The 45,894-nt window shown below is 26.1% G+C and carries 39 protein-coding genes; 26 read left to right on the top strand and 13 right to left on the bottom strand.

All coding sequences use genetic code 11. The features are described 5' to 3' along the window. The coding region (locus BP769_RS04070) for a hypothetical protein (protein ID WP_413862133.1) at positions 1-246 on the top strand (246 nt) is incomplete at its 5' end. Positions 247-268: 22 nt separating this feature from the next. On the opposite strand, the gene BP769_RS04065 is transcribed toward BP769_RS04070, so the two are convergent. The 4 genes from BP769_RS04065 to BP769_RS04050 all read right to left on the bottom strand — a co-directional run bounded on the left by BP769_RS04065 (position 269) and on the right by BP769_RS04050 (position 2,694). Next, positions 269-1,123: a TatD family hydrolase gene (locus BP769_RS04065; protein ID WP_409197581.1), complete on the bottom strand. Its 855-nt coding sequence runs from the start codon at positions 1,121-1,123 to the stop codon at positions 269-271. Positions 1,124-1,141: 18 nt separating this feature from the next. Beyond that, positions 1,142-1,810, bottom strand: a complete 669-nt coding sequence (locus tag BP769_RS04060) for a DUF116 domain-containing protein (protein WP_409197580.1) — start codon at positions 1,808-1,810, stop codon at positions 1,142-1,144. 143 nt (positions 1,811-1,953) lie between these two features. Further along, a complete protein-coding gene (locus BP769_RS04055) occupies positions 1,954-2,427 on the bottom strand; it encodes a hypothetical protein (protein WP_409197579.1) in 474 nt (157 codons plus the stop codon). 111 nt (positions 2,428-2,538) lie between these two features. Continuing rightward, positions 2,539-2,694 (bottom strand): hypothetical protein, encoded by a 156-nt coding sequence (locus BP769_RS04050; protein WP_413828834.1) that lies wholly within the window; start codon positions 2,692-2,694, stop codon positions 2,539-2,541. A 177-nt stretch (positions 2,695-2,871) separates the two neighbouring features. Between BP769_RS04050 and BP769_RS04045 the strand changes: the two genes are divergently transcribed. The 7 genes from BP769_RS04045 to BP769_RS04015 all read left to right on the top strand — a co-directional run bounded on the left by BP769_RS04045 (position 2,872) and on the right by BP769_RS04015 (position 8,841). Continuing rightward, a complete protein-coding gene (locus tag BP769_RS04045) occupies positions 2,872-3,570 on the top strand; it encodes a zinc-ribbon domain-containing protein (protein ID WP_413824042.1) in 699 nt (232 codons plus the stop codon). 103 nt (positions 3,571-3,673) lie between these two features. Beyond that, positions 3,674-4,327, top strand: coding sequence for a hypothetical protein (locus BP769_RS04040; protein ID WP_409197577.1), 654 nt, complete (start codon positions 3,674-3,676; stop codon positions 4,325-4,327). A 38-nt stretch (positions 4,328-4,365) separates the two neighbouring features. Further along, on the top strand, positions 4,366-4,890 hold the full coding sequence (locus BP769_RS04035) for a DUF367 family protein (RefSeq protein WP_409197576.1): 525 nt from the start codon (positions 4,366-4,368) through the stop codon (positions 4,888-4,890). A 208-nt stretch (positions 4,891-5,098) separates the two neighbouring features. Next, complete coding sequence (locus tag BP769_RS04030) at positions 5,099-5,245, top strand: 50S ribosomal protein L40e (protein ID WP_409197575.1); 147 nt, start codon at positions 5,099-5,101, stop codon at positions 5,243-5,245. Positions 5,246-5,485: 240 nt separating this feature from the next. Then, positions 5,486-6,235 (top strand): geranylgeranylglyceryl/heptaprenylglyceryl phosphate synthase, encoded by a 750-nt coding sequence (locus tag BP769_RS04025; protein ID WP_409197574.1) that lies wholly within the window; start codon positions 5,486-5,488, stop codon positions 6,233-6,235. A 24-nt stretch (positions 6,236-6,259) separates the two neighbouring features. Then, positions 6,260-7,333 (top strand): DNA double-strand break repair nuclease NurA, encoded by a 1,074-nt coding sequence (locus BP769_RS04020; protein ID WP_413828416.1) that lies wholly within the window; start codon positions 6,260-6,262, stop codon positions 7,331-7,333. Continuing rightward, complete coding sequence (locus BP769_RS04015; RefSeq protein ID WP_409197572.1) at positions 7,330-8,841, top strand: helicase HerA domain-containing protein; 1,512 nt, start codon at positions 7,330-7,332, stop codon at positions 8,839-8,841. Before BP769_RS04020 ends, BP769_RS04015 begins: the two co-directional genes overlap by 4 nt. 15 nt (positions 8,842-8,856) lie before the next feature. Here the strand turns inward: BP769_RS04015 and BP769_RS04010 are convergent, their stop codons facing one another. Then, positions 8,857-9,123, bottom strand: coding sequence for a hypothetical protein (locus BP769_RS04010; RefSeq protein WP_409197571.1), 267 nt, complete (start codon positions 9,121-9,123; stop codon positions 8,857-8,859). A gap of 701 nt (positions 9,124-9,824) precedes the next feature. On the opposite strand from BP769_RS04010, the gene BP769_RS04005 reads away from it, so the two are divergent. From BP769_RS04005 to BP769_RS03990, 4 genes are all read left to right on the top strand, one after another. Beyond that, on the top strand, positions 9,825-11,042 hold the full coding sequence (locus BP769_RS04005) for a metallophosphoesterase family protein (RefSeq protein ID WP_413824032.1): 1,218 nt from the start codon (positions 9,825-9,827) through the stop codon (positions 11,040-11,042). 2 nt (positions 11,043-11,044) lie between these two features. Then, on the top strand, positions 11,045-13,813 hold the full coding sequence (locus BP769_RS04000; RefSeq protein ID WP_413862131.1) for an AAA family ATPase: 2,769 nt from the start codon (positions 11,045-11,047) through the stop codon (positions 13,811-13,813). Positions 13,814-13,886: 73 nt separating this feature from the next. After that, on the top strand, positions 13,887-14,312 hold the full coding sequence (locus tag BP769_RS03995) for a nuclease (RefSeq protein ID WP_409197568.1): 426 nt from the start codon (positions 13,887-13,889) through the stop codon (positions 14,310-14,312). 59 nt (positions 14,313-14,371) lie between these two features. Then, positions 14,372-16,459, top strand: coding sequence for a Coenzyme F420 hydrogenase/dehydrogenase, beta subunit C-terminal domain (locus BP769_RS03990; protein ID WP_413828415.1), 2,088 nt, complete (start codon positions 14,372-14,374; stop codon positions 16,457-16,459). Here the strand turns inward: BP769_RS03990 and BP769_RS03985 are convergent. The 4 genes from BP769_RS03985 to BP769_RS03970 form a co-directional block, all read right to left on the bottom strand. Continuing rightward, complete coding sequence (locus tag BP769_RS03985; protein WP_413862129.1) at positions 16,454-17,494, bottom strand: ribonuclease H-like domain-containing protein; 1,041 nt, start codon at positions 17,492-17,494, stop codon at positions 16,454-16,456. The genes BP769_RS03990 and BP769_RS03985 overlap by 6 nt on opposite strands. Before the next feature lie 34 nt (positions 17,495-17,528). Next, positions 17,529-17,834: a hypothetical protein gene (locus tag BP769_RS03980; protein ID WP_413828414.1), complete on the bottom strand. Its 306-nt coding sequence runs from the start codon at positions 17,832-17,834 to the stop codon at positions 17,529-17,531. 25 nt (positions 17,835-17,859) lie between these two features. Then, positions 17,860-19,329 carry a sensor histidine kinase gene (locus tag BP769_RS03975; RefSeq protein ID WP_413862127.1) on the bottom strand — a complete coding sequence of 490 codons (1,470 nt, stop codon included), beginning with the start codon at positions 19,327-19,329 and terminating at the stop codon, positions 17,860-17,862. A 146-nt stretch (positions 19,330-19,475) separates the two neighbouring features. Beyond that, positions 19,476-22,082, bottom strand: coding sequence for a DEAD/DEAH box helicase (locus BP769_RS03970; RefSeq protein ID WP_413862125.1), 2,607 nt, complete (start codon positions 22,080-22,082; stop codon positions 19,476-19,478). A 279-nt stretch (positions 22,083-22,361) separates the two neighbouring features. Here BP769_RS03970 and BP769_RS03965 point away from each other — a divergent pair, with 279 nt between their 5' ends. From BP769_RS03965 to BP769_RS03950, 4 genes are all read left to right on the top strand, one after another. Beyond that, positions 22,362-24,806 (top strand): UvrD-helicase domain-containing protein, encoded by a 2,445-nt coding sequence (locus tag BP769_RS03965; protein WP_413862123.1) that lies wholly within the window; start codon positions 22,362-22,364, stop codon positions 24,804-24,806. Positions 24,807-24,832: 26 nt separating this feature from the next. Continuing rightward, positions 24,833-26,041, top strand: coding sequence for a PD-(D/E)XK nuclease family protein (locus tag BP769_RS03960; protein WP_409197560.1), 1,209 nt, complete (start codon positions 24,833-24,835; stop codon positions 26,039-26,041). Between the two features lie 77 nt (positions 26,042-26,118). After that, entirely contained in the window at positions 26,119-26,883 is a 765-nt protein-coding gene (locus BP769_RS03955; protein WP_409197559.1) for an EFR1 family ferrodoxin, read from the top strand. A gap of 21 nt (positions 26,884-26,904) precedes the next feature. After that, on the top strand, positions 26,905-27,666 hold the full coding sequence (locus BP769_RS03950; RefSeq protein WP_409197558.1) for an EFR1 family ferrodoxin: 762 nt from the start codon (positions 26,905-26,907) through the stop codon (positions 27,664-27,666). 66 nt (positions 27,667-27,732) lie between these two features. Here BP769_RS03950 and BP769_RS03945 read toward each other — a convergent pair whose 3' ends face one another. Both BP769_RS03945 and BP769_RS03940 read right to left on the bottom strand, forming a co-directional pair. Next, on the bottom strand, positions 27,733-28,488 hold the full coding sequence (locus tag BP769_RS03945) for an exodeoxyribonuclease III (protein ID WP_409197557.1): 756 nt from the start codon (positions 28,486-28,488) through the stop codon (positions 27,733-27,735). Between the two features lie 107 nt (positions 28,489-28,595). Then, positions 28,596-29,183, bottom strand: coding sequence for an ArsR family transcriptional regulator (locus BP769_RS03940; protein WP_409197556.1), 588 nt, complete (start codon positions 29,181-29,183; stop codon positions 28,596-28,598). Between the two features lie 481 nt (positions 29,184-29,664). Here BP769_RS03940 and BP769_RS03935 point away from each other — a divergent pair, with 481 nt between their 5' ends. The 4 genes from BP769_RS03935 (at position 29,665) to BP769_RS03920 (ending at position 34,142) form a co-directional block, all read left to right on the top strand. Next, positions 29,665-30,348: a DUF169 domain-containing protein gene (locus tag BP769_RS03935; RefSeq protein ID WP_409197555.1), complete on the top strand. Its 684-nt coding sequence runs from the start codon at positions 29,665-29,667 to the stop codon at positions 30,346-30,348. Positions 30,349-30,375: 27 nt separating this feature from the next. Continuing rightward, entirely contained in the window at positions 30,376-31,719 is a 1,344-nt protein-coding gene (locus tag BP769_RS03930; RefSeq protein WP_413862120.1) for a glutamine synthetase family protein, read from the top strand. Between the two features lie 209 nt (positions 31,720-31,928). After that, the gene (locus BP769_RS03925; RefSeq protein WP_413862153.1) at positions 31,929-32,732 is read left to right on the top strand and encodes a DUF4013 domain-containing protein; all 804 of its coding nucleotides are present in this window, start codon (positions 31,929-31,931) and stop codon (positions 32,730-32,732) included. Between the two features lie 33 nt (positions 32,733-32,765). Beyond that, positions 32,766-34,142: a DUF4013 domain-containing protein gene (locus BP769_RS03920; protein ID WP_413828955.1), complete on the top strand. Its 1,377-nt coding sequence runs from the start codon at positions 32,766-32,768 to the stop codon at positions 34,140-34,142. A 30-nt stretch (positions 34,143-34,172) separates the two neighbouring features. On the opposite strand, the gene BP769_RS03915 is transcribed toward BP769_RS03920, so the two are convergent. After that, positions 34,173-34,721, bottom strand: coding sequence for a MarR family winged helix-turn-helix transcriptional regulator (locus BP769_RS03915; RefSeq protein ID WP_413828399.1), 549 nt, complete (start codon positions 34,719-34,721; stop codon positions 34,173-34,175). 288 nt (positions 34,722-35,009) lie between these two features. Between BP769_RS03915 and BP769_RS03910 the strand changes: the two genes are divergently transcribed. From BP769_RS03910 to BP769_RS03890, 5 genes are all read left to right on the top strand, one after another. Next, positions 35,010-36,302 (top strand): Mur ligase family protein, encoded by a 1,293-nt coding sequence (locus BP769_RS03910; protein ID WP_413828400.1) that lies wholly within the window; start codon positions 35,010-35,012, stop codon positions 36,300-36,302. Positions 36,303-36,330: 28 nt separating this feature from the next. Continuing rightward, positions 36,331-37,590 carry a hypothetical protein gene (locus BP769_RS03905; RefSeq protein ID WP_413862118.1) on the top strand — a complete coding sequence of 420 codons (1,260 nt, stop codon included), beginning with the start codon at positions 36,331-36,333 and terminating at the stop codon, positions 37,588-37,590. Positions 37,591-37,638: 48 nt separating this feature from the next. Further along, a complete protein-coding gene (locus tag BP769_RS03900) occupies positions 37,639-38,316 on the top strand; it encodes a nucleotidyltransferase family protein (protein WP_413828959.1) in 678 nt (225 codons plus the stop codon). Positions 38,317-38,452: 136 nt separating this feature from the next. Continuing rightward, the gene (locus BP769_RS03895; protein ID WP_413862116.1) at positions 38,453-39,541 is read left to right on the top strand and encodes a Coenzyme F420 hydrogenase/dehydrogenase, beta subunit C-terminal domain; all 1,089 of its coding nucleotides are present in this window, start codon (positions 38,453-38,455) and stop codon (positions 39,539-39,541) included. Positions 39,542-39,585: 44 nt separating this feature from the next. Beyond that, on the top strand, positions 39,586-40,623 hold the full coding sequence (locus BP769_RS03890) for a M42 family metallopeptidase (protein ID WP_413828963.1): 1,038 nt from the start codon (positions 39,586-39,588) through the stop codon (positions 40,621-40,623). A 187-nt stretch (positions 40,624-40,810) separates the two neighbouring features. On the opposite strand, the gene BP769_RS03885 is transcribed toward BP769_RS03890, so the two are convergent. Continuing rightward, positions 40,811-41,059: a hypothetical protein gene (locus BP769_RS03885; RefSeq protein WP_413825333.1), complete on the bottom strand. Its 249-nt coding sequence runs from the start codon at positions 41,057-41,059 to the stop codon at positions 40,811-40,813. A gap of 305 nt (positions 41,060-41,364) precedes the next feature. On the opposite strand from BP769_RS03885, the gene BP769_RS03880 reads away from it, so the two are divergent. Then, positions 41,365-45,894 (top strand): DUF4011 domain-containing protein (locus tag BP769_RS03880; protein WP_413826916.1); only part of this gene is annotated, 4,530 nt, incomplete at its 3' end.

Genomic DNA, 45,894 nt, shown 5'->3' with positions numbered 1-45,894 from the left:
TTTGATGATTTGGATTTAGACTTTGAAGATTTAGAATCTTTAGGCTTAATGGATGATTCTGAATTTCCGGAATTAGAATTAGAAACAGATAATATATTAATGAATTTAAGTATAAAAAAAGATTATAGTAAAATTAAAGATAAATCTGAACGTAAAAAAGAATTTATTAAAGATTTACATAAATTTATAGATCAGTTTGCTAATACTCCAGAATCTGATGATTTCATTAATTATTATGATTTATAAAAATTATATTTTTCTATTTTTTTTATTGATCTATGTCAAAAACTTTTTCAACATTATTTTTATGTATTTGAAAAGCTTCTTCAACAGTCATTATTTCGTTTTGAATAAAATTCAATGTTCTTTTTGGTACAGTTTTAGGACCTAATACCATTCCAGGATGTTCATCTTCATCAAAAAAATCTGTTTCCATAAAAAATCGTGTACCTTTTTTTAAAGCTTCAATAATATTAGTTTTATTAGTGGTTATGCTTGGAACAATTCCAAAATTTTCTTCTTTCAAAACATGAGCCTCTGCGTGGTGTTTTATAAGTTTATTTTTATTAAACCCAATTTTATCTGCAATTTTTGCTATTTCTTCATATTTTTGAGGTGTGAAATCTTCTGTATGTAACATCACAGGACAGTTTAAATCTTTACCTAATTTTAAACAGTATTCTAAGATTTTATTATGGTACTTTAATTCCTCTTCTTCAACAGGGTAATGGGGTCTTCCTATTTCACCTATTCCTAATGCATTACCTTTTTCTATTTCTTTGCTGCCATAATTTATTGCTTTTATTATTCTTTTGTATGCTTCTTGGTATGTTTTTCCTGCTCTTATTAAGTTTGAATATTCTGCTGGGTGAACTCCAAGGAAACTGTATGCATGAACAGGTGTTTCTTTGTTTATTAGGTCTACATATTCATTATTTAAGTCCATTCCTTTTTCATAATTTGTGGGTTGGCCAAAATTCCATGCAGGTTTGTTTGGTATTATCATTACTCGACCTCCATTATTGTAGAATATTTTTGCTATTTTTAAGGGTCCTTTCCCATTAATAGGATCTACATGTATATGGGTATCTGTAATTGGAATTTCTAAAGGATTAGGTATCATAATAATTATATTTTTTTATTAAGTTAATGTTGTTTGTTTAGTTTGATCTTGTTTTTCATATCCGATTTTATCTAAAACTTCTTTTACATTTACTTTTGTTAAAAAACATCCATCTTGTGTTAATAATACTCCTTGAGGTGCAAAATCTGATAAGTTCATCATCATTAAGTTTAAATCTTCATAACATGCTATTCCTACTACTGCTTTAAAGTGTTGTTCTTTTATAATCCTTTCAATGAAACTACTTCCAGGAACGATAAATACAGTATAACCCATGGGTTCTGCTTTTGATTTAATAATACCAATACTACATCTACCACATTCAGTACATTCTACACCAGTTTTTGTAAGCTTTGCTTCACAGTCTGCTGCTCGAAGACAGTGAGGTAAAAATATTAATTTTTCATCATTTGGAATTTTATTGAATTTTTTTTCATTTACCTTGTTTCGTAATTCAACACCAATATGATCTACTAATGTCTTATCAAGTCCTAAACTTTTTGAAAATTTTTTCAATGGAGAATAAAAAGCATCTAATCCTAATAACATAACTTTTGGAAATATTAAAAGATTTTTTTTAATTAATATTTTACCTAATACTAATGTTATAATTAAAATTAATAATAGTAATATAATGCCTATTGTTATTAGTTCTCCTAAAAATATAAATATTGATTCTGTAATCATTTTAATTTTAAATCCTATAAATTAGTTATTAATATTTTAATTTTTATTATATAAATCATTATTTAAATTTTAAATTTAATCAATATATATTTCAAAGTTTTATTTTTATACTATAAAAAAAAGGGGTTTTTAAATGGATATTATTAAAACTTTTTAATTTCATAATCTTTTAAATTTCCTTTAATATTTACTCCATTTGCAGATTTAAAAATTTCTAAACCAGTTAAACTATCACAACTACATAATATGTCTTGTTCTGGATGTGTGCCGGGTATTATATTACAATCTAAACGGATATTTTCACCTACACTTATTACCATTTTTAATCTTTTGCTTGAGGGGTGATTTTTAGGTAAAACTATTATTGGTGAATCCATGTCTCGTGTAAGGTAAATTAAGGATTTTATTCCTTTTTCAAATTTTTCTCCTGTTCCGAATGCGCTAACAGCAATTAAGTCTCCAGGTTCTAAAAATTGAACAATTTCATCATTTTCTGGTGTTCCAAGAAAAATCATTTTTTTATCAGATAGTTTAACTATGCCTACAGTACCAGTATTTCCTTTTAAAAATAATATTTCCTCAGGTTTTAATTTTATATTTGTTTCTTTAGTGTTCATAAGTTTATGTGGTCCTTAAATATTTGTTTATTTAAAAAAATTAGTTTGTTTATTATATTTTTAAAAATGTAAAAAAAAAGGTTTTATTTTAAAATATTTAATGAAGTAATATTATTCATTTGATTCTACATTATCACTTTGGCAGGAAGGACATACAACATGTTTTCCAATTCCTTTAAATTCATTTCCACAATCTAAGCATCGATATCTTTTTGTTTTTAATTTTTTCATATCTATTTCAGCCATTGGGCCTCCACCACTACACATTAATATCACCTTTTTATTCTTTTATTGTATTATTATATTTTTTTTGAAGTATTTATTTTTTTTGTTGATTAATTATTTTTTATCTATTAAAATTAAATAGAATAATTTAAAAATAATTAGTTCTTAAATATTATATAGTATTAATAAATTATTTTTTTAAAAGGTGGTGATTAAAGTATGGTGGAGAATCATAATATTTGTCCTAAATGTGGATTTAAAAATTCTTCTGATGCTAAGTTTTGTCGTAAATGTGGAACTAATTTAATTCAATCTGCTACTCCTTCTTTTAATCAGTCTAATGTGACTAAAATAACTCCTGATTCTAAGAAAGATGAAAATAAGAAGTATCTAATCATTGGTGCAACTATTATTATTTTGGTTGTAATTGTTTGTTGTACATTTTTATTAGTTAGTTCTTCAGGTACTGGTTCTACTTTTAGTAGTGGTTTAATTCCTAGTTCTCAGTCTGGTTCTAGTTCTTCTAATGTTCAAAGTAGTCAGTCTGGTTCTAGTTCTTCTAATGTTCAAAGTAGTCAGTCTGGTTCTAGTTCTAGTACTAGTGGTAGTTGGCATTTAGTTCAAACTTTTAATGGAGTAGGTAATGATCAATTGTCTGTAACTGGTTTAACAGGTAGTAAGATTAAAGTTTATGCTTATGGGATGCCTATTAATAACCATGGGGGATATAATCATTTATATACTAATTCTTATTTAAATGGGGCTAGTGTTGGAAGTACTGCAGTTGATTGGGGTACTACTAGTGCTGTTAAGGGTAAAGAGGATAGTGTTATTTTCTCTGGTTCTGGTTCTTTAAGTATTGATGTGGATACTCAAGATCTTGATTCATGGACTATTAAAGTTTATTCTTATAGTTAATAAATTAAATATTTTATTTTCTTTTTTTTAATAAATTTTATTATTGAGTAAAATCTAAAATAATATAAGACTTTATTTAATAATTTTTTGGAGTGAGTGAGTTTTGGAAAGAAAGAATATTTTAATTATTGTCTTTGTTTTAGTTATATTAGTTATTGCACTTGGTGCAAGTTATATGATGTTCTTTAATAAAGGTGATACTACAAATTTTAATGCAGCATTTATTAGTGGGTCTTTCACTGGGAATGTTTCTGGGAATGTTATAAATGATTCTGTTCCTAATCATCAATTTCAAGCTAGTTATATTGATTCAAATAATGGTATTACTTATAATATGAGTACACTTAAAGATGGTGATTTTTTAATTGATTTGATGCAATTACAAGGTTTACAATCTCCTGAGCATCGTCAGTTAGGTGAGAATAATTGGAATATATTTTATTCTCAAGCTGTTCCTAATACTCAAGTAAGTAATAATACTACTACTGATAATTCTAGTGTTTATAATGTGTATATTTGTCAAGCGGATAAAGATAATCAAACTTTTCTTATTTATGTCATTAGTAATTCTTCTAAGGTAGAATGTGATGGTAGTTTATATTGTCCTATGTATAAAGATTATGTTGAACCTTTACTTACTAGTACTACTTTGAAGACTAATCCTAGTGCCCCTACAGGTCCAGATGTCTTAGGTATAGATAATGCTACTTATAATCAATTATTAGATCAAATTAAGAATGCTAAAGGGGCTAATTAATTTTCTCCTTTTAATATTTTTTATGGATATGTTTTATTATGGTAAAAGTTACAATTTTTCATGCTAATGAATGTGATAAAAAGAAATGTACTGCAATTAAAATGTGGAAAACAGATAAAGCTCGTTTGGTTTATCGTATTAATCAAATTCCTCATGGAGCCATTGTTTTAAATCCTTATAGTGATTATAGTGTTTCTCCGGAGGATCATCGTTATGTTTCTAGACGTGGTGTTGTTGGTTTAGATTGTAGTTGGAATAAAGTTAGTGATTCTAAGAGTTTTTTTAATTTAAGTAAGTATCATCGTGCTTTACCTTTTTTAATTGCTACTAATCCTGTTAACTATGGTAAACCTTGTACTTTATCTACTAGTGAAGCTATTGCTGCTACTTTATATATTACAGGTTTTAAAGATCAAGCTCATGATATTATGAGTACTTTTAAGTGGGGTCATACTTTCTTAGAATTGAATGGGGAGTTACTCGAAGCTTATAGTAATGCTCATGATGGTGAGGGTGTTGTCAATATACAGAATGATTTTTTAAGTCAGTATAATAAAGATTAGTTTTTATTCTTATTTTTTTGTTCGATTCTTGTTTATAACCATTAGGTTTATATATTAAGAAGAGTATATATTTTTATAAGATTTATGAATACATAACTATTTTTTGTTTCATAATTTTAAATAAAAAATTATAAGATTAGATTAATTGTTTTTTTAATTATAATCGAAATTTATTTTATCATATATGATTATTTGGGAGGATATCTTAATGGCACGATTTGATGAAGCTGAAAACAGAATTTTCAATGTTAAAATTTGCTTAAAATGTAATGCTCGTAACCCTGCTGATGCTAAAACTTGTAGAAAATGTGGTTACAAGGGTTTAAGACTTAAAGCTAAAGAAGCAAGAGGATAATTTTATCCTTTATTGTTTTTATTTTTTTTAAAACCTTTTTAATACTTTTTTCTATTTTTTTAATACTTTTTTGTTTATTCAATTAATAATATATCTTATTTTTTTAAATAAAATTAAATACTATTAAATCCAAAAATAATAATAATATAGTGAACAATAATATAAGATTAAATAAAAATTATAAAAAATTAATTTTAAACAAAAAATATAGTCACAATAAAAAAATAAAGGAAGCAAAACATGTCTGTAGAAAGTGAAATAAAAGAAACTTTAAAAAATCGAAAAATGCATTTAACACTAATAGATCCAGATGAACAAACACCGGAAGAGGCATTAAAAATTGCTGAAGCAGCTATAAGAGGCGGAACTGATATTATTTTAGTTGGAGGATCAACTGTAAGTCAAAACCAAGTAGATTTTACATGTAAAATATTGAAAGAAAATATTCAAAAACCTATAATAATTTTCCCAGGAAACACTAGTAGTGTAAGTAAATATGCTGATGCAATGTTATATATGAGTTTCATAAATAGTACCAACCCATACTGGTTAGTTGGGGCACAAGCACTTGCAGCACCAGCAGTAAAAGCTTCTGGAATCGAAACATTACCTATGGCATACATGGTATGTGAACCTGGAGGGACTGTTGGATTTGTAGGGCAAGCACAACTTGTCCCAAGGAATAAACCTAAATTACCTGCAGTATATGCTATGAGTAGTGAATTTATGGGAATGAGATTCTTTTACTTAGAAGCAGGATCAGGAGCAGAAAAACCTATACCTCCAAAAATGGTAGCATATACTAAAAAAGCTACAACAGACATGGTAATCATAGTAGGGGGAGGAATCCGGGATGGTGAAACAGCATATAAAGCAGCAAAAGCAGGTGCAGATTTAATAGTTACAGGTACAATAGTTGAAGAAACAGAAGATGTTGAATCAAAAATAAATGAAATTACAACTGCAATCAATAAAGCATCTAAAAATTAAAATTATATTTATTCAGAGATTTATATGTTAGAATCATTATATGAAGAAGCAATAAATAAAAAAGGTACAATCCAAGAACAAATAGTGGAATATCAACATAAAGATTTGGATTTATCAAAAAATTGGATTGAAAAAACAATTCCATTACCTTTAAAAGATAAAGTAATAGCTGCAGGTGATGGGAGTTTAAACAAAAAAAGATTCATAAGCTTTTATCTTTACGCTGTAGCTGCTGAAAGCTTAATTTATAATCCAAATAAAGATCAAAAATTAAAAAAATATGAATTAACAAATATTGATACTTTATCTCATCAAAAATTTCTTGATGAACGTTTAAGTAATTTCATGAACATTTTTGAATTAAAAAATGCAATAAAAACTATAGAAGATAACAAGGACTTAGATTATTACCTACTAGATGGAAGTATTTATGGTAATATAATTCCTTTATTCCCATCACCCCATGATATTCCAAAAAAAACACGAATTGATATAATTAAACAAGTAAATTCTCAATTTAAAGAATCTATAAAAAATAAAGAGGAAAACATTAAATCTAATGATTTAATAAATACACTTGATTTAGATAATAAATTTAAAGATTATGAAATAAGCATTTTTCTTGAAAATATTGAAAAATCTTTATTGTATATAGAATTATTAAAACATAAAGAAAAAATAGTTGCAATTAGTAAAACCAGTAGTAGTAAAGATTTTTTTAATAGTAATGTTCCAGATATTGCATTATTAAATTATTATTCAACAAATGAAGGTTATAGTACTTTAAGATATCGTAATGCAAGTGAAGATATTCGGACAAATTTCTTAATTGGGGATGAGTTTTTTAAAAATATAGATTTCACTATTTTTTATGCTAGATTATCTCCAAATACTAATGTTTTAAAATTTGAATTACCTTATCATGCATCTGAGGAAGAATGTTTACAAGTTTTAAGTGATTTGAAAAAGGATTCTGTTGGAGGTTATCCTTATTTACTTTATAAAGCACATCATGATGTGGTAATTCAGAATAATGATATGAATAGTATCAGTTCTATTGTAAATATAATTGAAAGACAAGGAAGGGAAATGTTATGATTATTGGTAGAAGTATAGGGGAAACTACTCTTGTAAATTTAAGTTTTATTAGTAAAAAAATGCCAAGTGTGGGGGAATATGTTACATTAAATTATGATGGTAAAACTGTCTTAGGCATGATTGAATCTATGGTTAGAGGTTCAGTTTCACTTAATAATGAGATTTATGATCCTGACACTATAGATAAAATTAAGGAAATAGAAGGAAATGATTATTATATTAAAGGAAATGTTAGAATTCTTGGAGATGTGAATGATAATCTTAAACTTCCAAGAACTCCTGCACCTCCTGGTACTGAAGTTGAGAAAGCTTCAACAGACATATTAAAAGATGTTTTTGATCAAGAAAATAGTTTAACATTAGGTCATTTAATAAGTCAAGAAGAAGTAGAAGTAGGTGTAGATTTAAATAAAATGGTTTCTCGTCATTTAGCAATTCTTGCAATGACTGGTGCAGGAAAATCTAATACAGTTTCAGTATTAGTTGATGAATTATTAAAAAATAATGGTTGTATATTTATTTTTGATATGCATAGTGAGTATATTAATGCAAAATTCAAAAATGGTGAAGTAAATCCTATTAAACCAATCATTAATCCTAAATACATGGAATTTGATGAAATTAAAAAATTAGCTAATATTGGATCTAATGCTGTAAACCAAGAAAGGTACATTAGAAAAGCTTTTAAAGAAGCAAAAGAACAATTACAAAATGGTGAAGCTAAAACTCCAGATTTCTTAGAACAATTATTAATTATTTTAAATAAATGGGAATTAGATGATGATCGTCCATCTAAAGAAAGAAATAATATCATTGATGTAATTAATAAGATTGAAGATTTACAAAGTACTTATGGAAAATTATTAGATACAAATACAGGTAATATTTTAACACAATTAAAACCGAACAGTTGTAATGTTCTTGATTTGGGTCAAGTTGATGAAAATACTGCTGAAGTTATTGTAAGTCATGTTTTACGGAATGCTTTAAAAAGTAGAAAGAATTTTATTCATGAAAATGATGTGAATGCTTTAAATATTCCCGTATTTTTTGTATTGGAAGAAGCTCATATTCTTGCTCCTCAAAATCGTAGTACTAAATGTAAATATTGGATTACACGGATTGCTCGTGAGGGTCGTAAGTTTGGTTTAGGTTTATGTATGGTTAGTCAATCTCCAAAGTCAGTTGATAGTGAAACATTGTCTCAAGCTAATAATATGATTATTTTAAGACTTGTTGAACCTAAAGATCAACAACATGTGCAAAGTTCTTCTGAGTCTTTGTCTGATGATTTGGTTGGTCAATTGCCTAGTTTGAATGTTGGTGAAGCTTTAGTTTTGGGTATGATGACTAAAATCCCTACTTTAGTTAAAATTAATAGTTTTAAAGGTAAAAATGTAGGTGGAGATTTGGATATCTGTAAAATTTGGAGTCAAAATCTTAAGTCTAAAACTGAGGAATTAGATGAAATGGAAGATGATTTTTTAAATTTAGGTGGAGATTATTAAAAAATTTTTTAAAAATTAATTTAATAAATAAGATATTTGAACTTTATTGTTAATAATTACAATATTGTTAAATCTTCCATTTATTGCTTTTTCTATTTCTGATATGTTTTCATTAGTTATTTGTTCTATTCGCAAGTTAGGTGAACTAATTTGTAATTCTTTAGAATTATCTTTGGATAATTGAAATTTTAATTCGTTTAATTCTTTTTCAGGGTATAATTTTTGGAATTTATTTTTTAAAATTTCTTTTAAGTTTTTGTTAATTTTTTCATCAAAGTACATTTCCTTTTCTCCTATCTTATTAGTTATTTTCGTTTTTTGAATTTTTTCCACATCGGGGGGGGGTGTAAGGTTTTTGGTTATGTTTTTTCCTTATTTTTTCAATTTGATTATTTTATTTTTAGTTTAAAAGATTATAAATCATTTTTTTTACATGTTTTAAATTAATGGTTTTCTTTATTTGTTGATATATTGTTAGTTATACATTATAAATCTTTTTATTATTCTTATTTTTCATGTTTGGATTATTTTACAATTATTAAAACTGTTTTGGGGATGTTTAAATTTGTTTTTTTGTTAGTTATTACTCATGGTTTTAATAATCACGAACGATTATTGGTTTTGATTAATTTTTAAATTAAGTTAAAAAAATTATAAAATTTATAAAATTTAAGCTTTTTTTTATCCAATTTAATAAAAAAATCATAATTTCTATTTTGGCCAATAAAGTTTGTTTTTAATAAAACTAAACATTTTTATTAAAATTTTTAAAAAAATTAAAAAAATACACAAAATTAAAATATTTAACTTACAAAAAAATAAAAACACATAGAAAACTTAAAATTAACTAAATAAGTCAAACTAAAACCAAAATAAAACTATTAAATAAAACTAAAATATTATTAATGAATAAAAACAAAAAAAAACATAATAATTAAAATTAATAAAAATTTATCAAAAAAAAATACAAAGGGAGAAAACAAATGAAATTTGCTCACTTATCAGATACACATTTAGGTTATAGACAATATGGCCTACAAGAACGTGAAGACGACTTTTATTACACCTTCAACAGTGTAGTAGACAATATAATAGAAGAAAGAGTGGACTTCGTAATTCATAGTGGAGACCTATTTGAAACAAATAGACCATCACCAAAAGCATTACTAACATTCCAAGAAGGATTACTAAAACTACGGAAAGCAAATATACCTATATATGGAATAACAGGTAATCATGATACTGTACTAAGAAAAGGATTCATACCTCCTCAAGCACTTTTTAGAAAATTAGGATTTCGACCATTAAGTGCAAAAAGACCATCTTACTTAGAAGATGATATATGTATAACAGGAGTACCATACTTACCAAAATCTATGAAACCTTTATTAATGAAAAAAATACAAGAAGCAAGTAAAAAAGCAGAAGAATATAAAAAAAGCATAATAATTCTTCACCAAGGAATAGATAAATACCTTCCATTTGATTATGAACTTGAAACAGGAGAATTACCAACAAATTTCAATTACTATGCTATGGGACATATCCATAATTATATAAACGAACCATACGGAAATGGTAAATTAGTATACCCCGGATCAACTGAAATATGGAAAACAAATGAATTAAAAGATTATCAAAAAAATGGTAAAGGATTTGTATTAGTGGACATGTCCGGAGACATCCCAGAAACAGAAAGAATCAAAATAGATTTACCAAGAGAATTTATCAAAAAAACTGTATCTTACAATAAATTATTAGCTGAACTTCAAGAATTAAAAAATAATATAATAAAATTAAAAACTAAACCCCTTTTGGATATCACAGTTGAAGAAGGTAACTTTAGTACACAAGAAGCATTTGACACAGTACACAAAGTATTAGATGAATACACATCTTATATAAGACCTCATTTCTATCCGGATAAAATTAAAGAAGAACTAGAAATAATACAAAATGAAAAGACATTAGAACCTCGTCAATTAATAATCAAAAAAATGTCAGAATTAGAAAATGAAGATGTAAATCATTTAGCTGTAGATTTATTTGATAATTTATCCAAAAATAAACTACCTGAATCCGAAAAAATAGCGGAAAATTTCTTCAATGAATACTTTGGAGATAATGGTTTAAAAGTATCCGAAGAAGATATTAAAAAAGAAATGGAAACAATTGGTGTATTTAAAACGGAGGATGATTAAGTATGATTTTTAAAAAATTACAACTTAAAAACTTCAAATCACATGAAAACACAACAATAAACTTCAAACCTGGTATAAGTTTAATAGTAGGTGAAAATGGGGCAGGAAAATCAACCATATTTGAAGCAATAAGTTTTGCACTCTTTAAACAATATACTGCGAAAAAAATTAATGAATTAATTAAAATAAATAATGTTCATAAAAGTAATGAAAAAATGAGTGTAACATTAGATTTTATTGCTAATGGAAAAGAATATGAAATAAGAAGAACAAGAACTAAAACTACTTCAAATGCAGGTTTATATGAAAAAATTGGAGACAGATTCCAAAAAATTGTTGATGGAGATGCAGAAGTCAATAAAGAAATTCAATCTTTATTAGAAATGGATGGAGATTTATTCTTAAATGCAATTTATGTAAGACAAGGTGAAATTGCAGAATTAGTTGGAAAAACACCTGCACAAAGAAAAGAATTAATTGGTAAACTTCTAAAACTTGAAGAATTAGAAACAGCTTGGAAAAATTTATTACCTATCTTAAATGAATATGATAAGAAAATTTCAGAAATTAAAGGAAAACTTTCAAGTGAATCTGAACTTAATTATGAATTAAAAACTAAAAAACAAGAACTTGATAATTTAAGTAAAAAAGGAAATAATGCTGAAGAAAAATTAAATAATCTTAATAAAGATCATGATCAAAAAGCCATTACTAAAGGACAAATGGAAACAGAAAAAGGTATTTTTGAAGCATTACAAACCAACTTGAATAATGAAATAAATAATGCTAAAAAGATGGTTGAGGATAAAAAAGAATTACAAAACCAAGCTGATGAAATTGTTCATAATGAAAATGAAATGAAAAGACTTGAAAAGTACTCTCAAAAATTACCTATATATCTTGATTTTAAAGATGCAGTCAATAAAATTCAATCATTAAAATCTGATCAAAAGAAATATGAGAAAATTTTAGAAGATATTGAATCTCATAAAAAGATTTTAGATGAAGAAAAAATGGATTATGATACTTATCTTGAATTAGAAGGTAAAATTAAAGCTTTAGAATCTAATAAATCTAAAATTCAATCAGAAATCAGTGTTTTTGAACAATTAGAATCTGAAAAGAAATCAGTTGAAACTGAATTAGAAAATAATAAAATAACTTCTGATAAATTCTTCAAACGGGCAGAAAATATTATTTCTCCATTTTTAGATGTTAATGAATCATTTGATGATTATAAAGATTTTAATAAATTAAAACATTTTGTTGATACATTAAATGTTAATATTTCAAATGAAATTAAGAACAATGAAAAATTAGCTATAAATTATAAAAAAGACATTGTAGTTTTAGGTGAAGGTATAAAAAGTAGTGAGTTACCATTAAAAGATTTAGCTAAAGTTGGAGATAAATGTCCTATTTGTCAATCAGATATAACTCCTGAAAAGAAATCAGATTTGCAGGAAGGTTATAAAAAAACTATTAAAGATAATAAAGTTAAAATGGAAGAGTTAAATGCTCAAATAAACGAATTTGAAATTAAAAATAAATCTTTAATAAGTAAACATGAAGAATTATTAGAAATTGAGAAACAAATTTATTCTAATAAACACATTGTTGAAAGTATAGATAAAAATACAAATAAAATTGTTGAATTAACGGATAGATTAACTTTAAAACAAGATACTTTAGATAGTTTATCTGAAGTTGAAAAGCAAATTAAAGAAGAAACTGAAAATCGTGAATCTAAAAAACAACATCATGATAAATATATTGAATCTCAAGGTGCTCTTAAATCTTTAGGTAAAGAACATGAAGCTAAAGATGAACTTTATAAAATTACAGGGAAAACTGATTTACAAGTTCAACGCATAAAAGATGATATATCCCAAGATAGTTTTTTAAGTGCTAAAATTCAGGAAGATGAATTAAATAATAAAATTGATGAATTAACTGAAAAGGATAGACGTTATAATGAACTTAAAGGTACTATTCATTTAAAAAAATCAGTCAATAATAAATTAGAAAATAAAAAATCAGATATCAAAATTATTAATAAAAAAATTAATAAATTAGAAGAAGATATTCAATCCTCTCATTATGATAAAGATAAATATGAAAATATAGTATTCATATATGAACGTTTAAATAAAGAAATTCAAGAAGTAACACGTGAAATAGGAGAAATCAAAGGTCAAGTAACCGAAATTATTCCAGCTATAGAAAACTTAACACGTAAAATTCGTAAAAACCAAGAATTAGAAAATGAACTTGCAGATTACGAATCATTCATGAATTTATTAACTGAAATTAGAGGTGTTTATGGTAAAGATGGTGTTCAAAAAGATTTAAGAGAACGTTCTAGACCATTAATCCAAAAATATACCAAAGAATTCTTCGAACAATTTAACTTTAATTATAGTGATTTGATGATAGATGAAGATTTTAATATTAAAGTATTTGGTCCTGAAGGAGAATCTAACCTTGAAATGGTTAGTGGTGGAGAAAAAATAGCTATTGCTCTCGCATTAAGACTAGGTATTACTCAATCTATGAGCCATGGTAATATTGAAACTATATTACTTGATGAACCAACAATACACTTAGACAGTTACAGAAGACATGAATTGATAGATATTATTCGCGAAATGAGTGTTTTACCTCAAATGTTAATTGTTACTCATGATTCAGAATTAGAAACTGCTGCAGATAATATTATATCTGTAACTAAAGAAAATGGTATTAGTGAAGTTAAAACTTCAGAAGAATAATTTAAAGATTAAATTCTTTATTAATCAATCAAAAATTTACATTATAAAATAATTTAATGGGGATTTAATAAAAATGTTTGAAGATGAACAAGACAATAAAATATATAAAATATTTATAACACGTGGTGAAGATAAAGAAAATGAGTATGGTCAATTCACAGAAAAACTATACTCAAAAACTGATTTCTTATGGAAAGAAACCAGTATAGGTGCAGATGACTTTGAACAAGTACCAGCACATTTTTTTGAAGATATTGATGTGATAATTTTATTAGCCGGAATATACACAGCTAATAAAGAAAAAATAGATAGTATTGTAAAATCTGCATTAAAACATAAAATACCAATGATACTTGTAAGACCTTATGGGATGGAAGAAGTACCATTAAACCTTGAAGAAGTAGCAAGTGGTTTAGTAGGATGGAATGCAAATTGTATTGTTGATACAATTAAATCAACATTAAATCCAGATTTAAATCCAGAAGTATGTGAATTATAAAGAATTTTTAATTATTTTTTTTTATTAAATATATTAAGTTAAAAGAGGATTATAAAAACATGTTAACTATTGATATGGATAAAAAAATCAATAAATATATAGATCAATTAATAAATGAAAAATATGATTTAAATAATGATTCTTTTATTACTGAATTAAAAATGAGAATTTGGGATCGTGCAAATGCATTAGCCCAAGAACGTGATGAAGATTTTAATGAAGAATTCATAAAAGAAATTATAGATAATATTGGCATTGTTGAAGAATTCTTAAAAGAACCAGCAACACCAAATTATAAATGGCAATTAAATAAAATAGTAGATGAAGACTTATGTGCTAAGTGCGGAACCTGCAGTATAGTATGTCCAAATAATTTAATTGATTTCACAAATCAACCAGAATTAAAAGAACAATGTTTACGTGAAGGTAATGGTATGTGCCAAGAAGTATGTCCAAGAACAAATTCAGGAGCATACCAAATTTCAATACGTGAAAATTTCTTTGAAGAAAATTACTATGGTAATGGAAATATTAAAGGGCAATCTGGAGGAGTAGTAACTACTTTTTTACAAAAATTAATAGAAGATAATAAAATTGATGGGGCAATAGTCGTTGGGGATGACCATTGGAAACCATTAAGTTTAATAGTTACAGGTTATGAAGGGTTAGCTGATGCTAGAAAAAGTAAATATACTATATCTTCTTTATCTGCCATTCGTGAAGCAGGTGAAATGGGATTAAAACGTGTAGCAGTTGTAGCATTACCTTGTCAAGTTGCAGGTTTAAGAAAAATTCAACATTATCAATACTTAGCTAAACATAGTCCAGAAAGAGGTAAAAATGGAAAACCTGCAGAATTACCTGAAATAAAATATGTACTAGGATTGTTCTGTACAGGAAAATTTGACTATAAAGATTTATCAAGAGTATTAGAAAACAAAAATATTGATATTAAAGATGTTATTAAATTCAATGTTGATGGTCCGAACTTTATTGTATCAACAAAAGATAAAGACACTAAAATTAAGCTAAGTGACATGTCATTATCCCCTGGATGTTTAATGTGTCGAGATTTTGATGCACAATTAGCAGATATAAGTTTTGGTGAAAAAGGATCACCTGAAGGAAACACAACAATTATAGTAAGAACAGAAACTGGAAGAGATATTGCAAATTATATTGATTTACAAGAAGAAGTCAAAGTAAAAAATATCCAGAAAATGAGAGAATTTAAAGAGAAAAGGTTTAAAAAAGAGGTTGCTAGAAGAGAAAAAGAAAATCAATACAATTCATATTACTATAATGGGGATTATGGTGGAATAGGTCAAGCACAAAATGGTTTTAACTTTGTAAGATTCAGATCAAACCCTGCAGGATTTTATGATGCTGATGTTGTTATTAAAGTTGCTGAAATTACAAAAAAATATGGTGGGAAAGTTAAACTCACAAATAGGGGAGAATTTGAGATTCACGAAATAGAACCAAAATATTCAGAACCTCTTCTATTAGAATTACGTAAAATCGGATTAATCAATGGGGGAGAAGGGCCTTTAGTACGTTCTACATTGGCATGTCCTGGAAACCAACATTGTATGTTAGGATTAATTGACACTATTGATTTAGCTGAAAAATGTGAAGATAAATATGCAGAAAAACCATTCACATACAAATTTAAAATTGCAGTATCTGGATGTCCTAATAAATGTGTACGTCCACAAGTCACTGATTTTGGTATAAATGGTGTGAAATACCCAATTACAATTGAAGAAAAATGTACAGGTTGTGGAAGATGTCAAGATGTATGTAAAGTAGATGCATTAGAAATACGTGGAGACATTGCAATAACCAATCCTGATATTTGTATAGGTTGCGGAAAATGTTTTAATGCATGTCCAAATGATGCAAAAGATGTTTTATACGAAGGATATTCTTTATATATTGGAGGAAAAGGTGGAAGAGAAATGGTTCAAGGTTCTCAAATGTTTGTAGAATCTGAAGAAGAACTCTTTGAAACCTTAGAAGCAGTTCAAGAAATCTATTCTAAAAATGGTAAAAAGCCTCAAAAAGAACGTTTAGCAGGTACAATGAAACGTATGGGTGTAGCAACATTCTTACGTCAAGTAGAGGAATTTAAAAACCAATCATAAGGAACAGGTTTTATTATACATATAATTCAGAAATTTAGCTAAATTAACTACATCTAAATTGTTATGTTCAATAATAGGGATTAAAGGACCAATATTATTATTTTCATGGAATGTTTCCCAGTAATTAGGTATAAAATTACCGGGAACATCATTAATTCTTTCAATATTAAATATTTCTTTTTCTATTGTTTGTAATTTACAATCAGGTAATGTACCTTTCCAAAAGTTCCGTGCATAATACATTAAATCATAATTAATCAATTCATCAGGGAAATTTATTCTATAATAATTAGCTCTATTTAATATAAATGGGACATCAAAACTTTTACCATTAAAAGTTACAAAAACATCATCTTCATTTAACTGATTTAAAAATTCATAAATTAATGCAGGTTCCTCATTTTTATCACGTAATAAGTATTGGGTAGTAATTATCTCTTTTTTATTTATTTCAGCCATACCAATTAATATTATTGGAACATTACTTAATCCTAAAGTTTCAATATCCATGAATTTAAAATTTTCTCGTGGGATATCACAGGCACATTTTAAAAGATTATTTTTGTTAGAACTATTTTCTTTAATATAATTAATCTTATCTTTAAAATTATCAGTTTCAATATTGCTTAAAACATTTTCAGCTTTACTAGAATATTTAGCATGATTTAATAATGATTGAATATTATTATAACCAGATTTTTTAAGTTTTTCTTCAGTACTTTGACCAATACCTTTAATAATTTTCAAATCACAAGTAACTGAATCAGAATTACTTTCAAGATTAAAATCAGTTTTTTCTTTAGAAACAATTTTTAATGTTTCACCATATTGATTCTCACAGATATTAGTATTTGGAAAATCTTCAAATTTAGTATTTTCATATTTTTTAAGTAATCCATTTTTTAAATCATTATAAAAACTTGAACTACTTTTTTTCCCCTTTTGCATTGTTTCTTTTGAGGGATTTTCACTAGTCAATGAATTAGATAATACTTTATTTAAATATGCTTCGTGTTCTTTTCTACGACTTACCATATTAATCAAAAAAATTTAAAAAAGAGTTAAATTTTTAGTCTTTAGACTTTTTCATATTAAAACTTAAATAATCATAAGGTAATTCGCAGCATGGCACTACATGACGTTCTTTAATTGTAGCATCACCATAAGATTTAATAATTTTAGTAAAACCTTTTTTAATAACTTTTAATTTTTCAGGATCATGTATACGTATACTTCCTATAAAACCAACACTATCCTTTGTATTTAGAATACTTACTTCATCCATTCTGTAAGGTTCATTGTTTTCTTCAAGTAATTTATTAGTTTTACTTATAATATTTTCCCGTATTTCTTTTTTTTCTTCATTGCTTACCATTTATATTCATTTCTCCTTTTTAAAATTATTTTTTTATTTTAAATTTTATTTCAAATCCTGTACCTTCACATTTTTTTTCAGTAATTGTTCCATCTATTTGTTCAATTAAATTTTTTATAATTATAAATCCTAAAGTATGAGGTTCATTGATATTTATTTCTTCAGGTAATCCTATTCCATCATCTGTGTATGTTAATATAAAAATATTATCTTTCATTTCAGTATTAATATTAATATTTCCTTTTACATTATCAGGATAAGCATGTTTCAAGGAATTAAATACTAATTCATTAATTATTAAACCAATAGGGTTTGCATATTTTGAATTTATTTCATCTTCAATTAAATCTACTGTGAATGTTATATTGTCACAATCATATACACTTATTAAACTGGTTAATAGTTTTTTTAAATATTTTTTTAAATTTATATGAATTAAATCTGGGGATTGATAAATTTGTTCATGAATATAACTCATAGCTCTAATTCTTGCATTTGTACTGTTTATGATTTCTTCTGAATTATTAAAATTATATCTTGTATCTAATTGCATTAAACTTAAAATAAGTTGTAAATTATTTTTAATTTGGTTGTTATCTTTTAAATGCTCATCTTCAAAGTAAGAATCTATGATTTTGGGATCATATTTACTTAAATCCTGAACAAAACCTATAAATGATTCAACACCTTCAACATTACTTGTGAAAAATTTACCATAATAATAAATTCTTTTAAGTCTTGATTTAGTTTTCACATAAGTTATTAAATTAAAATCTGAAAAAGTTAGGTATGCTTCTATTTCTTTTTGTTCTAATTTTTTATGTTCTTCTTCATTTAAGTGTTTAGCTATTATGTTCTCTTCAGGATTCAAGCTTTTAGAATCTATTTCTAAAATATTAAAAATTTGTTTTGTCCACATATATTTATTTTTGCTGTCCCAGTAAACATAAGCTACTTGATTTTCTTCTTTAATTAACTTATTTGTTTGACTTTCATTTTTTTTAGTATTTTTGGATTGGATTTCATTTTTTGGGGTTAATATTAAAACATAATCTTTAAATCTTGTTAACTTTTGATTAATAATATTTAATAAATTTTGATTTTCGAAAATTTTTAGATAAATATTAAAATTTTTTCCTTTTAATGTTTGATAAATAATTTTATAATAATAAGTTTCTTCCATATCTTCAAATATATGACTTATTTCTTTATTTGTTAAGTTTTCAAATATATTATCTGTATCCTTAGGATTTTCTGAAAATATTTCATAAAATTTACTTAAACTTGTTGGGTAAAGTATGATAAATTCATCAAGTTTTTCGTCATATTCTAATATATCTAAATCATAATTCATGAAATTGAATAAATTTATTAAATCACTTAAATCCTTTTTCTCCCTTTTTGTTTCTTTCATGTTTGGAATGAAATTTGTAGGCTTAATATACTTCTTACTTAAAGTATTATTTTCAGGATCGTGTATGACTACATTTTTCATTTTAATAGCCTCTTAAATTATTATTATATGTATCTTGTTTAGTTATTACTTTTAATTTATATATAATTTTATATTTGATTTTTGAACAGGTTTATTTTTATTTACTATTTTAATATAAGTTTAAAACAATTTTTAGCAATTACAAACTATTTTGTTATATTTAATAATAATTCATTAGCTTCCATATGTGATGGGTTGCTTTTTATAGCTTTTTTAAGAAAATTTACAGCCCCATATTTATCATCTTGTTTATTTAATATGGCACCTATAAGATATAAAGCATTAGAGTTTGTTTTATCTTCATTCAATATATCATTACAAATTTCTTTTGCATAAGTTAAATTATTACTTTTATAAAAGTTTAATGCTTCATTATACTTTGATTTATCTGAATTTATTTTTTCTAGTTTTGATTTGTAATCATTCTTATCTGCTGTTGTTTGTTTTTTAGTCTTTTTTAAATGTGATTTAGTTTTTTGTCCCATTTCATGATACATATAATTAAGGATTGTTTTTGTAGCTTTTTTATGCAACGGTTTGTTATCATTTCCACATTTAGGTGAATAAATACAAGAAGGACAACCTTCTTCACATTCACAATTATCTAATAAATCTTTTGTACTCTTAACTAAATCTTTAAATACTTCTATTGCTTTTTTAGTAATCCCAATTCCGCCTTCATAAGCATCATATATGAAGATTGTAGCTTCTTGTGTATCTTTATGATAATTAGTACTTAATCCTCCAATATCAAATCGATCACACATAACATGTAAAGGGAATAATCCAATTAAAGCATGTTCTGTTCCATGTAAACCTCCAGCAAACACTTCTTCATCATCAAATGTATCTTCTAATTTATTTTTTATACTTTCTGGTATGGTGAACCATAACCCTTTAGTTCTAAAATTTAATGGGGGTAAATCTAAAATATAAGAACCTACAGTTTTGCTGAATTGAATTTTCTTGTATCTATGATAATCTTCGGATACTTCTAATTCACCATAATGCACTGTTAAGTCTCCAAATTCTTCTCTTTTAATTTTACTTATAATATTAATATTCACACTTTTTAAAACACTAGTATGATAATTAACTTTATGTTTTATTACATTCACATAATGACTTTTAAGATTCACATTATCTACAATGTAAGTTTCACCCTTATTTATTAAAACTGCACCGGGATGTGCTTCTCTATACATTTGAGAACGTTCCATTACTTCTAAAAGTTTATTATTATTCATAACTTTAAAAGAATCATTACTTAATTGATTAAGTGAACAAGTAAAACTTGGACTATCATCATAAGGGTAAGTATATAAACCATTAGTAACTGTAATTTCTTTTTCTTTAACTAAATCATTTAATATTGATTTTGTTGCATTAAAATATTCTTCTGATTCTTTAAAATCAAATGGTAATTCATTTGCTGCACATATTAAATGAGATTTAATTAACATAGGGTTATTTAAATCTATAACTACATTTTCATGAGGTTTATCAAAGAAAAATTCAGGGTTTTTCATAAAATATTGATCTAATTGATTTTCAAATGCAACTAATATGACCAATGATTTATTTGTTCCTCTACCAGCACGTCCGCCTTGTTGCCATACGCTAATCATTGTTCCAGGATAACCACTTATAACAACTGCATCTAATGAACCAATATTTATTCCTAATTCTAAAGCATTAGTGCATGTTACTCCTAAATATTTTCTAGATTTTAAACCATCTTCTATTTCTCTTCTATCTTCAGCTAAATATCCTGCTCTATATGCTGTAATCTTATTAGTCAATTGCTTTTTATATGTTAACATATCATTTTTAGCCCACATTGCAATTAATTCAGCAATTTTACGAGAAATAGTGAAACATAAAGTTTGAACATTTTTTAATAATAAAAAAATAAAAATATATTCTGTTTCTTGATGAATACTGGGAGCATCATCATTTTTTTTCCCATTTCTTTTTTTGTAAGGATTATACAAGATAAAATCTTTATCACCACTTGGTGAAGTGTCCTCACTGATTAATGTAAATTTTTCACCAGTTAATCTTTCAGCTAATTCTGTAGGATTTGCTAGAGTTGCACTACTTAAAATAAATTGCGGGTTACTTCCATAAAAATTACAAATTCTTTTTAATCGTCTAATAAGAAATGCAACATTGGATCCAAATATTCCTTTATAATAATGAGATTCATCAATCACAATAAATTTGAGGTTACTGTAAAAACGTTTCCATTGATGGTGCCAAGCAAGAATATGGTGTAATTGGTATGGGTTGGTTAAAACTATTCTAGCTTTTTGTCTAATCCCATATCGTGAACTTTTAGGTGTATCTCCATCATATGTTGCTGGTTTAAAATCCATTTTTAAACCTTTTTCTAGTTTTTTAAGAACATCTAATTGATCATAACTTAAAGCTTTCGCAGGGTATATGTATAAAGCTGTAGCATTTTTATCATTATATAATTTTTCTAAAACAGGAATGTTAAAAGCTAAAGTTTTACCAGATGCTGTAGGTGTTGTTATTATTATATTTTCACTATTTCGAATGTGTTTTATACTTTCTGCTTGATGTTTATATAATTTAATATTTTTACTTTCAAAGTATTCAATAAAATTAAGGTCTAAATTATCTACTTTCATGTATTCTGCTTTTTTTCCTGGTATTGTTTCAATATGGGCAATTTTATCTTTGAAACGAATATCTTCTTTAAATTTATCTACAGCAGTTTTTTTCATAATAACCCTAAATAATTTTCTTATTTAATACTTTAAAACTTATATTAATTCTTTTATAATAATGTAATATCTATATTTTTTATTATATTAATATTATTCCATGCTTATTCGGTTTATAGATGTATTGTTTATTTTTAAAATGATTACTTTTTTTTTGCTCTTAGGAAATTTATTTATAATTTAAATTACTTAATAATTAATTATTAAATAAAAAAACATACATAAATGAAAACAATTAAAAAAAATTTCATTTAAGTTAAAAGGGGAAATTATAATTTTATGATAACTTATAGTCAATTTAAAAATATTGTCGTAGAAGATTTAAGTAGAGATATTAATTCAAATATTGAACAAAATAAGGCAATAAGTTCTAATTTAAATGATTCTTTATTTTTAGTTGCAGGTCCGGGTAGTGGGAAAACAACAGTTATTGTTCTTAAAATTTTAAAATACATTTTTGTTGATGATGTTAAACCTGAAGAGATTCTTGCAACAACATTTACTAAAAAAGCAGCTAATGAATTAAGTTCTCGTATTCTTAGTTGGGGACAAACAATAAAAGATGTTATCATAAATAAAATGTTAATTGCTGATGATGATATTTTACGTAAATTAGTTAGATTAGACTTAAATCAAATATTAACAGGTACATTAGATAGTATTGCTGAAGAATTAATGAGAATCCATAGGGATCCTGGAACAAAACAGCCGGTAGTCATTGAAGATTTCATCACTCGAAGTGTTATGTTAAATGTAGGTTTATTTAAAAATGAACGTTATAAAAATAAAGATTTACAAAAGTATCTAGCTAGTCTTCTAGGGAGAGATGTTTTAACAAATCCTTCTAAAATGAGTGAAATTCTCTTAAGTATTAAAGATAGATTATATTATGATTTGATTGATTGGGATAAAATACAGCATGATGTTAATTCAGAAGGTTCAAAGGTTGCTTTAAACTGTATACGAAATTATGTTAATGAATTAGAAAATCGTAACATGTTAGACTTTGTAATGTTAGAATATCGATTTTTAAAACGCTTGAAAAATAATAAATTAAATATTTTTTTAAATAATGTTAAGATTTTATTAGTTGATGAATATCAAGACACAAACTTGCTTCAGGAAAAAATTTATTTTAAAATAGGTAATCATGCTATAAAAAATAATGGAAATATTACAGTAGTTGGGGATGATGATCAATCTTTGTATCGTTTTAGGGGCGCAACTGTTGATTTGTTCACAGATTATAAAAAAAGAGCAGCTAAATCATTAAATACTGAAATTATTGAAATAAATTTAAAAAATAATTATCGTAGTAGTAAAGATATTGTTAATTTATGTAATGATTTTGTGGAATTAGATTCACATTATCAAGAAGCAAGAGTAAAAGAAAAACCCCAAATTAAATTTGCAAGAGAAGATATGAAAAATATCCCAGTTTTAGGAATGTTTAGAAATAATGGGGAGAAATTAGCAGCTGATTTAAGTAAATTAATTAAAAACTTAGTAGAAGGAAAAGAAGTAGAATTACCAGTTAAAAGGGTTTTAACCTCTAAAAATTCTGAAAGAATTAGTAGTGATGATGCAGATATTGCATTAAATAGTCGTAAATTAAGTATGGATTTAGCAAAAGATAAAGAGTCTATTAAATTACAGTTAGATCCTAAAAATGGTTCTCCTTCAGATATTGCTCTTTTAACTTACTCTCCAAAAGAAAAAAATAGTAATGGTTATCTTTTCCCTTACTATTTAAAAAAACGCTTAGAAAAATTAAAAAATCCAATTGAAGTTTATAATCCAAGAGGGCAAGATTTACAGGGAATTCCCTGTGTAAAAATTTTCTGTGGTTTAATGTTGGAATGTATTGATCCTGCAGGCAAAGTCCAAAAAAGTATTCATAAAATTCCTACTATAGCAAATCATAATATGCGACAATGGAGGAAAGCTGCACTAGAATATGTTGATCAATCACCTGAACCAAATAAGCCTATTTCTTTAAATGATTTTTTAACACATTGGCAAGCAAGAATACCATTTAAATTAGATAATTGGCCTGATAGGGCTAGTTTGATAGATCTTGCATATAAATTAATTACTTGGGTACCAGATTTACAGGATGATGTTGAAGGTTTAGTTTATTTAGAAGCTATAACAAAAACAATAACTCAAACAGGATTTTTCAATGAATATAATGCACATATTATATTTGATGCTAAAGGTGAAATTGAAAGTAAAAGTATTAATGAAGCAATTTGGAATATTTTTATACCTATATCTATGGGTGGGGTAAGTATTGATGAATCTTTATTATATACATTACCTGAAAATCGTTTGAATATAATGAGTATTCATCAATCAAAAGGATTAGAATTTCCACTTGTTATTGTTGATGTGGGATCTAGATTTAATAAAAATCAAGCAAGCACTAGTCAATTCAGATTTCCCAAAAAACAACCTAAAAATGAAAGTTTAGAAGATAAAATCAGATCTTTTAGTACAATAGGTGAATCTAAACGTAATGTTGTTGATCGTAATTTTGATGATTTAACAAGATTATATTTTGTAGCTTTTTCTCGTGCAGAAGATGTTTTAATTCTTATTGGTTTGTATCCTAATATTGATGGGTACATGACAAAAAGTACACATAAAACAATTCCAAATGTTGCCTTAGGATGGAGTCGAGATGAAGAATACATTGGTTTTAATGAAATATATTTAATATAAAGATATTTAATGGAGGGAACTAACTTATGAAGTTATCATCAAGAAGTCAAGCATTTATAATGCCGGAATATAATTTAACAGGAGATTTGCTAAGTTTTTTAACATGTAACCTACAATATCGTTATCAAAACAAGGCAACTTTACCTCCAAGTAAACCAGTACAATTATGGTTTGGTGAATTTATTCATGGGATAATGGAAGAAGCATACTTAAAATATAATGATGCTCATAAAAGTTTCCCATGGGATTGGAAAAAAGATATTAGGCCATTAGAGGAATTAATTGATAAAAGATTACAAGTTAGAGGTTTATATCCCCCTGAAAAATATTACTGTCATTTTACTCATCCTAATAATAATCAAGCTCAATGTAGTACTAATCAACATCCTCATAAATTATTATATAGTTTTCGTGCAGAAACTGCAATAAATAAATTAGGACCATATTTATTTCCCTTAATAGATAATGCTGAAATATTACTTAAAGGTATGAGGACTATGCCTAATTATAAAGATGGGTACAGTAGGAGTAATTATTATAGTATTAATGGGGTTATTGATGTTTTAAGCAGTATAAAGATAGAGGAGAATATTAAACCTCAAAAAAGCTTAGATGAGTATAAACAAAAAAACATAATATTAGAATATTTATTTAAAGATGAAGATTTTCAAAATAATATAAAGAAAATTTCATCAGATAAATATGAAATTATTATAGATTATAAAGGAATGAAAAGACCACCTTTAAATAGCAAAAATTGGCTTCGTCATAATTGGCAAATACAAACATATGCATGGTTAAGAAGCATGCAAGAAGGTAGTAAACCTGTAGCTGCAGGTATTATATTTTATTTAAATGAGTTAGCACCTTCTAATGAAGATTTACAACTTATTCAAGAAGATTTAAAAAATAATTTATCCGATGTATCAGGTCATAGTAGGGATGAAAATTTAATTAAACAATGGGATGTAAGTAAAAAATATCCAAAACTGTCTGAAAAGTTTATGATGGATAGATGTGTTAGAATCATTCCTATTAAAGATAAATCTATTAATTTCGCTTTAGAAAAATTTGATGAAGTAGTGGAGGATATTGAAAATAGTACTATCTGTGAATTAGCGGGTAAAAATATTAAACAATCTTGGAAAGCAGATGCAGATGAGAGAACTTGTAATGCATGTGATTTTAAAACTTTTTGTGATAAACATAAACTTGAGGAAATGACAATACCTTAAATATTTTTTCTTTTTATTGTTTCAAATAACTTTTTTTTAAATAAATTTTTTAAGAATAAAAGAGCTTATAGTATACTATGAAAATTTTATATTTTAGTGGGACTGGAAATAGTTTATATGTAAGTAAAAAAATTGGGGGAGAACTATTAAGCATTCCACAATTAATTAAAAATAATCAATATAAAATTGTGGATGACCTGGTTGGTATTATTTGTCCGGTTTATTGTATGACAATGCCTAACCTTGTAAAAGAATATTTAACACAAGTTGAAATTAATTGTGATTATTTATTTGTAATAATGACTTATGGATCCTCACATTTTAACTCTTTATCTGATGTTACACAAGTATTAAATAAAAAAGGATTAAGAATTAATTATTCTAATTATGTTTTAATGGTGGATAATTTTATACCTTCATATGATATTAAAGAGCAAAAAGAGTTGCATGATAATAAATCAATAGCTTTAGAAGTCAATAAGATTAAAGAAGATATATTTCTTAGAAAAAATTATCAACCTTCTATTAATAAAGTTAGAGATAAAGTCATGGAATTGGTTTATAAGATAATTTATAAAGTATTTTTACGATTTGCAGTTAATTTATATTTTGATTATGAATCATGTAATCAATGTAAAGTATGTTATAATATTTGTCCTAAAGGTAATATTGAATTAAAGGATAATATTCCATTTTTCAATGATAATTGTGCTTATTGTTTAGCTTGTATTCAAAATTGTCCAAAAGGTGCTATTCATGATAAACGAGAAAAAAATTCAGAACATTTTAGAAATCCTAATGTTAAACTTTCAGAATTAATTCAGAGCAATAACCAAAATTAATATAATAGGAGATTTTTTTCAATGAAAACTTTATATTTTACTGGAACAGGGAATAGTTTATATTTAGCAAAGCAAATTGGTGGAGAATTGTTTAGTATTCCCCAATTAATAAAAGATAAAACTTATAATATTGAAGATGATGTAGTTGGGTTTGTAGTACCATGTTACTATTATACCTTACCTCGTTTAGTGGAAAAATATATTCGACAAGCTAATATAAAAGCAGATTATGTATTTTTAATATTAAATAATGGTGGTGGAGGTATTGTGGCTGCAATGACAATTATTGAAAATTTGTTTAAAGAAAAAGGGTTCACTCATTATTATTTAAATAAGATTGTTATGGTTGATAATTTTCTCCCATGCTATGATATGATTTATGAAAAAAAAGTAAAAAACAATCAACTTTTAGAACCTGAAATCACGAAGATTAAAGAGGATATTCATAATAAACTAGAATTCAATATAGATGAACCTATTAAAGATTATCATAACCTTCCAGAATATAATTTAAATGAATTACACATGGATCAAATTGATGAAGATTATACTATTGACTTAGATTCATGTAATGGTTGTGGAATTTGTGTTAAGGTTTGCCCTGTTGGAAATATAAAATTAGAAAATACTATTCCAAATTTTTTTCACTACTGTGAATGGTGTATGTCTTGTATTCATAATTGTCCTAAAAGAGCTATTCATATTAAAAATGAAATAAATGATGAAAGATTCATTAATTCTGATATAAGTTTAAATGAGATTATTAGAAGTAATGAACAATAAATAATTAAAAAAGAGAGATTTAGGGATATTTTTTTTAAAATTTTCCCATTAATAAAAAAATTTTTTTTATAAATCTAATTCTAAAACTATAGGGGAATTTTTAGTTGAAGTGATATTAGTTAAAATTTCACTTTTATCCACTTTTTCTTTTAAAGATTTACTTACATATGCGTAATCAAATCTACTACCATTATTTTCTTCTCGTGCTTTATCTGATTTCCAATTTGTATATACTGTTTTTTCAGGGTTAGAGTTACGGTAAGTGTCGATGTAATTGTAGGATTCTAATTTATTGAAAAATTCACGTTCTTCATCTGTAAATCCTGGTTTTTTATTGGTATTAGCTGTGTCTATTTCATTATGTGCCATATTGAAATCGCCAATAATGATTACATTTTCATTTTCTAATTTTTTTGCAAGTGTTAAGATCTCTTTAAAGAATGATACTTTTTCATCCATTTTGTCTTTGTTTCCAGCACCTGTTGGTCCGTATACTTGGATGATAGTAAAATTTGGATATTTAATGTTTGCAAATCTTCCTTTTGTAACATCTTTAGGTTTGTTAATGAATTTTTTAATAGTTTTAGGTTGAGATTTACTGAAAATAGCTAAACCGGCAGATCTGTTAGTTTCTCCAGGTATGCAGTTAATAGTATATTCATTATTTTCTGTTAATTTTTTATTTAATTGATTGTATTGTGCTCTTGTTTCTTGGAATAAGATTATGTCAGGTTCTTCTGCATATATTGGTTCTAATTCTCCGTTTTTGAATCGTGTTCGTAATCCATTTGTGTTCCATGAAATGATTTTAGTTTTTACCATTCTTATCTACCTAAATTATATTATAAATAACATATTATTTTATATTTATATTTTAATACTTATACTAGTTAAGTTACTTAAGTATATTAAATGTTTTCATTATTTTTTTACAATATTGCTAATTTACCTGCTGTTGTAATTTTTAATTTATTTTTTTGAATTAAGTTTAAATTTCTTAATTCTCTTATATGGTGGTATATCATTCCTTCAGATAAATTTAATTCATTTGAAAGTGTTTGTAATGTTTTATTTTCATTTGTTAACTGTTCAAGTATCTTTATTTTATTTTTGGTTAAATGATATCTTAATACGGGTAAATCAACTATTCCGCCTTTTCTATTTATTGCTACAATTCTTTTAACAATTTTAAATCTTGAATATGCACCATAGGATAAGCAGAAACTATATTCACTGTGTTCGGTTATGTGCATTATTACCTCCTTGCCTAAGGAGTGTTCTTTATCAACTATTTCTGTGATGGTTTTACTATTTTCAATAATATCATTTTTGTCAATAAATGTTTTTTTGATTTGTATTTGTCTTCCGAAGGTATTTGCAATAAAATTGGATGTTTCCTTTACTTTTTCATCATTTTTATGGGGTGTGATGAAAATCACTGTTTTAGGTTGAACTCCTTTAAGGAGAGTTTCTATCTGTTTTATGTCTGTTTCTACAGTTATTATCGTGAATTCCATTTTTATTCAGCCTCTTTTGTTTTTATTTATATCCTCTTTGTACTGTTTTTAATTTTATATTAATTATTATATTTTTTAATGTTTATATATTTTTTTTCTTTTTATTATTATGATTTTATGAATATTATTATAAAATTTTAATCAATTCGTGTATTTTTGAACTTTTATATTTTTTTAAATTTGATATTTTTTTCATAATTTTTTAGCTTTTTTAGAATAAAATATTTAAAAAAAATTTTTTAATACTTAATAATAATTTTTAATGGAATGTGTTTTCCACCACTATTAACTAATTAAATTAAAATTTTATAAAAATTATTAATATAAAATCTTTAATTGTTATAATATTGTTTGTTAAAATGAACATTTATTAATGATTTTTTTATTTACTCTTATAAACAATAAATATTAAATACTTCTTAAAATATATAAATAAAACAATTTAAAGTATAAAAAAACTAGATTCAGGAGACAATCACATATGGTGGAATATGATAAAAAAGAAAATACAAAAATAGCACAAAACTTTAAAAATATTTTAAATTTAGATTCAGAACCAGTTGCAATAAAATTTGTATTAAAACCTGAAGAAGTTCCAAATGATATTGAAAAAATTGAAGAACCTCTCCGTCACTGTGAAATGGTTAAATTAGCTTCTAAAGGAAAAACTTTCTATGCAAGCAAAGATGAAGAAAAATGTAAAGGAGGATCAGCTGCATTAGGTTTAGAAGACTTACCTCCAAAAATTGCAAGTGGAGAATTTTATGTAAATCTTGGAGGATTTAAAGACACTGAATCTGCTAAAGCCACATTAAATGCTTTACCAACAATGAAAGTTAGAAATTATGGTTTGTTATATGCGCCTTTAGAAACAGCAACATTTGCACCTGATGTTGTAGTGATCTTTGCAAAACCAGTTCAAGCAATGAAAATATCCCAAGCAATTATATATGAATTAGATGATCGTGTCAAAGCAGACTTTGCAGGAATCCAAAGTATATGTGCAGATGCAGTTTCAAAACCAGCATCTACAGGAAATGCAAACATAACACTTGGATGTAATGGAAGTAGAAAATATGCAAAATTAGCGGATGATGAAGTAACCGTCGGTTTAAGCACTAAAAATATTGAAAAAATTACAGAAGCATTAATAAAATTAAATTAAAAAAAATATATAATGAAGGATTTAGTTATGACTGAAAAAATAGATGAAATGATAGAACGTATGCAAAATGATTATATCAAATTTGTACGATTACAATTTGTAGATATCCATGGAGTACCAAAAAGTATAGCATTACCATCTAAACCAGAAGAAATGGAATCATTATTCTATGATGGTTTATTATTTGATGGATCTAGTATAGAAGGATTTGCAGATATATCTAGTAGTGATTTATTATTAAAACCTGATATAAATACATACAGTCCACTCAGTTGGAGACCGGAAGAATCTGCTACATGTAGATTTATTTGTGATATTTGCACCTCTGATGGTGATCCTTATCCTGGAGATCCTAGAAGTTTACTTAAAAATGCTTTAAAGGATTTAGATAAAAAAGGATATACTTATAATATTGGTCCTGAACCCGAATTTTATATTCTTGATGAAGATAATTTAGGTTATCCTATTCCTTCAGATAATGCAAGTAATTTTGATGTTGATCCTGCAGATAAAGGTGTTGATTTCCGTCGTGAATTGTCTTTAAACCTTGAAGAATTAAATTTTAAAATTGAAGCAAATCATCATGAAGTCGGTCCAGGTCAAAATGAAATTTCATTCAAATTTGATGATGCTTTAATAACAGCTGATGCAGTAATAACTTATAAACAAGCTATAAAAGCAATAGTTAATAATATTGCAGAATTTAATAATCAAAAATATAGTGTAACATTCATGCCAAAACCTTTCAATGGAGTAGAAGGCTCTGGTATGCATTGTCATCAAAGTTTATTTAAAAATGGTAAAAATGTTTTTGCTGATCCTGATGCAGAATATGGTTTAAGTGACAAAGGATTATACTTTATTGGAGGATTATTAAAACATGCGTTCCCTCTTACTGCTATTACTAACCCTACAGTTAACAGTTATAAACGTCTTGTTCCAGGTTATGAAGCTCCAGTACATATTAGTTATGGATTAAAAAATCGATCTGCTTTAATTCGTGTTCCTGCAGCATTTGGGGAATCTACACGTATTGAATATCGTTCACCTGATCCAACTTGTAACCCTTATCTTGCATTCACTGCTATGTTAGCTGCAGGTATGGATGGAATTAAAAATAAGATAGAACCTGGAGAACCAGTTAATTATAATCTTTTCGAGTTATCTGAAGAAGAATTAGAATCTAATGGTATTAATCCTTTACCTGCTAGTTTATGGGAAGCTTATCATAGTCTTGAAAATTCAGAATTGTTAATGAATGCTCTTGGTCCTCAAATTGGTAATAAATTTTTAGATGCTAAATATGCAGAGTGGGATGATTATCGGGTTCAAGTATTCAATTATGAGCAAAGAAAATATTTAGATATTTAAATAATTATAACAATTAATAAAAGGATTAAGAATTATCCTTTTTTAAACTATTTTTTTGGATTAATTTTTATTAGTTTTTATATTAAAGCTATTTTTTTGATTTGTAATCTTTTTAGGTATCTAATTTCATTATTAGTAAAGTTTATATACTTATTTTAATCAAATATTAATTATACAATTAAGATTATCTAATAGATTAAGATTATTTGGTGATAAAAATAAATAAATCTTTTAATATTATTAAAGATGCATTAACTTATCCATTATTTAATTGGAAAAAGATGTTAGTTTTAAGTGTTTTGAATTTAGTAATAACATTAATAGCTATATCTCCTGAGTTAAATGGTAATGGTAATTTAATATTGAGTCTTATAACATTGATTGTTGGTTTTATTTTATCCTTTTTAATTGTTGGGTTTCATGTTAGTATGATAGCTCATACAGTTCATGGGTATAATAATGCACCTAATTTTAATTGTGTTAAAGATTTTCAAAATGGTGTGGGATTTGTATTATTAAGCTTTTTGTATTGCTTAATTCCTATTGTAATAATAGTCCTTGTTGCATTTGTTACTGGATTATTGGATCATATTTTACAAATAGGTTCTTTTATAATGAAGAATACTATTGTATTAGTTAATACAAATCTTTTACCTGATGAATTAATTGCTAATACAATTTCTAGGTTAGGAATAACTGCAGTTGTTAGTTTTATTGTTATGTTGTTTGCTCTTTCATTATTTTATATTGGATTAACTAGATTTGCAAGTATGGATAATATTATTAAGGGAGTTGATTTAGGTACTATTGTTAACACAATTGATGGAATCGGAACAAAGTTTTATTTAATGTGGTTTGTATTGGTTTTAATAATTTCATTATTATTAATTTTTATAAGCTTTTATTTGTTTAGATTTTTATTTTTTGGGGGATTAATTGTTGTTTTATTAATAGTTCCTTATATGATAATGTTTTTAGCTAGATCTATTGGATTGATTTATATGGAAGTTTAATTTAAAGTTAAATTTTATTTGGAAGTGGATATTATGGGAGTTTTAGATATACTGGTGGATAGTTTAGATTATCCATTGAGAGATTGGAAAAAGTATCTAATTTTAGGTATTTTTTTATTTATTATGCGTTATGTTGAAACATTTGCAAGTATTAGACCTATTAGTCTTTTAGTAATGTTTATTGTTTTAATTTTGGAAATTGTTATTTTTGGTTATATTTGTAGTGTGATTGCTTCTGCTATTAGACATAAGAAAGATATCCCTAGTTTTTCTTTTGTAGAAAATATTGTTGATGGTTTGAAATATTTAGTTCTTGGGATTGTTTATACAATTATTCCATTTGTTCTTTTCTATGTAATGTTAATTTCTTCTGGTAGTAAGAGTGCTATAATTCAATTACTTCAAGCTTCAAATCCTTACTTTACAGTATTAGGTTTCCCTACTGGGGATTTATTTAGTGGATTTATTAATGGTATTACTCAATCATCTTACATTATGACATTTATTATCCTATTCATTTTAGGTTTAATTTTTTCATTTTTCTTTGTAATGAGTTTATCTAGAATGGTTGATACTGAAAGTTTAAAAGAAGCTCTTAATTTCCGTGCTGTTCTTAAAACTATGAAAACTATTGGATGGGGTACTTATATTACTTGGTTCATTGTTATATCTTTATATTTAATAATGTTTGGTTGTATACGTATTCTTTTAGGTCTTATTCCTTATGTTGGCTTATTAGTGGCATGTTTAGTTATTTTCCCTTACACAATTTTATTTGCTAGTCGCGCTATTGGTTTAGTTTATAAACAAACTAAATATGTAGGAGCTTTAAACAGTGATATTGATCCAAATGATGAGTTAAATCAAATGTCTATATTAAAGGAAAAAGAAGTTTTACGTCAAAAGAATTTAAAAGAAAGTGCTGAAAAACAAGATTCTGCTATAAAACAAACTCAAAACTTAAGAAAACAAGGTATTAATTATTCTCAAGATAAAAATGTTAATGTTAAAAAACCTATAGGTAAAGTTATTCATCCTAAACCTAAAGGAGAAGTTGTTTATCCCGAATCTAAGGGAACTATTATTAGTTCTGATGTTGAGAATGATGATGTTTCTGAGGATGAAATTAAACCTGAAGGTAAAGTTCTTATAAATCCTATTGATGGTTCTGAACTTTTAATTAAAGAACCAATTAAGGGATCTATTGGTCCTGTTAAAGATGATGTAAAAATTGATGAATCATCCATTAAAAAAGAATTTATTACAGTTGATGATAAAGAATTATCATCTAAAAAAGCTAAAGAGGATGCTTTTAAAGAAATTCAAAATTTGATTTCTGATGAGGATTCTAATCCTGAGGATATAATAGCTAAACTTCAAAAGAGTGAGGAAGATAAAAAGAAAGATTAAAAGTTTTTCAATAGTATTCTCTTCCTTTTTTTAATTTTTTATTATTTTATATTCTTGTCCAAATATTTTTTCTACTGGTTTTTTCAAAATTTTTTCAGTTTTTATTTTTGGTTTATTAATTTGTTTTGTTTTATCTTCATTAAATTTTTTCAATAATGTATTTAATTGTTTTTCTTCATTGGAGTTTAAAATATTTTTTAATATATTTGTCCAATTATTTTCATGTTTAATTAGACTATTTAAGGTTTCTTCTGATTTTTGGGTTAATATTAAATCTTTTTTTCTCTGATTCTCATGATTAGGTATACGGTTTATGTATTTGTTTTTTTCTAATTTTCTTATTGATCTAGTTATGCTTGATTCATTTATATTATAAATTTCAGATAAATCTTTTTGATTAACTTTAGGATTATTTTTAATTGCAAGTAATAATTTTAATTGTTCATAACTAATTTCATATTTATTTATTTCTTCTTTAAGGTAGTTTTGGTGTTCTTCTTGGATTTCTTTGATTAAAAATATAGTTTCATTCATTTTAAAAGTGTTTTTAAATATTTCTTTTTCTTTTTTAGTTTTCATATTTTTTTTACTACCTTAAATTTTTTTTCCTTTGATATTTTAATCCTAAATAAGATTTAGAAAATTATTTTCTATATTTATAGAGATTAAATTTATATATTTTAATTTATATAATTATGTAGTGATATTTAATATTCTATTTAATTTTAAATTAATCTAAATTAATATTTAATTTTATAAAGTTATTAATAATTTAAATATAGAATTAAAATAGATTTTTTTTTAGAATATATTAGTATCATAATATTAGGAATTAAAGATTATAAAATTATTATTAAAGGGATTAATTTGAGAGCTGCAGTAATTGGTTTAGGAGTAGAAGGAAAAAAAGCCTTTGAATCATTATTACGTAATAATTGGAATGTTTATGCATCTGATTTATCAACAAAGTTAAATTTAGAAAATATGAACTTACCTGTTGCGGATATTAACCTATTATCTAAAGAAAAACGTTTAAGTTTTATAATAGAAAATGCGATGATAGATTTAGGATTTATTAATCAAGAAGAAATAGATAATTGTGATGCTGTAGCAATTAGTCCAAGCATGTTCGGTACAGAACTAGCAAACAAATATCAAAAACAAGGAAAACTCTTATGTGATGTATTGACTAAACATAGAGAAATATTCACTATAGGAATAACTGGAACAAATGGTAAAACCACAACTGTAACTATGATACGTAAAATCCTTGAAAAAGCAGGATATAATGTATTAATAGGTGGAAATGGTGGTGGTGGATTTGAAGGTTATTACGATTTAATTCTCGAGGCGGAAAAAGGGGATTATGATGTGATGTTAATAGAAGTATGTGACATGACATTAGATTTTTGTAATTACTGTTTTGACTTTGATATTGTTGGTTTAACCAATATTGGTAATGACCATATGAATGTGCATAAAAGTATTGAAAATTATAAAAATACTGTTAAAAATTTTTTTAAAGGAAAAGAAGTATTTATTAGTAAATATCAAGATTTTAAAGATGAATTTGAATCTTCAGCTCGTGAAACTAACTATTTTAAAGAAACTGAATATCCTTTACAATTATTTGGTAACTTCAATAAATTAGATGCTGGGTTAGCTTCAGCAATATCTAGAAAATTAGGAATAGATGAACCAATCATAAAAGATACTTTGGAAAATTTTCAACCTGTAGAAGGAAGATTAAAAGTATTACATTTAAATGATTGTGATATATTTATTGGTAAATCTGACAATAGTAGTGCAATACATAGTATATTGGAAGAAAAAGATTTTCACGCTATATTTATTGGAACACCAAGAGTTAATGAAGAGGATCGTTTAGATATATTAAATGAAGTAGTTAATCATAATCCTGAAGTTATAGTATTATTCCCTGGATTAGAAGATACAATAGATTTTGCTAAAATGAGATTACAGTCTTTAAATTATAATGGAAGAATTGAAATTGCAAATAATTTAGATGAAATTGTAGCATTAGTAGCGGAATTTAGTTTTGAAGATGCTATCTTTATTGGTGGAAATGGTCAGGATGCAATAATACAAATACAAATACGTTTAGAGGAAATAATTGAATCAATAAATAATTCATTTTAATTTAAAATAATTATTAAAATATAAGGAAGTGAATAAAATTAGTTTAAAAAGACTTTGGAAAAAGAATGCATTTAAGATATGTTTAGGACTTTTACTTATCTGTCTAATATTAACACCATTTAGTTTTGCTCATACAAACTCTTTAAGTACTGGTGATGTTAGTAATTTATTAAAAGTTGAAAATGGATCTACTGTTTATAGTGGAGATACAATAATTGATGAGAATAATATTAATAGATATCCAGTAGCTATTAATATCCAATATTTAACTGATCGAATTATTAATTTAGATTTATTAGGAGCGGCTTATTCTTTTGCTTCAGGAACTGTTCCGATGCCTACAGAAGATGTAGTTAAAGGTAATGTTACTGATACTGGTAGTGTATCAGATTTTGATGGTCCAGGGTATGTTGCTATTGAAAATAATTCTATTGTTGTTCATTCTCCTGATGATTTTGTATGGGGATATAATGAGCCTTATACTCAAGCTGTAAAAACTGATAATGGTGTGGATATTGTTAATAATTTAACTGGTGAAACAGTTAAGCATGTTAATGAAAATGATATGAGTAATGATACTTTACCTCATGATTTTAGTAGTGTTGATCAAATTAAATCTTGGTATAGTTATGCTAAAGTTGGAGCTAAATATAATCTTGAGTATGGTGTTGGGGATTTAAGTGATGGAAGAGCTTTCATGACTCCTGAAGAAGTTAAAAAAATACCTGCAGCATATAATTATTCAAATGTTCATGGTGGTGGAGATACTGTAATGATTTATACTACTCCGAATAGTACTTATCATGAAGTAACTAATTCTTACACTTATCTTGGTAGTCACCCTCAATATAATGATGCTAATCGTGCATTAAATGCTAAACAGTTTGTTAAAGCTTGGAATAATACTATAATTCCGGCTAATTCACAAGGTTCTGGACGTTCTGATGTTAGTTTTAGTTCAGTAGTTGAACCTGATGCTGAATCTGGTACAGCTACACATGGAGTATGTCCTCCAGCTAGAACATTACGTTCTACTGTTATGTCAATTGGAGCTCCTTTGCCTGTAGGTATGGCTTCTGATGAAGATGCTGTATTATTTGGTTATAATCCAGCGACTGGTATTAAAGTTACAAATCCTTTAGATTATCCAGTTAAAATTACAATGTGGACTGAAGGGGATGGAACTGATATGAAAATTTGTTGTTCAGCTCAAGAACTTATTCCAAATAATGTAACTGTTAATGATACTAATACAACTAGTATTTCTGTTGAAACTTCAGGAGATTAAATTAAAAAATTATTTAAATAAAATTTTAATTATAGGATTTTAATAGTTATGGTAAATGTTTCAGTTATTGTTACTGCTGCGGGTAAAAATTCTCGTATGAGAGCAGATCAGTTATCATCTAATGTTCCTTTAAAAAATAAGTTAACACTTCCTCTAAAAAAACATGATGGAACATTAACAAATGTAATAAGTGAAACATTAAACCATATATTATCCTGTAAAGTAGACCAAATAATTTTAGTAGTTGGATATTATAGTGATGAAATACTAAAATCAATTAATGATATTGATGATGATAGATTAAAAATTATAGAAAACAAACCACATGATGTGGGTTTATCAGTATCATTACTTAATGGTCTAAAAAATACTAATTCTGAAATTGTTTTATGTACAACTGGTGACCAACCTACAGTTACAACAAAAACATATAACAACATTATAAATCATATTCTTCAATCTAAAGACCCTAAACATACTATTTCTATATTAAGACGTAGGGAAAAAGGTAAATTAAATTCACCTGAAGGATTAGGAATGCCATTTGCAGCAAATAGGTTAGAATTAATTAAATACTTAAAAACAGAGAATGATAACCTAAACCCAATATTGCGTAAAATATTCGCAGATGGGTATGAATTTTATGGCATAGAAGAGAATAATCCTTTAGAACTTGTAAATATAAACCATTTAAAAGAATATAAAACTGTCTATGACAATTATTAAAATCTTCATAAACTTTATTATATAAAAAATTTAATATAATATTATAATGAATCTTTTTTTATAAAATGGTTAAAAAATAAAATATTTATCAAAAAAATTTAAAAAAATTAAAAATAATTTAGAGGTGACAATTACTATGCCTGAAGAAAAAATAGCAATGGTTGGAACACCATGTCAAGCAATAGCTGCAACAAAAATAAATAAATACTCTGATAAAACTGGTGGATCACCAATCACTGTAAAAATAGGCTTATTTTGTACAGAAAACTTTTCATATGCATACTTAAAAGAATTTTTAGCAGAAAATGATATAGATATGAATGAAGTAAAAGAATTCCGTATAGATAAAGGTCAATTTAAAGCTAAACTCATATATGGTGATGAATTTTCCACACCAATCATAAAAACAAGACCATTCACTAGAAAAAATTGTAATATTTGCACAGATTTCACAGCAAACAATTCTGATATAAGTGTAGGTTCCGTAGGCTCTGAAGACGGATGGAGTACAGTTATTGTTCGAAATGAAACTGGTAAAAAAATCATAGATGATTGTATTGAAAATGGTTACCTTAAATCTAAACCATTAGAAGAAAAAGGATTAAAACTATTAACACGATTATCTAATAAGAAAATTAAAGATAATTCAAAGATTGTTGAAGAACGTGAAAGTGTAGGTCGACAAGTTTTAAGTCAACGAGTAATTGATGATGAAGAATTTGAAAAAGAAGCTGATTTATGCCAATTTAATAATTTAGAAGCTGATGTTATAAGTGTTGGTGGATGTGTTCTCTGTGGTGCATGTGAATATGTTTGTCCTGAAGACATTGTAGAAATTAATGATAGGAAACCACAAAAATATGGTAAATGCCGTGAAGATTGTCATGCATGTTATTATGCCTGCCCTAGAACCTACTTAAGTGATACTGTAGTTCCATTAGATATGGATGAAAAACCATTAGGTAATTATATAGATATAATGAGTGTTACAGCAGAATCTATTGAAGGTCAAGATGGAGGAGCAGTTACAAGTATTCTAGTTTATTTATTAGAGAATAAATTAGTAGATGAAGTTTTCTTAGTGGGTCAAGATGAAGATCAAGCATGGAAACCTAAGAGTTTTGTTACAGGCCGTATTCAAGATGTTGTAGCTGCAAGTGGTACTAAATATTCAACTGTACCTGTAGGTTTTAAAGCTTTAAAAAATAGAAAACTTAATAAATAAATATTTTATAATATTATAAGAAAGAATTTTAGGAGGATATTATTTTGAAATCTAATATTGATTTAGTTAAAGAATTAAGTACAACTCCAGGTATTTCTGGTTTTGAAACTAATATAGAAAATATCATTAGACGTGAATTAAAAGGTTCCGTTGATAAAATTGAAACTGATGATATGGGTAATGTTATCTGCACTAAAAAAGGTAAAAAAAGTGCTCCTACTGTAATGTTAGCATCTCATATGGATGAAATTGGTTTAATGGTTAAATTTATTGATGATGATGGTTTTATTCGTTTTGCTACTATTGGTGGAATTAATGATCAAATGTTAATGAATCAAACTGTAACTATCCATTCTAATGATGGTGAACATTTAGGTGTTATCGGTTCTAAACCTCCTCATGTTACTAAACCTTCTGAACGTAACAAAGTAGTTAAATATGATGATATGTTTATTGATATTGGAGCTAAAGATAAAAAAGAAGCTTTAAAAATGGTTTCAATAGGTGATCCTATAACATTTAATAGTTGGTTTGAAGAATTCCCAAATAATTGTGTTATGGGTAAAGCTTTAGATAACCGTTTAGGATGTTATGTTATGATGGAAGTCCTTAAACGTGTTGATACTAAAGCAACAGTTTATGGTGTAGGAACTGTTCAAGAAGAAGTTGGTTTAAAAGGAGCTAAAGTTGCAGCTTTTAAATTAAATCCAGATTATGCATTTGCACTTGACACTACTTTATCTGGAGATCATCCAGGTATTAAACCAGAAGAAGCTCCTTGTAAAATGGGTAAAGGTCCTGCTATTGTTTTAATTGATGCTTCTGGTAGAGGTATTATGACACCTAAAGTTATTCGTGATATGCTTATTGGTGCAGGTGATAAAGAATGTATTGATTATCAATTAGAAGTTAGTGATGGGGGAACTACTGATGGTACTGCTATTCATTTAGCTCGTGAAGGAATTCCAACTGGTGTTTTAAGTGTACCTACACGTTATATTCATACTCCTGTTAGTGTAGCTAGTATGGATGATGTTGAGAAAACAATTGAACTTATTGTAGCTGCATTAAATAATTTATAGAATAAAACAATTATTTTATTCTATAAAACTTTTTTTTAAAAAATTTTTAAAATTAGATTTAAATAAAATTATTATTTTTAAAATTAAATTTTTAGTTTTAAAGAATAGAAAAGGATAATATTTTTTTTAAAGATTTTAATTACAATCTTCCGTTTATTATATACAATTTGAAAAAATAGAAAAATAGTTATTGTTTAAATTTGAAATTAAAATAGAATTTGCCTGAAGTATTTTTTATTCCTTGAAATTCAGCATTTAATGTTTTTTCAATGAATCTTAAATCATCAATACTTGGTTGTACATCATTTAAATTAATTTCATCACTATACAAATTGATGAATTTATTATTTTTTATTATCTCAAATTCTAAATTATCTATGTTTAAATTATCCTTAAAATATTTTTTAATACTATTTCTTTCTGCATCATTTATCATAGATATTTAATACTTCCTTTTTGAATTAGTTCGTTAGTAATAGTTTATTATATTATTATGTAAAACTTTTTATTTAAATCTTTACATTAAATTGTATTGTTTATTTAATTTTCTGTTGTTAAATTAAATTATTGTCGTGAAAATTTTATAAAAACATTTTAATCATTTATAAATACTTTCTAATTTAATTATAATACTTAATTGAAATTATTAAAAGATTAAATTTATTAATTATTAAAATTAAATATAAATTTTAATATATTAAGTTTGATAAATAGTATATTACTTTTATATTTGGTGTAAACATGGCATATTCTTCAAAAAAAATTGCAAAAGAATTTTATAATCTAAGGAAAAACTTATTAGATTTAACATTACGTAACCAATTATTAAATTTTAAACCTAGATCTAAAACATTAACAATTACTAATCAATCACCAACTAATATTTATCAAACATTAGTGTTGCAAGATTATACAATGACTTTTTCACCAAATAAGAAAGAAGAAGATAAGTCACGTTTACGAAATATTTGGGAACATCCCTCATTAGATTTAAGTATTTTCAAAGATGGGGATAGAACATTAAAAGCAGATTTGTCTCCTTCAGAATTGCAGAAAAGACTTTTTTATATTAATCAACAAGCTAAAACTATGTTGCAAGAACAAGGTTATAATATCCTTTATATTGCAGTAGGTTTTCTTAAATGGCAAGATGGTCATAAACCTAAACAAAATAATTTAGCACCTTTAATTCTCATACCTGTAGAAATGGAACGTAAAAAAATAGGGAAAAGTTTCACAATAGATTGGACAGGGGAAGAAATTAAAACTAATATTTCTTTAAAAGCTAAATTGTTAGAGGATGGTATTGAATTACCGGAGTTTAAACAAACAAATTATGTTGAAGGGGTTGAACATTACCTTCGCAAAGTAAAAGATGCTGTACGTAGTCAGAAAAATTGGGAAATTTTAGACAATGTTGCATTAGGTTTTTTCAGTTTCACTAAATTTTTAATGTATGAAGATTTAGATCCTGATGCATTTAAAAATAGTGAAATTAGAGATAGGTATTCATTAATAGAATCAATTTTTGATCCTAGTCAAAATGTTTATGAGGATACTTTTACTGAAGAAGATGTTGATTCTAAATTAAATTATAAAGATATGTATAATGTTTTGGATGCAGATTCTTCTCAAATTGCAGCTATTGAAAATGTTAAGGCAGGACATAATCTAGTTGTGGAAGGTCCTCCAGGTACAGGTAAATCTCAAACTATTGTGAATCTTATTGCGGAATTATTAGCGGAAGATAAAACAGTTCTTTTTGTTAGTGAAAAAATGGCAGCTTTAGAAGTTGTTAAAAATCGTATGGAGAATGTAGGTTTAGGTAAATTTGTTTTAGAATTACATTCTCATAAAGCTCGTCGTAAAAAAATGTTAAAGGATCTTGAGAGAAGTGTTAATGTTCATTCAAAATCTAATTTGGATATTGATAGAACAATTCGAAAATTAGAGAAGTTACGTTCTCAATTAGATGAATATGCTGATATTATCCATCAACCATTATATGAAGTTAAATTAAGTCCTTTTCAATTATATGGTATTAAAGAATCTGCAGATGATTATTATAGTAAAAAAGGTCGTTTATTGCCTTTAGTTAGATTTTCTAATAGTGAAAATTTGACTATGAAAGACTTAGATGAAATCATAACTTTATTAGAAAGTTTAGCTGAATTACGTAGTACTATAACTAAAGATAATCCATGGAATTTAACTAATCCTAAAAGTTTACTTCCTCAAGATTTACGTGAAATTGAATTTTTAATAGATGATACTTTAGATAGTCTTGATAATTTTATGGTAGAAGCTAGTAGTGTTAATGATATTTATGGTATTAAGGTTCCTAACAGTTTAAATGAGTATAAATATAGTATTGAAGCTTTAAAAGTTTTAGATACTCGTAATACTGAATTAATTGATCCTGATATTATTGGTAATTTTGAATGGATTTCTTCTCCGCGTAAAGCTTCAGAGTTAATTCAACATGTAAAAGATTATCAGGATACTGTTAGAATTATGGAAAAATTTAATGATAATGTTTTACTTATTGATTTGGATTCTCTTATTTCTGAAATTGAAAAATCTAATCAGAAAAAATTCCATTTCTTTGGTGGTAATACTTTTAAAAGTCAGTTAAAAAATATTTATAAGGGAGAAGTTCCTTCAGATAAAATTGCTTTACGTGATTTAACTCGTCTTAAAAAATATTTTAATGCTAAAAGAGTTATTGATAGTTATGAAGAAGCGGGTAAACGATATTTTGGTAAATTATGGGATGTCAAGGAACCTTTTAATAATTATTATGTAGTTGAAAAGTGGATGCGTGAATTTAATGATTTGCTTGCAAATGGTACTTTTTCAGAAAAAACAATTGAGATTTTAAAAAATGATTTGTATGAACTTAATGCATTTGAAAATGTTCAAAGTTATCTTGCTGCTGGAGATGTATTTGTTAAAAGTTTAAATCGTTTAGAAGATAAATTAAATCCTAGAAGTCAACTATTATTTAAAAAAGATAAAGCAGATGTGTTATTTAGTGAATGGAGTAATCAATTAAGTGAATGGAAAGGTCAATTATCTAGTTTACATTTGTGGAGTCAATATTTAAGTATTAAAAATAAATGTAAACAAACTAATGCTAAAATTTTCGTAGATACTATTGAAAAACGTAAAATAGGTAAGTATGATGTTAAACCTTTGGTTTTAGGTAATTTTGCAGATAGTTTACTAAATATTGTTTTCAGTGAAAATCCTACTTTGTCTACATTTATTGGGGAATTACATGAAAATCGTATTAGTGAATTTAGGGATTTAGATCGTGAAATGATTAAATTAAATCGTAAACGAATATATAATAAGTTAAATAATAAAATCCCTCAAATTTTTGGAGCTGCTGATGATGAAGAATCTCAAGTATTAGCTGGTGAATTTACACGTAAAAGTGGACATTTGCCTGTTAGAACATTACTTGAAAAAGCAGGGGGCACTATTAAAAAGATTAAGCCATGTTTTATGATGAGTCCTTTAAGTATTGCTCAGTATTTAGATCCTACTAATGAAAAATTAGAATTTGATGTTGTTATTTTTGATGAAGCCAGTCAAGTAAAACCTGAAGATGCTTTAGGCGCATTTATGCGTGCGGATACTGCTGTTGTTATGGGTGATACTCAACAATTACCTCCTACAAGCTTTTTTGATCAGATGACTGATGCCGATAGTGAAGAAGAAGTTGCTACTGCTTTAGATATGGAAAGTATTCTTCATTTATGTAAATTATCATTCCCTGTAAAAATGTTAAAATGGCATTACAGAAGCAGACATGAATCTTTAATTGCTGTTAGTAATGAAGAATTTTATGATAATAATTTATTAGTATATCCTTCACCTAGTCATAATGATTCTGAGCTTGGATTAAAATTCCATTATGATAGTTCTACTTATTATGATAGAGGTAATTCTAGTAATAACTTTGGGGAAGCTAAACTTGTTGTTGAAGAAATATTTAAACATTTCCAAAAATATGGAGATACTAAATCTTTAGGAGTAGGTACTTTTAGTGTATCTCAAAGAAATGCTATTATAGAAGAATTAGAAATTCAACGTAAATACCATCCAGAATTGGAGCCTTTATTTAATGAAAATCGTGATGAACGTTTCTTTGTTAAGAATTTAGAAACTATACAAGGGGATGAACGAGATGTTATCCTAATTAGTGTAGGTTATGGGTTTGATAAAGATGGTAAAATGAGTCTTAATTTTGGTCCTTTAAATCAGGAAGGGGGAGAACGTAGACTTAATGTTTTAATTACTAGAGCTCGGGAAAAATGTATTGTTTTTAGTAATTTTAAGGCACAGAATATGCATTTAGCAGCTAATCCTCCTTTTGGTGTTAAGGCTTTAAAAGACTTTTTAGAATATGCTGAAAATCTTAATTATGGTCCTAGAAAAGGAAATAATGAAATTAGGGAACCATTTGAAGATGCTGTTTATAATTTCCTTGTTGAAAATGGTTATACTGTTGATAAACAAGTTGGATGTGCAGGATTTAGAGTTGATTTAGCTGTTGTTGATGCGAATAATCCGGGTCGTTATATTTTAGGTATAGAAACTGATGGTAAAATATATGCTTCTAGTAAAGTTGCTACCGATCGTGATCGTTTACGTGATCAACTGTTACAAGGATTAGGTTGGAATATTTATCATTTATGGAGTACAGATTGGTATCGTAATAGAGATTTATCACGTAAAAGATTATTAGAAGCTGTTGAGTTTAATCAGAAAGAGACTGTTAAAAATGAAATTCTTAGTGAGTTAAATGATTATGAAGCTATGAAAATTGTTCCAGTTACAACATATACTCCGGCAGATCAAAATGATGATGAATCAAATGATAAAGAAACTGATGAAAACATTGTTATTAATTCATCTATTGAAGAATCTGAGAGTAATATTATATTAGATGAAGGAGAAAATAGGGTTAATGAAACTTCAGAATCTGAAAATATTAATCAAACACAAGAAACTGATGATAAAAAGTCTAAATCAGAGGTAAATAAAAATATTCCAGATTCAGAAAAAAACACTCCAATAATAAATGACCTATTATATGAAGAAGAATCTACTCCAGTAATAACTGATAATAAATTAAATCAAACAACTAATAATAACATTTCAAAACCAGAATTTGAAGATAAAAATTCAAATATTTCACAAAATCATATAAACAATAATATATCTAAAGATATAAACATTAATAATATATCCGATAATAAA

The organism is Methanobrevibacter sp. UBA417 (genome assembly GCF_002508845.1).
Taxonomy (GTDB): Archaea; Methanobacteriota; Methanobacteria; order Methanobacteriales; family Methanobacteriaceae; genus Methanobrevibacter_A; species Methanobrevibacter_A acididurans.
This window is presented reverse-complemented; position numbering and strand designations above follow the sequence as displayed.

Bases quoted from the DNA above. Each gene is read 5' to 3' on its own strand.
- BP769_RS04065 (WP_409197581.1), bottom strand. From the start codon at position 1,123: ATGATACCTAATCCTTTAGAAATTCCAATTACAGATACCCATATACAT.
- BP769_RS04060 (WP_409197580.1), bottom strand. From the start codon at position 1,810: ATGATTACAGAATCAATATTTATATTTTTAGGAGAACTAATAACAATA.
- BP769_RS04055 (WP_409197579.1), bottom strand. From the start codon at position 2,427: ATGAACACTAAAGAAACAAATATAAAATTAAAACCTGAGGAAATATTA.
- BP769_RS04050 (WP_413828834.1), bottom strand. From the start codon at position 2,694: ATGTGTAGTGGTGGAGGCCCAATGGCTGAAATAGATATGAAAAAATTA.
- BP769_RS04045 (WP_413824042.1), top strand. From the start codon at position 2,872: ATGGTGGAGAATCATAATATTTGTCCTAAATGTGGATTTAAAAATTCT.
- BP769_RS04035 (WP_409197576.1), top strand. From the start codon at position 4,366: ATGGTAAAAGTTACAATTTTTCATGCTAATGAATGTGATAAAAAGAAA.
- BP769_RS04030 (WP_409197575.1), top strand. From the start codon at position 5,099: ATGGCACGATTTGATGAAGCTGAAAACAGAATTTTCAATGTTAAAATT.
- BP769_RS04025 (WP_409197574.1), top strand. From the start codon at position 5,486: ATGTCTGTAGAAAGTGAAATAAAAGAAACTTTAAAAAATCGAAAAATG.
- BP769_RS04020 (WP_413828416.1), top strand. From the start codon at position 6,260: ATGTTAGAATCATTATATGAAGAAGCAATAAATAAAAAAGGTACAATC.
- BP769_RS04015 (WP_409197572.1), top strand. From the start codon at position 7,330: ATGATTATTGGTAGAAGTATAGGGGAAACTACTCTTGTAAATTTAAGT.
- BP769_RS04010 (WP_409197571.1), bottom strand. From the start codon at position 9,123: ATGTACTTTGATGAAAAAATTAACAAAAACTTAAAAGAAATTTTAAAA.
- BP769_RS04005 (WP_413824032.1), top strand. From the start codon at position 9,825: ATGAAATTTGCTCACTTATCAGATACACATTTAGGTTATAGACAATAT.
- BP769_RS04000 (WP_413862131.1), top strand. From the start codon at position 11,045: ATGATTTTTAAAAAATTACAACTTAAAAACTTCAAATCACATGAAAAC.
- BP769_RS03995 (WP_409197568.1), top strand. From the start codon at position 13,887: ATGTTTGAAGATGAACAAGACAATAAAATATATAAAATATTTATAACA.
- BP769_RS03990 (WP_413828415.1), top strand. From the start codon at position 14,372: ATGTTAACTATTGATATGGATAAAAAAATCAATAAATATATAGATCAA.
- BP769_RS03985 (WP_413862129.1), bottom strand. From the start codon at position 17,494: ATGGTAAGTCGTAGAAAAGAACACGAAGCATATTTAAATAAAGTATTA.
- BP769_RS03980 (WP_413828414.1), bottom strand. From the start codon at position 17,834: ATGGTAAGCAATGAAGAAAAAAAAGAAATACGGGAAAATATTATAAGT.
- BP769_RS03975 (WP_413862127.1), bottom strand. From the start codon at position 19,329: ATGAAAAATGTAGTCATACACGATCCTGAAAATAATACTTTAAGTAAG.
- BP769_RS03970 (WP_413862125.1), bottom strand. From the start codon at position 22,082: ATGAAAAAAACTGCTGTAGATAAATTTAAAGAAGATATTCGTTTCAAA.
- BP769_RS03965 (WP_413862123.1), top strand. From the start codon at position 22,362: ATGATAACTTATAGTCAATTTAAAAATATTGTCGTAGAAGATTTAAGT.
- BP769_RS03960 (WP_409197560.1), top strand. From the start codon at position 24,833: ATGAAGTTATCATCAAGAAGTCAAGCATTTATAATGCCGGAATATAAT.
- BP769_RS03955 (WP_409197559.1), top strand. From the start codon at position 26,119: ATGAAAATTTTATATTTTAGTGGGACTGGAAATAGTTTATATGTAAGT.
- BP769_RS03950 (WP_409197558.1), top strand. From the start codon at position 26,905: ATGAAAACTTTATATTTTACTGGAACAGGGAATAGTTTATATTTAGCA.
- BP769_RS03945 (WP_409197557.1), bottom strand. From the start codon at position 28,488: ATGGTAAAAACTAAAATCATTTCATGGAACACAAATGGATTACGAACA.
- BP769_RS03940 (WP_409197556.1), bottom strand. From the start codon at position 29,183: ATGGAATTCACGATAATAACTGTAGAAACAGACATAAAACAGATAGAA.
- BP769_RS03935 (WP_409197555.1), top strand. From the start codon at position 29,665: ATGGTGGAATATGATAAAAAAGAAAATACAAAAATAGCACAAAACTTT.
- BP769_RS03930 (WP_413862120.1), top strand. From the start codon at position 30,376: ATGACTGAAAAAATAGATGAAATGATAGAACGTATGCAAAATGATTAT.
- BP769_RS03920 (WP_413828955.1), top strand. From the start codon at position 32,766: ATGGGAGTTTTAGATATACTGGTGGATAGTTTAGATTATCCATTGAGA.
- BP769_RS03915 (WP_413828399.1), bottom strand. From the start codon at position 34,721: ATGAAAACTAAAAAAGAAAAAGAAATATTTAAAAACACTTTTAAAATG.
- BP769_RS03900 (WP_413828959.1), top strand. From the start codon at position 37,639: ATGGTAAATGTTTCAGTTATTGTTACTGCTGCGGGTAAAAATTCTCGT.
- BP769_RS03895 (WP_413862116.1), top strand. From the start codon at position 38,453: ATGCCTGAAGAAAAAATAGCAATGGTTGGAACACCATGTCAAGCAATA.
- BP769_RS03885 (WP_413825333.1), bottom strand. From the start codon at position 41,059: ATGATAAATGATGCAGAAAGAAATAGTATTAAAAAATATTTTAAGGAT.